56 protein-coding genes (2 of these 56 running past the window's edge) are annotated in these 55,389 nt (G+C 66.4%); 34 read left to right on the top strand and 22 right to left on the bottom strand.

The window, feature by feature from the left end:
* A protein-coding gene (map, locus tag ACFWCF_RS08490) for a type I methionyl aminopeptidase (protein WP_378559637.1) crosses the window boundary here: on the bottom strand, positions 1-491 show its 5' portion. 295 nt of this gene lie to the left of the window's left edge; only the first 491 of its 786 coding nucleotides appear in the window; it begins with the start codon at positions 489-491; its stop codon lies off the left edge, out of view.
* 73 nt (positions 492-564) lie between these two features.
* Between map and ACFWCF_RS08495 the strand changes: the two genes are divergently transcribed.
* The 11 genes from ACFWCF_RS08495 to ACFWCF_RS08545 all read left to right on the top strand — a co-directional run bounded on the left by ACFWCF_RS08495 (position 565) and on the right by ACFWCF_RS08545 (position 14,420).
* Positions 565-840, top strand: coding sequence for a helix-turn-helix domain-containing protein (locus tag ACFWCF_RS08495; RefSeq protein WP_378559640.1), 276 nt, complete (start codon positions 565-567; stop codon positions 838-840).
* A 90-nt stretch (positions 841-930) separates the two neighbouring features.
* On the top strand, positions 931-1,137 hold the full coding sequence (locus tag ACFWCF_RS08500; RefSeq protein WP_378559643.1) for a hypothetical protein: 207 nt from the start codon (positions 931-933) through the stop codon (positions 1,135-1,137).
* 97 nt (positions 1,138-1,234) lie between these two features.
* Positions 1,235-1,744: a DUF2505 domain-containing protein gene (locus tag ACFWCF_RS08505; RefSeq protein ID WP_378559645.1), complete on the top strand. Its 510-nt coding sequence runs from the start codon at positions 1,235-1,237 to the stop codon at positions 1,742-1,744.
* A gap of 50 nt (positions 1,745-1,794) precedes the next feature.
* Entirely contained in the window at positions 1,795-3,093 is a 1,299-nt protein-coding gene (locus ACFWCF_RS08510; protein WP_378559647.1) for an alpha/beta fold hydrolase, read from the top strand.
* A 73-nt stretch (positions 3,094-3,166) separates the two neighbouring features.
* Positions 3,167-3,370 carry a hypothetical protein gene (locus tag ACFWCF_RS08515; RefSeq protein ID WP_378559650.1) on the top strand — a complete coding sequence of 68 codons (204 nt, stop codon included), beginning with the start codon at positions 3,167-3,169 and terminating at the stop codon, positions 3,368-3,370.
* Positions 3,371-3,475: 105 nt separating this feature from the next.
* Complete coding sequence (locus ACFWCF_RS08520) at positions 3,476-3,985, top strand: SgcJ/EcaC family oxidoreductase (RefSeq protein ID WP_378559653.1); 510 nt, start codon at positions 3,476-3,478, stop codon at positions 3,983-3,985.
* 78 nt (positions 3,986-4,063) lie between these two features.
* The gene (locus ACFWCF_RS08525; RefSeq protein WP_378559656.1) at positions 4,064-4,279 is read left to right on the top strand and encodes an RNA-binding S4 domain-containing protein; all 216 of its coding nucleotides are present in this window, start codon (positions 4,064-4,066) and stop codon (positions 4,277-4,279) included.
* Positions 4,280-4,386: 107 nt separating this feature from the next.
* On the top strand, positions 4,387-7,704 hold the full coding sequence (gene recC, locus ACFWCF_RS08530) for an exodeoxyribonuclease V subunit gamma (protein WP_378559659.1): 3,318 nt from the start codon (positions 4,387-4,389) through the stop codon (positions 7,702-7,704).
* A 14-nt stretch (positions 7,705-7,718) separates the two neighbouring features.
* Complete coding sequence (locus ACFWCF_RS08535) at positions 7,719-11,033, top strand: UvrD-helicase domain-containing protein (protein ID WP_378559662.1); 3,315 nt, start codon at positions 7,719-7,721, stop codon at positions 11,031-11,033.
* Positions 11,030-12,910 (top strand): exodeoxyribonuclease V subunit alpha, encoded by a 1,881-nt coding sequence (gene recD / locus ACFWCF_RS08540; RefSeq protein WP_378559666.1) that lies wholly within the window; start codon positions 11,030-11,032, stop codon positions 12,908-12,910. The genes ACFWCF_RS08535 and recD overlap by 4 nt, the downstream gene beginning before the upstream one ends.
* Before the next feature lie 76 nt (positions 12,911-12,986).
* A complete protein-coding gene (locus tag ACFWCF_RS08545) occupies positions 12,987-14,420 on the top strand; it encodes a lipase maturation factor family protein (protein WP_378559669.1) in 1,434 nt (477 codons plus the stop codon).
* Between the two features lie 24 nt (positions 14,421-14,444).
* Here the strand turns inward: ACFWCF_RS08545 and ACFWCF_RS08550 are convergent, their stop codons facing one another.
* The 6 genes from ACFWCF_RS08550 to ACFWCF_RS08575 all read right to left on the bottom strand — a co-directional run bounded on the left by ACFWCF_RS08550 (position 14,445) and on the right by ACFWCF_RS08575 (position 20,711).
* Entirely contained in the window at positions 14,445-15,026 is a 582-nt protein-coding gene (locus tag ACFWCF_RS08550) for a hypothetical protein (protein ID WP_378559672.1), read from the bottom strand.
* A 236-nt stretch (positions 15,027-15,262) separates the two neighbouring features.
* Positions 15,263-16,345: an ABC transporter ATP-binding protein gene (locus tag ACFWCF_RS08555; RefSeq protein WP_378559675.1), complete on the bottom strand. Its 1,083-nt coding sequence runs from the start codon at positions 16,343-16,345 to the stop codon at positions 15,263-15,265.
* Between the two features lie 61 nt (positions 16,346-16,406).
* Positions 16,407-17,297 (bottom strand): carbohydrate ABC transporter permease, encoded by an 891-nt coding sequence (locus ACFWCF_RS08560; RefSeq protein ID WP_378559678.1) that lies wholly within the window; start codon positions 17,295-17,297, stop codon positions 16,407-16,409.
* Positions 17,294-18,223 carry a carbohydrate ABC transporter permease gene (locus ACFWCF_RS08565; RefSeq protein WP_378560215.1) on the bottom strand — a complete coding sequence of 310 codons (930 nt, stop codon included), beginning with the start codon at positions 18,221-18,223 and terminating at the stop codon, positions 17,294-17,296. Before ACFWCF_RS08565 ends, ACFWCF_RS08560 begins: the two co-directional genes overlap by 4 nt.
* 32 nt (positions 18,224-18,255) lie before the next feature.
* On the bottom strand, positions 18,256-19,635 hold the full coding sequence (locus tag ACFWCF_RS08570) for an ABC transporter substrate-binding protein (RefSeq protein WP_378559681.1): 1,380 nt from the start codon (positions 19,633-19,635) through the stop codon (positions 18,256-18,258).
* Between the two features lie 5 nt (positions 19,636-19,640).
* Complete coding sequence (locus ACFWCF_RS08575; RefSeq protein WP_378560218.1) at positions 19,641-20,711, bottom strand: sugar-binding transcriptional regulator; 1,071 nt, start codon at positions 20,709-20,711, stop codon at positions 19,641-19,643.
* 108 nt (positions 20,712-20,819) lie between these two features.
* Here ACFWCF_RS08575 and ACFWCF_RS08580 point away from each other — a divergent pair, with 108 nt between their 5' ends.
* The 6 genes from ACFWCF_RS08580 (at position 20,820) to ACFWCF_RS08605 (ending at position 27,679) form a co-directional block, all read left to right on the top strand.
* A complete protein-coding gene (locus ACFWCF_RS08580) occupies positions 20,820-21,851 on the top strand; it encodes an NAD(P)-dependent alcohol dehydrogenase (RefSeq protein WP_378560221.1) in 1,032 nt (343 codons plus the stop codon).
* Positions 21,838-23,310 (top strand): mannitol dehydrogenase family protein, encoded by a 1,473-nt coding sequence (locus tag ACFWCF_RS08585; RefSeq protein ID WP_378559684.1) that lies wholly within the window; start codon positions 21,838-21,840, stop codon positions 23,308-23,310. Before ACFWCF_RS08580 ends, ACFWCF_RS08585 begins: the two co-directional genes overlap by 14 nt.
* Positions 23,307-24,233: a carbohydrate kinase gene (locus ACFWCF_RS08590; RefSeq protein WP_378559687.1), complete on the top strand. Its 927-nt coding sequence runs from the start codon at positions 23,307-23,309 to the stop codon at positions 24,231-24,233. The genes ACFWCF_RS08585 and ACFWCF_RS08590 overlap by 4 nt, the downstream gene beginning before the upstream one ends.
* Positions 24,230-25,648, top strand: a complete 1,419-nt coding sequence (locus tag ACFWCF_RS08595) for a xylulokinase (RefSeq protein WP_378559690.1) — start codon at positions 24,230-24,232, stop codon at positions 25,646-25,648. The genes ACFWCF_RS08590 and ACFWCF_RS08595 overlap by 4 nt, the downstream gene beginning before the upstream one ends.
* A gap of 192 nt (positions 25,649-25,840) precedes the next feature.
* Entirely contained in the window at positions 25,841-26,314 is a 474-nt protein-coding gene (locus ACFWCF_RS08600; RefSeq protein ID WP_378559693.1) for a VOC family protein, read from the top strand.
* A gap of 39 nt (positions 26,315-26,353) precedes the next feature.
* Complete coding sequence (locus ACFWCF_RS08605; RefSeq protein ID WP_378492303.1) at positions 26,354-27,679, top strand: MFS transporter; 1,326 nt, start codon at positions 26,354-26,356, stop codon at positions 27,677-27,679.
* Here ACFWCF_RS08605 and ACFWCF_RS08610 read toward each other — a convergent pair.
* Both ACFWCF_RS08610 and ACFWCF_RS08615 read right to left on the bottom strand, forming a co-directional pair.
* Positions 27,676-28,398, bottom strand: a complete 723-nt coding sequence (locus ACFWCF_RS08610) for a type 1 glutamine amidotransferase domain-containing protein (protein WP_378559696.1) — start codon at positions 28,396-28,398, stop codon at positions 27,676-27,678. The genes ACFWCF_RS08605 and ACFWCF_RS08610 overlap by 4 nt on opposite strands.
* 136 nt (positions 28,399-28,534) lie before the next feature.
* Positions 28,535-29,494 (bottom strand): ferritin-like domain-containing protein, encoded by a 960-nt coding sequence (locus ACFWCF_RS08615; protein ID WP_378559699.1) that lies wholly within the window; start codon positions 29,492-29,494, stop codon positions 28,535-28,537.
* A gap of 222 nt (positions 29,495-29,716) precedes the next feature.
* Between ACFWCF_RS08615 and ACFWCF_RS08620 the strand changes: the two genes are divergently transcribed.
* Both ACFWCF_RS08620 and ACFWCF_RS08625 read left to right on the top strand, forming a co-directional pair.
* Entirely contained in the window at positions 29,717-30,322 is a 606-nt protein-coding gene (locus tag ACFWCF_RS08620) for a ClpP family protease (protein ID WP_378559702.1), read from the top strand.
* On the top strand, positions 30,319-30,915 hold the full coding sequence (locus ACFWCF_RS08625) for a ClpP family protease (RefSeq protein ID WP_378559705.1): 597 nt from the start codon (positions 30,319-30,321) through the stop codon (positions 30,913-30,915). The genes ACFWCF_RS08620 and ACFWCF_RS08625 overlap by 4 nt, the downstream gene beginning before the upstream one ends.
* Positions 30,916-30,918: 3 nt before the next feature.
* Here the strand turns inward: ACFWCF_RS08625 and ACFWCF_RS08630 are convergent, their stop codons facing one another.
* Positions 30,919-31,257, bottom strand: coding sequence for a helix-turn-helix domain-containing protein (locus tag ACFWCF_RS08630; RefSeq protein WP_378492308.1), 339 nt, complete (start codon positions 31,255-31,257; stop codon positions 30,919-30,921).
* Positions 31,258-31,535: 278 nt separating this feature from the next.
* Here ACFWCF_RS08630 and ACFWCF_RS08635 point away from each other — a divergent pair, with 278 nt between their 5' ends.
* Positions 31,536-31,928: a hypothetical protein gene (locus ACFWCF_RS08635; RefSeq protein ID WP_378559708.1), complete on the top strand. Its 393-nt coding sequence runs from the start codon at positions 31,536-31,538 to the stop codon at positions 31,926-31,928.
* A gap of 103 nt (positions 31,929-32,031) precedes the next feature.
* Here the strand turns inward: ACFWCF_RS08635 and ACFWCF_RS08640 are convergent, their stop codons facing one another.
* Entirely contained in the window at positions 32,032-32,922 is an 891-nt protein-coding gene (locus ACFWCF_RS08640) for a sigma-70 family RNA polymerase sigma factor (protein WP_378559711.1), read from the bottom strand.
* 75 nt (positions 32,923-32,997) lie between these two features.
* Here ACFWCF_RS08640 and ACFWCF_RS08645 point away from each other — a divergent pair, with 75 nt between their 5' ends.
* Entirely contained in the window at positions 32,998-33,459 is a 462-nt protein-coding gene (locus ACFWCF_RS08645; RefSeq protein WP_378559714.1) for a carboxymuconolactone decarboxylase family protein, read from the top strand.
* 67 nt (positions 33,460-33,526) lie between these two features.
* Here ACFWCF_RS08645 and ACFWCF_RS08650 read toward each other — a convergent pair whose 3' ends face one another.
* The gene (locus tag ACFWCF_RS08650) at positions 33,527-35,224 is read right to left on the bottom strand and encodes a fumarate hydratase (protein WP_378559717.1); all 1,698 of its coding nucleotides are present in this window, start codon (positions 35,222-35,224) and stop codon (positions 33,527-33,529) included.
* Positions 35,225-35,443: 219 nt separating this feature from the next.
* On the opposite strand from ACFWCF_RS08650, the gene ACFWCF_RS08655 reads away from it, so the two are divergent.
* The 4 genes from ACFWCF_RS08655 to ACFWCF_RS08670 all read left to right on the top strand — a co-directional run bounded on the left by ACFWCF_RS08655 (position 35,444) and on the right by ACFWCF_RS08670 (position 38,483).
* Positions 35,444-36,193 carry a CPBP family intramembrane glutamic endopeptidase gene (locus ACFWCF_RS08655; RefSeq protein WP_378492313.1) on the top strand — a complete coding sequence of 250 codons (750 nt, stop codon included), beginning with the start codon at positions 35,444-35,446 and terminating at the stop codon, positions 36,191-36,193.
* Between the two features lie 120 nt (positions 36,194-36,313).
* Positions 36,314-36,724: a YciI family protein gene (locus tag ACFWCF_RS08660; RefSeq protein WP_378492314.1), complete on the top strand. Its 411-nt coding sequence runs from the start codon at positions 36,314-36,316 to the stop codon at positions 36,722-36,724.
* Between the two features lie 2 nt (positions 36,725-36,726).
* A complete protein-coding gene (locus ACFWCF_RS08665; RefSeq protein ID WP_378559720.1) occupies positions 36,727-37,959 on the top strand; it encodes an RNA polymerase sigma factor in 1,233 nt (410 codons plus the stop codon).
* Positions 37,959-38,483, top strand: a complete 525-nt coding sequence (locus ACFWCF_RS08670; protein WP_378559723.1) for a 2'-5' RNA ligase family protein — start codon at positions 37,959-37,961, stop codon at positions 38,481-38,483. Before ACFWCF_RS08665 ends, ACFWCF_RS08670 begins: the two co-directional genes overlap by 1 nt.
* Before the next feature lie 5 nt (positions 38,484-38,488).
* Here ACFWCF_RS08670 and ACFWCF_RS08675 read toward each other — a convergent pair whose 3' ends face one another.
* On the bottom strand, positions 38,489-38,704 hold the full coding sequence (locus ACFWCF_RS08675) for a maltose regulon activator MalT (RefSeq protein ID WP_378559726.1): 216 nt from the start codon (positions 38,702-38,704) through the stop codon (positions 38,489-38,491).
* A 91-nt stretch (positions 38,705-38,795) separates the two neighbouring features.
* The gene (locus ACFWCF_RS08680; RefSeq protein ID WP_378559729.1) at positions 38,796-39,572 is read right to left on the bottom strand and encodes a helix-turn-helix domain-containing protein; all 777 of its coding nucleotides are present in this window, start codon (positions 39,570-39,572) and stop codon (positions 38,796-38,798) included.
* Positions 39,573-39,659: 87 nt separating this feature from the next.
* Between ACFWCF_RS08680 and ACFWCF_RS08685 the strand changes: the two genes are divergently transcribed.
* The gene (locus tag ACFWCF_RS08685; protein ID WP_378559732.1) at positions 39,660-39,995 is read left to right on the top strand and encodes a DUF1330 domain-containing protein; all 336 of its coding nucleotides are present in this window, start codon (positions 39,660-39,662) and stop codon (positions 39,993-39,995) included.
* Positions 39,996-40,006: 11 nt separating this feature from the next.
* Here ACFWCF_RS08685 and ACFWCF_RS08690 read toward each other — a convergent pair whose 3' ends face one another.
* Entirely contained in the window at positions 40,007-40,576 is a 570-nt protein-coding gene (locus ACFWCF_RS08690; RefSeq protein WP_378559735.1) for a mismatch-specific DNA-glycosylase, read from the bottom strand.
* A gap of 146 nt (positions 40,577-40,722) precedes the next feature.
* On the opposite strand from ACFWCF_RS08690, the gene ACFWCF_RS08695 reads away from it, so the two are divergent.
* Positions 40,723-41,664, top strand: coding sequence for a winged helix-turn-helix domain-containing protein (locus ACFWCF_RS08695; RefSeq protein ID WP_378559738.1), 942 nt, complete (start codon positions 40,723-40,725; stop codon positions 41,662-41,664).
* A 116-nt stretch (positions 41,665-41,780) separates the two neighbouring features.
* Positions 41,781-42,503, top strand: coding sequence for a DUF1906 domain-containing protein (locus ACFWCF_RS08700; protein ID WP_378559741.1), 723 nt, complete (start codon positions 41,781-41,783; stop codon positions 42,501-42,503).
* Here the strand turns inward: ACFWCF_RS08700 and ACFWCF_RS08705 are convergent, their stop codons facing one another.
* From ACFWCF_RS08705 to ACFWCF_RS08715, 3 genes are all read right to left on the bottom strand, one after another.
* Positions 42,504-43,931 carry an MFS transporter gene (locus tag ACFWCF_RS08705; protein ID WP_378559744.1) on the bottom strand — a complete coding sequence of 476 codons (1,428 nt, stop codon included), beginning with the start codon at positions 43,929-43,931 and terminating at the stop codon, positions 42,504-42,506.
* Positions 43,932-44,053: 122 nt separating this feature from the next.
* The gene (locus ACFWCF_RS08710; RefSeq protein WP_378559747.1) at positions 44,054-44,422 is read right to left on the bottom strand and encodes a hypothetical protein; all 369 of its coding nucleotides are present in this window, start codon (positions 44,420-44,422) and stop codon (positions 44,054-44,056) included.
* Positions 44,423-44,532: 110 nt separating this feature from the next.
* Positions 44,533-45,369, bottom strand: coding sequence for a hypothetical protein (locus tag ACFWCF_RS08715; RefSeq protein ID WP_378560224.1), 837 nt, complete (start codon positions 45,367-45,369; stop codon positions 44,533-44,535).
* A 350-nt stretch (positions 45,370-45,719) separates the two neighbouring features.
* On the opposite strand from ACFWCF_RS08715, the gene ACFWCF_RS08720 reads away from it, so the two are divergent.
* On the top strand, positions 45,720-46,964 hold the full coding sequence (locus ACFWCF_RS08720) for a mannosyltransferase (RefSeq protein ID WP_378559750.1): 1,245 nt from the start codon (positions 45,720-45,722) through the stop codon (positions 46,962-46,964).
* On the opposite strand, the gene ACFWCF_RS08725 is transcribed toward ACFWCF_RS08720, so the two are convergent.
* Complete coding sequence (locus tag ACFWCF_RS08725) at positions 46,909-47,196, bottom strand: 4a-hydroxytetrahydrobiopterin dehydratase (RefSeq protein WP_378488890.1); 288 nt, start codon at positions 47,194-47,196, stop codon at positions 46,909-46,911. The two genes, ACFWCF_RS08720 and ACFWCF_RS08725, sit on opposite strands and share 56 nt — an antisense overlap.
* Positions 47,197-47,272: 76 nt before the next feature.
* Positions 47,273-47,455 (bottom strand): hypothetical protein, encoded by a 183-nt coding sequence (locus ACFWCF_RS08730; protein WP_378488754.1) that lies wholly within the window; start codon positions 47,453-47,455, stop codon positions 47,273-47,275.
* A 354-nt stretch (positions 47,456-47,809) separates the two neighbouring features.
* On the opposite strand from ACFWCF_RS08730, the gene typA reads away from it, so the two are divergent.
* From typA to ACFWCF_RS08755, 5 genes are all read left to right on the top strand, one after another.
* Positions 47,810-49,708: a translational GTPase TypA gene (gene typA, locus ACFWCF_RS08735; protein ID WP_378559754.1), complete on the top strand. Its 1,899-nt coding sequence runs from the start codon at positions 47,810-47,812 to the stop codon at positions 49,706-49,708.
* Between the two features lie 129 nt (positions 49,709-49,837).
* Positions 49,838-51,778: an ABC transporter family substrate-binding protein gene (locus ACFWCF_RS08740; RefSeq protein WP_378559757.1), complete on the top strand. Its 1,941-nt coding sequence runs from the start codon at positions 49,838-49,840 to the stop codon at positions 51,776-51,778.
* A complete protein-coding gene (mshB, locus tag ACFWCF_RS08745) occupies positions 51,775-52,659 on the top strand; it encodes an N-acetyl-1-D-myo-inositol-2-amino-2-deoxy-alpha-D-glucopyranoside deacetylase (RefSeq protein ID WP_378559760.1) in 885 nt (294 codons plus the stop codon). The genes ACFWCF_RS08740 and mshB overlap by 4 nt, the downstream gene beginning before the upstream one ends.
* A 36-nt stretch (positions 52,660-52,695) precedes the next feature.
* Positions 52,696-52,854, top strand: a complete 159-nt coding sequence (locus tag ACFWCF_RS08750; protein ID WP_378488758.1) for a hypothetical protein — start codon at positions 52,696-52,698, stop codon at positions 52,852-52,854.
* Positions 52,855-52,955: 101 nt separating this feature from the next.
* A complete protein-coding gene (locus ACFWCF_RS08755; RefSeq protein WP_378559763.1) occupies positions 52,956-53,390 on the top strand; it encodes a hypothetical protein in 435 nt (144 codons plus the stop codon).
* Here the strand turns inward: ACFWCF_RS08755 and ACFWCF_RS08760 are convergent.
* Entirely contained in the window at positions 53,353-54,045 is a 693-nt protein-coding gene (locus ACFWCF_RS08760) for a uracil-DNA glycosylase (RefSeq protein ID WP_378560227.1), read from the bottom strand. The two genes, ACFWCF_RS08755 and ACFWCF_RS08760, sit on opposite strands and share 38 nt — an antisense overlap.
* A 41-nt stretch (positions 54,046-54,086) precedes the next feature.
* Positions 54,087-55,389, bottom strand: partial view of a PH domain-containing protein gene (locus ACFWCF_RS08765; protein ID WP_378560230.1) — the 3' portion only. It continues 185 nt past the right edge of the window; only the last 1,303 of its 1,488 coding nucleotides appear in the window; its start codon lies beyond the right edge, outside the window; it ends in the stop codon at positions 54,087-54,089.

The raw sequence follows: 55,389 nt of genomic DNA on the forward strand, positions 1-55,389 counted from the left end.
CCGTACTCGGCTGCCACCGCGCCGATGGCGGCGGAGATGTCGCCCAACCTGTTGCCCGGCCGCGCTGCCGCGATGCCGGCGTCGAGCGCCTTTTGCGTGGCGTCGATCAGCCGGAGGTCTTCGTCCCGCGGCCTTCCGACGACGATGCTGCGCGCCGAATCGGCGACCCACCCGTCGATCGACACCGCGATGTCCATGGTGAGCAGGTCGCCGTCGCGCAGTATGTAGTCGTGGGGGAGCCCGTGAAGTACGGCATCGTTGACGGACAGGCAGATGACATTCCGGAACGGGCCGCGCCCGAACGACGGGGAATAGTCCCAATAGCACGACACCGCACCGCGTTCCGCAATGAGATCGCGGGCGCGCTGTTCGAGGTCGAGGAGATTGACGCCGGGTTCGGCCCGGTGCGAGAGGTCGGCAAGGAGATCGGCGATGAATGCCCCCGTGACGCGCATGGCGGCAACTTCTCCGGGTGTTTTGAGCTCGAGCATCGGTGGTCCTTCGCGAGTGGTCGAAATCAACGGTACCGGTATTTTAATACCACAAGAGTGTAGGGTCGTGCGTATGGTTCGTCTCCCGCTCACCCCGGAACAGCTCGCGGCAGGTCGTCGCCTCGGTGGACGTCTCCGTGAGGCTCGCGGCACCCGCACGCTCGCCGAAGTCGCGAGTGAGGCGGGGATCTCACCCGAAACTCTCCGCAAGATCGAAACCGGCCGTATGGCAACACCGGCATTTGCGACAGTTGCGGCGTTGGCGCAGGTCCTTGCGGTGTCCCTGGACGAACTTGCCGAGCTTGCGCTGGTGTCTCCCGTCGGCGATCCGGTCCGGTCGGCCGGATAGCGCGGGGCAGCGTCGGTTTGGGCCGCGTTGAGACGGGGAACACGGCTTCTCGACCCCTTGGTCGAATGAGTCGAAGGTAGGGATGAAGCGATGACGACTGCAACACCCGTACGGATCGACAACCCGAGTCGGGAGCAGGCCCTGACCGAAACCAGAACGGCAGGTGTCGTACTCCTGGTGATCATGGTCGTGCTCGGGGGTCTCGCTGTAGCGTTCATCGCCGGTTCTCCGCTGCTGGGAGTCGCGGCTGCTCTCTCGATCGGTGTCGGCGCGCCGGTGCTCGCCGCGCTGCTGTGAGGCCGAACCGAGTGCTGTGAGCGAGTGTCACGAGTACAAGATCGAACCAGGTGATCCCCTGGTGGAGCTGTGATGTGGGGGAGCTATTGTTCCCGCCATGTCGAAAGCATTTTCCTTCACCACCGAATTCGAGCACAGCGTTGACGCGGTGCACGCTGCACTGACCAGCGAGGACTACTGGAAGGGCCGCAGCGGCGCCGACGCCGACGCCGACGGCAGCTCGATCACCGTGTCCGCACCCGCAGGCCCCGGGACGATTCGTGTCGAGATCACCGGCCGGATGGACCCTGCAGGTCTGCCCGCTGTAGTTCGGGGCATCCTTCGTGGCCCGCTCGAGATGAACCGGGCGGATGAGTGGAGCGCGCTCGACGGCGACCGTGCTCAGGGTGCGATGACCGGAGGCTCCTCGAGCCTGCCCGTCTCGATCGAAGGCCGATCCGAGCTGCGCCCGTCTGCATCGGGTGGTTCCGTCGTTGAGGTCACCGGTGAAGTCGCGGTGAAGATTCCGGTCGTCGGCGGGCAGGTCGAGGGTCTCGTCGTCCAGATGGTCGAGAGCATCGTCCACGGCGACCAGAAGGAACTGAACGACTGGCTCGCTGCCAAGTGACGAAAGTGGGGCCGCTCCGGCGGCCCCACTTTTCCGTAGGGTCGGGTGGCATGGGATTTCGATCACGCGCCACCGCGACGTCTTCAGGCACACACGGCGCTGGACGGGAGCGTGCCGCGCACCGTATTGCACGACGCGACGGGTGCCGCATCGACCGACTCGTCGGTGACGATACGGACACCCGTTTTCCCCTCACCTATGTCCGAACAGGCCCACGCGGGCGAGTCCCGATCCTGATCCTCCCCGGCGGACCCGGGCTGGCATCGGCCGTTCCCTACCATCGACTTCGGGTTCTCGCAGCCCGCGACGGGCTCGACGTGATCATGATGGAACATCGCGGAGTCGGCCTGTCTCGTCGAGACGAACACGGACACGACCTGCCGGGCAGCGCGGTCACGATCGAGCGCGTCATCGATGATATGGCTGCCGTCCTGGATGCGGCCGACGTGTCACGCGCTCTCGTCTACGGCTCGTCCTACGGGACCTACCTGGCACAGGGCTTCGGGGTGAGGCACCCGGAGCGAGTCGCGGGGATGATTCTCGATTCGCCGATGCTGTCCGTCGAGCAGGATCTCGACATGGTGCGTGCCCACCGGCGAGGGCTTTTCCTCCAAGGCTCCGATCCTGCCCTCGCACCGGTCGTAATCGCAGTGCGGAACGCGATCGACGCCGGCCTTCCGCAGGACGAGATCAGCGCGATAGTGCAGATCACCTACGAATTCGCCGGACCCGAGGTGCTCACGGAGATCTTGCGGGAACGCGCTTGCGGGCGGCTGCGTCGAACGTGGCAGACGGTGTCCCGACTCGGCCGGTCGGAGGTGGACGGAGCCGTGGTGCCGTACTACGCGGAAACCGATCTCGTGCGGGACATCATGTACCGCGAACTGGGATTCGGTCTCCCCACCGACGGCGAACCACTCGATCCTCAATCGATTTTCGCTGCGGCACGGCCGCATCCGCCGTTCGACGCCGAACCGTTCGATCTCCCCACTCGGATACCGGAGTTTACGTGGCCCACAGCGGTGTTGTCGGGGGAGCGCGACCTACGCACGCCCCGGCCTGTCGCCGAACGCATCGTCGAACTTGTCCCCGGGGCTGTCCTCGTACCCGTCGCAGGGATGGCGCACAGTGCACTGGACACACACCGGCTCGTCGCGGTCGGAGTGTCGGATGCCTGCTCGGACTCGTTGAGCGGAAAAGGGTTCGGACACGTGCCTGAACTGGCTCCGATGCTGTCGAGGTTGCCGAAGAAGGGGATGTCGAACGCTCTCGGCCCGGCGATCGCTACTGCAGTGGGGCTCGGGAAACGCGCGGGGTCGGTCGCGTCGCTGATCCGCCCGGGGGGCTGATGGCGGCCGTGTGATCCGCGACACGCCGCGGTCGGTCGTTGCAGGGGTAGTGCTGTCGGAGCAGTATCAGGCCATGTCGGCACCGTGGGATGACGATGGCGGCTTCGCATGGGAGCAACGCGAAGCCGGACGCACCTGGGATCAGATCGGCGACGAGCTCGGCTGCCCCCCGCACGTGGCGCGCGAACTGGGCGAGCGGTACCACGCGGAATTCACGGCGTCGGCACTGCGCGATCAACTCCCGTTGTTCGATATACCCGGCGGAGGTGGTTCCTAGACGGTCGGATATGGGGGCAGATATGGGTATTGTCCCGGATGCGCCCGAATGGTCGCAGCCCGCACACTCGACATCGAGAATCTCCCGCAGCCGAAGGAGCTCGCGATGTCGAAGAAGCGAAATGCAACGTCTGCGTGCATGATCGGAGCAGTGATGCTGCTCGGTGGTGTCGCGACTGCGGGTGCTGCGCCGCCGTCTGCAGCGCAAGAACTCGTATCCGATCTCCACGCCATCGAAGAACTGCGCGTACGTCAGCACGACGCGTGGAAGAACGGTGACGGCGAAGCGTATGCCGCGATCCATACTCACGACGCCGATGTGATGACGTTCAGCGGCGACCTGTTGCACGGCCACGACGAGATCGCGTCCGGCATGCAGTACTTCTTCGACACCTATGTCGGCGGCACCGAACTGAAGCAGATCTCCGAGAACGTGGCGTTCCCACGCCCGGACATGGCGATCATCATCCGCACGGGGTGCGTGCTCTGGAACGACGAGACGGAGTGCACCGACGAGGCATTGTCGCGTAACACGAGCGTCGCGCTGAAGACGGATGGGCAATGGCTGATCCGCTCGTTCCAGAACACCCGCCTCGATCCGCTCCTGCCGAGGTGAGCTCCGTTCGTTCCGAGTTCACCTGATCATCACCGGGCGGTGACTGCGTTGATGCATTTCCCCGCCACCATCGAATGCATGCAGGCACTCGTGCCCGACTCGCTGTTCGGTTTTCTCCAGGAAAGTGGCCTGGCCACGTCCGGGGGTGAGGCAGCGGCGCTCCTCATGGAAGGCGCTGTGTGCGTCAACCACATTCCTGTGCGGAGTCCACGCAAGCGACTGCAGGCCGGTGATGTGGTGTCGGTGTCGGATGGTCACGTCGTCGCGGTGTTCGGAACGACGTCCCTACTTTGACGAGAACGCAGCCCTGACGTTCGGAAACGCGCAGGTGGTGGGCGGTTGTCGGCTCGGTGTGATAAGCCGTAGCCGACGGATCGAACGACCACGAGGGGGACCTACGCGTGCTGAGACTGCATCGTGCCGAGCGCACCGACACACTGGCCGATGCACTTGCCGAGCTTCTGTCCACCCCGCTGGCCGACCCGTTCGCCCGCGAAGTCGTCGCGGTACCGGCTCGCGGTATCGAGCGGTGGCTCACCCAGCGGTTGTCGACGGTGCTCGGTGCTGTCGCGGGCGACGGGGTCGCAGCGAACATTGCCTTCCCCTCGCCGGGCCGCCTCGTCGACGAGGCATTGTCCGTTGCCGCAGGCACCACCGCCGACGATGATCCCTGGCATCCGTCGCGCGTGCTGTGGGCATTGCTCGACGTCATCGACGAGAGCCTCGGGCAACCGTGGTGTGCGACGCTGACGCGGCATCTCGGCCACGGCACCGACGATCACCGGGCGGGTCGGCGCTATGCCACCGCCGAACATCTCCGCGACCTGCTGCGCAGCTACGGGCAGCAACGGCCACACATGCTCACCGACTGGGCCGCCGGGCACGACACCGACGGCACCGGAGCTCCGCTCGACGAGCACCTGCAGTGGCAGGCCGAACTGTGGCGCCGCCTGCGCGACCGTATCGGGGTCGACAGCCCCGCACAGCGGCTCGACGAGATGTGCGAGCGACTGCGAGCAGAGCCCGACCTCGTCGACCTGCCCGATCGGCTGTCGCTGTTCGGCCCGACACGCCTCAATCGGGTCCAACTCGAGGTGCTGGCCGCGCTGGGCATCCGCCGAGACGTCCACCTGTGGCTGCCTCACGCGAGCCCGCAGATGTGGGCGAACCTCGCAGGCCGCGAGCCGGTACTGCGGCGAGCAGACGATCGCAGCGTCGACCTCGTCGGGCATCCCCTTCTCGCTGCGCTTGCCCGCGACGTCCGTGAACTGCAGGGCAGGCTGTCCGAGCTCGATGCAGTCGAGGAACAGCACGACGTGCCCGCTCCACCCGACACACTGCTCGGCAGACTCCAGGCCGACGTTCGTGCCGACCGCACGCCGGAGACGGCGCCCGTCGAGGGGCGAACGAAGGGGGGTTCGCAGGCCGACGGCACCGTGCAGATCCACGCGTGCCACGGCCCGACCCGTCAGGTCGAGGTGCTGCGCGAATGCCTCCTTCACCTGTTCGAGGACGACCCGACGCTCGAGCCTCGCGACGTCATCGTCATGTGCCCTGACGTCGACACCTATGCTCCGCTCGTCGCGGCGTCGTTCGGCCAGGACATCGGCGGGCACCCGGGGCACCGCCTGCGGGTCCGCCTCGCCGACCGCGGACTGCGTCGCACCAACCCGGTGCTGTCCGTGGTGGCGGCGCTGCTCGGCCTCGCCGATGCGCGTGTCACCGCGAGCGACGCACTCGACCTCGCGGCGTCGGCACCGGTCCGGCGGATGTTCTCATTCGACGACGACGATCTCGAGCGGCTGCAGGAATGGACCGCCGAATCGGGCGCCCGCTGGGGCCTGGGCAAGCGGCAACGCAGTGCGTTCGGACTCGCCGACTTCCCCCAGAACACCTTCGGTACTGCACTCGACCGGGTGCTGCTCGGAGTGACCGCAGACGGTGCCGACAGCGAATGGCTTGCCCTGGCAATGCCGCTCGACGACGTCGAGAGCAACGACATCGACCTCGCCGGGCGATTCGCCGAGTACATCGATCGGCTCGACAAAGCGCTGTGGGTTCTACGCCGGCCCCAGAATGCGGGGCAGTGGGCGGCGGCGCTCACCCATTCACTCGATCTGCTGGTGGACGTTCCCGCCGCCGACGCATGGCAACGCGCTCAAGCGCATCGAGAGATCGGTGCCGCCGTCGAACATAGCGGAGACGCCGAGCTACGACTGCCCGATGTGCGGGCTATGCTCGCCGGACAATTGGCAGGGCGCCCGACACGGGCGAACTTCCGCACCGGTGAGCTCACGGTCTGCACCATGGTGCCGATGCGCTCCGTGCCGCATCGGGTGGTGGTTCTCCTCGGCCTCGACGACGACGTCTTCCCCCGCAGCGCCCACATCGACGGCGACGACGTACTCACCCAGAACCCCCTCGTCGGCGAACGCGACCCTCGAAGCGAAGATCGGCAGTTGTTGCTCGACGCGATCATGTCGGCCGGTGAGAAGGTGCTGCTGTTCTACACCGGTGCCGATCCGGTTACCGGTGCGGCGCGGCCGCCTGCGATTCCGCTCAGTGAAGTGCGCGACGTGGTGGCCACGATGATCGGCGTCGCAGACGGCGACGTGAATCCGGTGGTCCGCCATCATCCACTGCAGCCGTTCGACGCCCGGAACTTCCTGCCCGACGCGCCGTTCAGTTTCGACGAGACGGCGCTCGCAGGTGCGTGCGCGGCGCAGAATCCTGCCACAGGGGACGCGTCCGCGGTGCTCGCGCATCTCCTCCTCACTCCACCCGAGAAGCAGGTCGATATCGACCTCACCGACCTTGTCGCGTACCTCGTGCATCCTGCCCAGGGATTCCTGCGGCAGCGGCTCGGCATCCGGATTCCCGAACTCGACGAAGGCACCACCGACGCGCTCGACATCGATCTCGACCCGCTGGCCCGATGGAATCTCGGCGACCGGATGCTCGAATACCGCCTCGCGGGTGTTTCCGCAGCCGACTTCCGGGCCGCGGAGTGGCGCCGCGGGACGCTCCCGCCGTATGCGCTCGGTGAGAGCGCGCTCGACGATGTCACCTATGCGGTGGAAAGTCTCGTTTCTGCATGCGCGCCCGTGCACAGCGGCCGGTCCACCACCATCGACACCATGGTCGATCTCGGAGACGGGCGTCGGCTCACCGGCACTGTGGGCGGAGTCCACGGCCAGGTGATCGCGCGCAGTGTCTTTTCGAAGCTGTCTGCCAAACACCGGATCACGGCATGGGTGCATCTCCTCGCCGCCGCCGCGTCCGGTCATGACGGGAGGTGGCAGGCGGTGACCACCGGTCGCGGTCGCGGCCGGATGCCGGCGTGGCGTTCGACGATGATTGCGCCGGACGACCCCCACGAACTGCTCCTGCAACTCGTCGATCTCCGCGACCGCGGCCTGGGCGCGGTCCTGCCCATGACGACGGGGGCGTCCGCGGCATATGCAGAACAGCGCGTCCGCGGCGGCTCCATCGACATGGCACTCGACTCCGCAGGAAACGAGTTCGGAGGAAAGTTCGGCGACGGGAAGGACCGGCACGTGCAGTACCTGTACGGCAGCGGCGTCGGTTTCGGCGACCTCATCGCCGGCGAACCACTCGCCGGCGAACGAGCCTGGTTCGACGACCCCACCCGGTTCGGTGTGCTGTCACGCCGGTTGTGGGAACCGTTGCTGGCAGCGGAAACGCAGGGGCGCCCGTGATGGGGAGGAGCAAAATGTCCGACGATGCCGTGCGTAAAGATGCGACCGGCTCGACCGCAACCGGTTTCGACCTGCTCGGGGCGCTCCCGAAGGGCACGACGGTGCTCGAAGCGTCGGCCGGGACCGGCAAGACCTACGCGATCGTGGGCCTCGCGACCCGCTACGTCGCCGAAGGAATCACCGACCTGTCCGAACTACTGCTCGTCACGTTCAGCCGGGCAGCCACCCAGGAACTCCGGGAACGTACCCGCGCTCGGTTCGCCGAGGCCGTCGATGCCCTCGCCGATCCGGAGGCCGCCGCGGCCTGCGGTGATGAGCTGATCCGGTACCTGGCGGCCCACGACGTCGGAAACCGGCGCACCCGCCTGCGGCAGGCCCTGTCCGACTTCGACGCCGCGACCATCGCCACGACACATGGCTTCTGCCAGCGGATGCTCGACGAACTCGGTATCGCCGGCGAGCGTGAACCGCACGTCACGGTGGTCGAGGACGTCGACGACCTCACAGTCGAGGTCATCGCAGACATCTACCTGCGTCGGTACGGGCGCAGCGAACCACCCATCACCTACGGGGAGGCCACGATCGCCGCCCGTGCGGCGATCTTCGACCAGCAGGCAGCGCTCGCTCCCGAAGGCGCCGAGGGAACACCGGCGGGGGAGCGCGTCGAGTTCGCGCAGCAGGTGCGTACCGAGGTCGAACGCCGGAAACGCGCAACGGGACTGCGCGACTTCGACGACCAGCTCGCGTTGCTGCACCGTGTGCTGAGTGATCCCGAGCACGGCGCTGCTGCATGCCGCCGGGTCCGTGCACGGTTCGGGGTCGTCCTCGTCGACGAATTCCAGGACACCGATCCGAAGCAATGGGAGATCCTCCATCGGGCGTTCCACGGCCATAGCACCCTGGTGCTGGTCGGCGATCCGAAGCAGGCGATCTACGCCTTCCGCGGCGCCGAAGTGCTGAGCTATCTCGACGCGGTGAACACCTCCGATGCGCACCGGGAGCTCACCACCAACTGGCGCAGCGATGCCGACTTGATCACCGCGCTCGACCACGTGTACGGCGGTGCAGCACTGGGTGATCCGAGGATCGCCGTGCACCGGGTCGATGCCGCCCGCGACGGGACGCGTCTTGCCGGGATGCCTCCACTGCGTCTGCGTCACCTGCCGCGCGCCGGTGCAGGACCACTCGGCAAGTCGGGTTACCCGACTGTCGGGCCACTGCGCGGCAACGTCGCCCGCGACGTCGCGGCCGAGGTGGTCGCGCTCCTCGACAGCGACGCCACCATCGAACGAGGTGGACGCCCCGAGCCGGTGGAGCCCGGCCACATCGCGATCCTCGTCCGGACGCACGCCCAGGTGTCGCTCGTGTACGAAGAGCTGCAACGGACAGGTGTGCCGTGCGTCCTCGCCGGCGGGACGAGCGTGTTCACGACACCCGCAGCACAGCAGTGGCTGTGGGCCCTCCAGGCGCTCGAGCAACCGCACCGCGCCGATCGGGTGCGTCTCGCCGCGCTGACCCCGCTACTCGGATACACCGCCGACGACCTCGTGGCGCGCGGCGACGAACTGGTCGCGCAGGTCGGCGGGCTGCTCCGCGACCTTGCGATGGTGTTTGCCCAGTCCGGATTCGCGGCCTTGTTCGAGCGTCTCGCCACCGTGAGTGAACTCGAAGCGCGCCTGTTGCGAACGTCGTCGGGGGAGCGGCAACTGACCGACCTGCGGCATATTGCGGAATTGCTCGACGACGCGGCCACCTCGGACTCGTTCGGAATGGGGGTGCTGACGCGATGGTTCGAGGATCGGATGAACGATCCGAGACGCGGCAGCTCCGACCGCAGTCGTCGCCTCGACAGTGACGCCGCTGCCGTACAGATCCTCACGGTGCACGGCAGTAAAGGACTCGAATTCCCGGTCGTCTATGTGCCGTACGCGTGGGACGCCGCGAAGAACCCGAACCCCGACACCCTGCTGCTGCACGACGGTGGCCGCCGCATCCTCGACGTCGGTGGTGAGGGCAGCCCGGGCTACGGCGAGCGGCGACGCATCCACGAGGCGGAGGAGGCCGGTGAGGAACTGCGTCTGCTGTACGTGGCGCTGACCCGCGCCTGCTGCCAGCTGACCCTGTGGTGGGCACCGTCCTACGGGACGGCCCGCTCACCGCTGCACCGGGTGTTGTTCGCGCGCAACCCCGGTAGCTCCGAGGTGGCGTCCGCAGCGGGCATTCCCGCCGACCCGGCGATGGCCGAGCAATTCGCGTCCTGGGCGAAGGCCTCCGGCGGACTGATCTCGGTGGAAGCCACGGGAGTCGTCGGGAAGGAGGAGATCGCCTGGTCGAAGCCGCAGCAGGACGAAACATCGCTGGTTGCTGCACAGTTCACCCGGGAGCTCGACAGCACGTGGCGGCGCACCTCGTATTCGGCGCTCACCGCGTCCGCGCACGACGGCGTGGGCGTCGGCAGCGAGATCGAGGAGCCGGAGAAGGACGACGAGCCGGAAGAACCCCCGTTGGCAACACCCGATCCCTCGGTGGAGGGGATCCCGTCGACCATGAACCACTTGCCCGGCGGCACGGTCTTCGGGACGCTCGTCCACGCGGTGTTCGAGATCGTCGACACCTCCGCTGCCGACCTCGACGCTGAGCTCACCGCATGCTGCCGCGACGTGGTGGCGCAGCGACTGTCCGACATCGATCCCGACGAGCTCGCGCAAGCCCTGCTCCCCGTCCTCTACACCCGGCTCGGTCCGCTCGGGCGCACGCTCGCCGATTTCACACCGAACGACAGGCTCGCCGAACTCGACTTCGAGCTGCCGCTCGCGGGTGGTGACGATCCCGCTGCCGTCACCGTCACCTTGGGCCAGGTCGCCGACCTGCTGCGCCGCCACCTCCCTCCCGACGATCCGCTGTTCGAGTACGCGGATCACGTGCGCACCCTCGAGCCCGTGCCGCTGCGCGGATATCTCACGGGCAGCATCGACGCCGTCCTGCGCATCGACGGGCCACAGTTCGTCGTCGTCGACTACAAGACCAACCGGCTCGCTCCCGGGGAGCTGACGACGGGGCACTACACCCGCGACGCGATGGCGGCGGAGATGATCCGTGCCCACTATCCGATGCAGGCACTGCTGTACTCGGTTGCGCTGCACCGATACCTGAGGTGGCGCCTGCCCGGATACGACCCGCAGAAGCATCTCGGCGGCTCGCAGTACCTGTTCGTGCGCGGCATGGCCGGACCGGAGAGCCCGCCCGGCAGCGGCGTGTTCGACTGGACGCCGCCCGCCGCACTCGTCACCGACCTGTCGGATCTGCTCGCCGGAAGGCCCCTACCGTGATCGAAGCCCGAATTGCGCAGCGAGGTAAAGGCGTACTGCGTGAGTTCAACGAGGCCGGGGTGCTCGCTGCCGCCGACGTCCATGTCGCGCTCAGGCTCGCGAACCTCGGCGGCGAACCGAACACCGACGTGCACTTGGCCACCGCCCTCGCCGTGCGTGCCGTGCGCTCCGGCTCGGTATGCCTCGACCTGACGAGACTGCGCGACGTCACCGTCGAAGAGGACGAGGACGGCAACCCCGTGGTCGACCCGGAGTTATTGCCGTGGCCACACGACGATGAGGTCCTGGGCGCCCTGCAGCGCAGTCCGCTCGTGATCGGAGGTGACCACGGGTCCTTGCGACCTCTGCGTCTCGTCGACACCGTCGAAGGGCCGCTGCTGTATCTCGACCGCTACTTCCGCCAGGAACAGACGATCCGTGCCGTCCTCGCCGCACGCGGCGACGGCTTCCCCACGGTCGACGATGCCCGGCTTTCCGTCGCACTCGACGGGTTGTTCCGTGACCAGGCCGACCGTACGAAGCCGTCGCCTGCGCCCGATCGTCAACGTGTCGCGGCTGCGCTCGCGGCCACGCACCGCACCACCGTCATCGCGGGCGGTCCGGGAACCGGAAAGACACATACCGTCGCGCGGATCCTCGCGCTGCTCGAGACGCTGGAAGGCCCCGATCTGCGCATCGGACTCGCCGCGCCCACCGGTAAGGCCGCGGCGCGGCTACAGGAATCCGTGCGCGAACAGGAGTCGGTGTTGCCGCTGCCTGCGGGGCTCACCGCCATGACACTGCACCGCATGCTGGGTTGGCAACGCGGACGCACTCGCTTCCGGTACCACGCCGACAACCACCTGCCGTACGACGTCATCGTCGTCGACGAGACCTCGATGGTGTCGCTGACGATGATGTGCCGGCTCCTCGAAGCGGTCCGTCCCGATACACGCCTCGTCCTGGTCGGCGACCCCGACCAACTCGCCTCCGTCGATGCCGGTGCTGTGCTCGCCGACCTCATCGCACGACCCGTCACCGGCGACGTGAACCCGGTGTTCACCCGCGCCGCCGCACGCGACCTCGAAGCGTCCGACGATCCTGCCGAGGCCGCCTTCAGCGCCCGCGAACACGACCGGGTGCGGGGCGGGATCGTGCGATTGAGCCGCGGCCGCCGATTCGGTGGTGAGATCGCGCGCCTGGCCGTTGCAGTGCGCGACGGCGACGGCGACAAGGTCATGGAGATCCTGCACAGCGGATCACCGGAGATCGCGTTCCACCGTCCCGACGACGTCGAGTCGCTGCGGCGCGACGTGGTGAACTCGGCCCAGGAGGTCACCGCGGCCGCGCTGACCGGCGACATCCACGAAGTCCTCGAACGGTTCGAAACCCACCGTTTGCTGTGCGCACACCGCGACGGTCCGTACGGGGTGCAGCGGTGGGCGCGGCAGGCCACGGAATGGATCGGCGCGTCGACGGGCCGCCGGCTCGACCCCGAACGTTGGTATCCCGGACAGCCGCTGCTCGTCACGGCCAACGATCACGAAGCGCGCATCTACAACGGCGACACCGGTGTCGTCGTGCGCCGCGCCGACGGCGACCTCGTCGCCGCTTTCGCGCGCGGCGAGCAGCCGTTCGTGCTCCATCCGAGCCAACTGTCGGCGGTGCAGACCGTGTACGCGATGACGATCCACCGAAGCCAGGGCAGCCAGTACGGCACTGTGTCGGTGATTCTCCCCGACGAACGATCGTCGCTGCTCACCCGCGAACTGTTGTACACCGCGATCACGCGCGCGCGGGCCAAGGTGCGGATCGTCGGGACGGAAGCGGCAGTGCGCGCGGGCGTGGAACGTCAGGTGCTGCGGGCCAGCGGGCTGCGTCGCGAGATCCGCGTCTGATTCCACGGAAGACTCACCGACGTGTCACTCTGGAGTGAGACTTCGCGCGGCGAATTGCCGGCGAGGAGTGACGACGATGAACTGGCTGGATGCGGACGGGTATGTGATCGGGCGGCTGCTGGTCACCCGGGGGATAGCCGCGCTGTACCTGGTGGCGTTCCTCGCGGCACTGCTGCAGTTCCGTGCACTGATCGGCGAACGAGGAATGCTGCCGGTGCCCGAGTTCGTGCGGGACCACCCGTTTCGTTCGTCGCCGAGCCTGTTCCACTGGCGGTTCACCGACCGCATCTTCGCGACAGTGGCAACGATCGGTGCGATCCTGGCGGCGCTCACCCTCGTCGGAGTCACCGAGCGCCTACCGTTGATCGCCTGCATGCTCGTGTGGTTCGCACTGTGGGTGCTGTACCTGTCGATCGTCAATGTGGGACAGGTCTGGTATTCGTTCGGATGGGAATCGCTGCTGCTGGAAGCCGGCGTACTCGCGATCTTCCTCGGCAACGCGGACACCGCGCCGCAGTTCCTGGTGTTGCTCATGCTGCGCTGGTTGTTGTTCCGCGTCGAATTCGGCGCGGGGTTGATCAAATGGCGCGGCGACCATTGCTGGCGCGACCTGACGTGCTTGTACTACCACCATGAGACCCAGCCGATGCCCGGGCCGCTCAGCCGATGGTTCCATCATCTGCCGCGCCCGCTGCACCGAGTGGAGGTGGCAGGCAACCACCTCACACAACTCGTGATCCCGTTCGCATTGTTCTTACCGCAGCCGGCTGCGGGAATCGCCGCCGGGATCATGATCGTGACCCAGCTGTGGCTCGTTCTCAGCGGCAACTTCGCGTGGTTGAACTGGGTCACCATCGTATTGGCACTCTCCGTGCTACCCGACGGTTTCTACGCCGCTCTCATCACCCCGAACCCCGATTTCGCTTCCACCCCCGAACCGTTCACCGCGGCGGTTCTTGCGCTGACCGCTGTGGTTGCCGTTCTCAGCTATCGGCCCGTACGGAACCTGGTGTCGAAGCGACAGGCGATGAACGCCTCGTACAACCCGTGGCATTTCGTCAACACCTACGGCGCATTCGGCAGCATCACCCGCGCCCGAAGGGAAGTGATCGTCGAGGGCACCACCGATGCCGTGGTCACCCCGGCGACAGAGTGGCTCGAGTACGAATTCAAGGGCAAGCCCGGTGACGTGTTCCGCCGGCCCCGCCAATGCGCGCCCTACCACCGCCGGCTCGATTGGCTGATGTGGTTCGCCGCGATCTCTAGGGACTACGCCGTCGGCTGGTTCCCGAGGTTCGCGGCGCGTCTTCTCGACAACGACCCCGACACCCTGCGGTTATTGCGCCACAACCCGTTTCCCGATGCACCACCTGCTCTGGTGCGCGCTCGCGTGTTCCACTACCGGTACACCTCGCCTGCCGAGCATCGCGCGACCGGAGCGTGGTGGGTACGTACCCCCGCAAGCAACTTCATGCTGCCGGTGTCGCGGGTGGACCTCGCGGGATTCTGAATCCACCCACCGCAACTCAGCGATTCACCACAATTCGTAGTCATCGGCGGACACCGTGAATCCGTGGGCGTCCGACTCGCACGTGACGCCGGCACTTTCATCGATCGTGCAGGTGAATACGCTCACCTTCAACGCTTCGCCGTACGGGAGGACCTGTGCGGTCCGGTTCGGGTCCATGAACGCAATATCGCCGATGTTGCTGAACTGACCCTCTCCGGACGATTCCACGATCACGACGTTCGCCGGCACCGTCACATCCGCCGCTCCACTGCCCGGAACGCGGGGCGCACTCGACGGCATGGTGCCCTGACATCCCGCGACCGGGTCGGTGTGAGTGAGGATCGCGCACTCGAACTTCCCGCTTTCGGAGAGGAAGTAGTACACGCCGGGCTGCGAGCCCGCGTACTCCGCGGGGTCGACCGCAGCCGGCGCTTTCGTGGTGGTGGTCGTTGTCGTGGTCGTCGGTGCGGCCGACGTGGTCTGGGCTGCGGATGTGGTCGGGTCGACGGCGGTGGCCTCCCCGGAAACCGTGTTGCCGCAGGCTGTGACGGTGACGAGCGCTGCGGCGAGTGTGATGAACGATGCGGTGGTGCCCCGACTGATCATCCCGGGAGCATAGCGACCGCCTCCGGTCGGTGTGCCACCAGATGCTCGGCGACGAACTGTGCATCTGCGCCAGCGCCCCCGACCAGCATGGACCTGAAAGACGACTGGAGCGCCAAGCAGGTCCTGACGGAACCCCGTCCACCAGAGGGTGTTTGTCGCGTCGACTACGCGACGTCACCGAGAACGGCCCGCTCTCGTGAACGCGGCGTCCGCGAGTTCGAGTGCGCCGGATACGGTCAATCGCCTACCCGCTCCCCGGTCTCGGGGTGGAACAGGTGCACGGTCCCCTCGCGTTTGCGCAGGTGGATCGTGTCGGCCAACCGCGCCGGTGTGCGGGTCAGCGATCGCGCGACGATCTGGTTTCCGCTGCCGGGCACCCGCGTGTGCACATACGATTCGCTGCCGAGCTCTTCCACGAGTTCGACGACGGCTTCCACGCCCTCACCCTCGGTGAGTTCGAATTGCTCGGGACGGATACCGGCCGTCACCGACGTGATGCCCGCCGAGTGCAGACTGCTGATGCGCTCTCGCTCCACCGGGATCACGGTGTTGCCGATGAGGACTCCGTCATCGGTGACGGTCGCGGGCAGCAGGTTCATCGCGGGGGAGCCGATGAAACCGGCCACGAACGCATTTGCGGGTCGGTCGTACAGTTCTGTCGGCGACGAGAACTGCTGCAGTTGCCCCCGCTTCAGCACGGCGACGCGGTCGCCCATCGTCATTGCCTCGACCTGGTCGTGGGTGACGTACACGGTGGTGGTGCCGAGGCGGCGCTGGAGTGCGGCGATCTGTGTGCGGGTCTGCACACGCAACTTCGCATCGAGGTTCGAGAGCGGTTCGTCCATGCAGAACACCTGCGGTTCACGGACGATCGCACGCCCCATCGCGACACGCTGGCGCTGACCGCCGGACAGCTTCGCGGGCTTACGGTCGAGGTATTCGGTGAGGTCGAGAACCTTGGCGGCCTCCTCGACCTTCCGTCGACGTTCCTCGGCGCTGACCCCGCGCATCTTGAGCGCGAAGCCCATGTTCTCGGCGACGGTCTTGTTCGGGTACAGCGCGTAATTCTGGAACACCATTGCGATGTCGCGGTCTTTCGACGGCACCCCCGTCATGTCGACCCCGCCGATGGAGATGGAGCCCTCGTCGATGTCTTCGAGCCCTGCGAGCATGCGCAGCGCCGTGCTCTTACCCGACCCGGAGGGGCCGACGAGGACGACAAATTCACCGTCCTCGATGTCGAGGCTGAGCGAGTCGACGGCAAGCGAGTCGGAGCTCTCGTAGATGCACGAGGCGTTCCGATAGGTGATCTCGGCCATGATGGAAACCCTTCGTATCAGCGATAGTTCGAGACAGTGTCGTACTACTTGATAGGTCGCATTACTTGATGGCGCCGAACGACAGGCCGCGCACCAGCTTGTTCTGTGCGACCCACCCGGCGAGGACGACGGGCAGCGCCGCCATGGTCGCAGCGGCCGACAGCTGTGCCCAGTACAGGCCCTCGCCGGTGATGAAGCCGACCATGAACACCGGAATCGTCTGCGCTTGTACAGCAGTGAGGTTGACGGCGAAGAAGAACTCGTTCCACGAGAAGATCACGCAGATGAGTGCGGTCGCGGCGATGCCGGGGGAGACGAGCGGGAGGATGACCTCGCGTACGGAGGTCCACAGACTCGCGCCGTCCATGCTGGCGGCCTCGAGGAGTTCACTCGGAACCTCGAGGAAGAACGATCGCATCATCCACACGGCGATGGGCAGGTTCATCGCGGTGTACAGGATGATCAGCGCCCAGATGTTGTCGAGCATGCCGATATTCGCCACGATCACGTACAGGGGGATGATGGCAGCGACGATCGGCAGCATCTTCGTACTGATGAAGAAGAACAGTGCGTCCTGGGTCCTGCGTACCGGTCGCAGCGACAACGCGAAAGCCGCGGGAACACCGAGCAGCAGCACGAAGACGGTCGAGACGATGGTCGCGAACGCCGAATTGAGTAGTGCCGTGCTCGCACCGGTCTCGAAGACCGACCTGAACTGGTCGAGGGTGGGTGTGAAGAAGAACTTCGGCGGGTCGGAATATGCGTCCGACTCCTGCTTGAAGGCGGTGAGCACCATCCAGAACACCGGGAAGAAGAACCCGATGCCGGCGATCCAGGCGATGACGCCCCACGGGTTCATCTTGCGGTGCTTACGTTTGCGGACCGTCCGTGTGGCCTCTCCGGTCGGCAGCGTGGTGTCCGATGTCTGCGGACCCGCAGCTGTGGTGCTCATGCCGCTTCCTCCTTACCGGTGAACGACTTGAAGATCAGGCGTAGTGCGAAGGTCGCGATGACGATCGTGGCGATCACGACGACCACGCCCATCGCCGCGGCTTGGCCGATATCGAAGCCGAGGAATGCCCGCTGGTAGATGTAGAACGGCAGGTTCGCGCTCGCTGTCCCGGGCCCGCCTTGCGTCATCATGTAGATCGCGTCGAAGGTGTTGATGAGGTAGATGGCGCCGAGCACCGTGCCGAGTTCGATGAACCTGCGCAGGTGCGGCAGTGTCAGCTCACGGAAGAGTGAGAATCCGCTCGCGCCGTCGACTCGTCCCGCCTCGAGGATGTCGCGGGGCATCGACTGCAGCCCGGCGAGGATCAGCAGCATCATGAAGGGTGTCCACTGCCAGATCAGCGCGACCATCACGGTGGGCAGCGGGTATCGGCTGATCCAGTCGACCTCACCGACGCCGAATGGCGACAGCACCCAGTTCACGATGCCGAAGATGGGGTCGAACATCGAGGTCTTCCACACCAACGCTGCGGCGACGGGTGTGACCAGGAACGGTGTGATCAACAGGGTGCGGACGATGCCGCGACCGAGGAATGCCCGGTCGAGCAACAGCGCGAGGAGCAGGCCGAGTATCACGGAGACCAGCACTGTTCCGACGATGAGGATCACCGTGTTGAGCGCGACCTGCCAGAACTGACTGTCCTGGAAGACGTCCACGTAGTTCTGGAGACCGACGAATCGGCGGGAGCCCGGGTTGACGAGGTTCCAGGACTGGGTGGAGTAGAAGAGGGTGAACAGGAACGGTATCTGCGTCACCACGATCATGAAGATCAGGGCGGGCAGTAGTGGACCGCGCAGCCGCCAGCCTTCGGCGCGGGAGACCTTCTCGTTCTTCGCTGCCTTGACGCGGCGGATGCGTTCGGTCATATCCGGTGTCTGTTGAGGCACCTCGAGGGCAGTCACTGCGATTCCTCCCGATACGTTGCGCCGACGGCTTCGGCGTACTTCTGGGCTTGATCGAGCGCTTCGGCGACCGTCTGACGGCCGGCGATGGCGGCGCTGATCTGTTGGCTCACCCGGGTGCCGAGGTCCTGGAATTCGGGTATCGCCAAGAACTGGATGCCGGTGTAGGGGACCGGATCGACCGTGGGGTTCGATTGGTCGGCTCCCTCGATGGATTCGAGGGTGATGGGTCCGTACGCCTGGGCTGCCTCCTCGTACTCGGGGATCTCGTAGGTTGAGAGCCTGCTACCGGGGGGAACTCGCTCCCACCCGAGTTCTTCACCGACGAGACGCATGTAGTTCTGGTCGGTCATCCACGAGATGAATTTCCAGGCGTCCTCGGCATTCTCGCTGCTCGCGGGGATCCCGAGCGCCCAGGTGTAGAGCCATCCGGAGGGGTCCTTCTCCATGACGGGTGCGGGTGCGTATCCGATCTTGCCGACGACGTTGCTCGATGAGGGATCTTCGAGGGTCGAAACCGCGGAGGTCGAGTCGTACCACATCGCGACGCGGCCCTGCGCGAGTTGCGTGGCGCATTCGGTGAACCCGCTGGTGGCTGCTCCGGGCTGACCGTGGGAGCGCACGAGGTCGACGTAGAACTCTACGGCGCGCTGCACCTCGGGTGAATCGAGTTGGGCGTTCCAGTCCTCGTCGAACCAGCGCCCGCCGAACGTGTTGATCACGGTGTCGAGCGGCGCCAGCAGCTCACCCCAACCCGGCTTGCCACGCAGACAGATTCCGTTGATATCGGGGCCGTCGAGTTGCGCGGCGGCGTCGGCGACCTCGGTCCACGTCGGCGGATCGGACAGGGTGATGCCTGCTTCCTCGAACAGGTCCCTGCGGTACATCAAGAACGACGATTCCCCGTAGAACGGAACCGAGTACATGTCGCCTTCGTACGAAAGGGACTCGCGCAGCGAGGGAATGAAGTCGTCCTGGTCGTATCCTTCGGTGGCCTCGATGAAGGGGCCGAGGTTGGTCAGCCACCCGTACTCCGCCCATTGCGGTGTTTCGTAGTTGCTGATCATCACCACGTCGAATTCCCCGCCGCCCATCGCTGTGGATGCGGTGATCTTCGCGCGGGCCTCGTTCTCCGACAGGGTGACGAAGCGCAGATCGATGTCGGGATTCTCGGCCTCGAATTGTGACGAGAGTGCGCGCGCATCCGTCATCTGGGAATTCGACACCATCGCGATGGTGACGGTTCGGTCGGATGCGCCGATCGAACCGGCACCGGCGCAGCCTGTGAGCGCCAGGCACAGAGCTCCGGCTCCGGCGACCAGCTTTCTGGTGAAACCAAGTGCGCGGGTATTACTTCCGGGCGGTTGCACGGCCATCTACCTCATTTCGGTGGGGTCCTGTCCGAATCGTGCGGGTGGGTGGGACGCTGATCGAGAAGCCATTCCGCGCAGTCGATGTCGCACACGAGCATGCGGGCGTACCCTCCGCGAAGAGCTCCGTGAACGGCCCTGTGTTTCGATGCGCCACCGGCGATGAGAATTGTGGCGGGGCACGCGGCGACATCGGACAGCGGCGTCGACATCGTGCGGGTTTCGAGCTCGAGGTGGGCGGGTGTTCCGTCCTCTCGGAAGAATCGGCCCCCGATCTCGCCGACCGCTCCCAGTTCGTCGAGGGTGCCGAGCATCGCGGTGTCGAGGAAGCTGCCCTCGAACAGCGTGGTGGACGAGGACACTGCGCCGACACCGAACATCATCGCGTCGGCTCCGGCGCCCAGTTCGAGCGTGCGGGAGATCACCGAGTCGGTGCGCATGGATGCGACGGTCGTGGCGTCGGCGTACAGGGGAGTGGGAAGCCGGACCGGTTGTGCCCGAAGCTGTTCGGCGCATCGTCCGAGGACGTATTCGGTGCCGGTCTGGTAGGTGCTGGTGGTGACGGAGCCGTCGAGTTGCACGATCGTCGCGCATGTGGCGATACCGGAGGGAATCGCTTGGGCGACAGCGATGGTTTCGGGGCCCCACGTGAATCCGAGGGTGTCGGAGGGCTCGAGTCGGCGAGTGAGGAGCGACGCGGCGGCTCGGCCGAGTGCAGTGAAGCTTGCCGAGTTGTCCACCGGCCCACGGTCGTCGACGCGGACTCCGACGACGACTGCTTCGGTGAGCCCGAATCGTTCCTCGAGTGCGCGTTCGATGTCGGCGTGCAGGTCGTCTCTCAGGTGCGGAGGTGGCATGACCTCGATGCGGACGAGGCCGTGGGATCGGGCGCGCGCCACGAGACGTCCCGCTGTCGCGCGGGAGACGCCGAGCCTGTCGGCGACTTGGACCTGAGTGAGTCCGTCGAGGTAGTAGAGGGTGGCCGCGCGCAGTGCCAAGCGAAGGTCCTCGGGTGTGGCGGTGGTGTCACCGTCCTGTGCCTGCGGTACCGCGCTGGGGTTCGTCACGGAGGGCTCCTCTATGCCCGGATGGACATTTGCGGTGAGCAAATGTTCCGGGGTGTGTTCATGTGCTCAGTAGGTTAGCATCGAGGTGTGATCTACACAACAGAATCGCCCCTTCCGGTGAAGATGCGTGCGGCAGTCCTCGTGGAACCGGGACGGATCGTCGTGGAGGAGCGACCTGTACCCCAGCCCGGACCGGGCGACGTGCTGGTTCGCGTCGCGTCGGTCGGGGTCTGTGGATCCGACGCGCACTACTACCGCGAAGGCCGCATCGGCGAATTCGTGGTCGAGGCACCGCTCGTCCTCGGACACGAGGCGTCCGGAACAGTCGTCGCCGTGGGCGACGGGGTGTCTGCCGAACGCCTCGGGCAGCGGGTGTCGATCGAACCGCAACGCCCCGATCCGGGCAGCATCGAGACCAGACGCGGCGACTACAACCTGTGCCCCCACATGCAGTTCTATGCCACACCCCCGGTCGACGGGGCGCTGTGCGACTACGTGACCATCGGCGCACACTTCGCTCATCCGGTCCCGGACGGAGTATCCGACGATGCCGCGGCCCTGTGCGAGCCACTCTCGGTGGGTATCGCCGCGGTCCGTAAGGCACGCGTGACGGCGGGATCCAGCGTGCTCGTCACAGGTGCAGGCCCGGTAGGCATCGTCACGATTCAGGTCGCGCGGGCGTTCGGTGCGGTCGACATCGTCGTCACCGATCTCGACGAACGCCGCCGCGAGATCGCCCGCTCGTTCGGTGCCACCGCGACCCTCGATCCACGATCGGACGACATGTCCGCCGTGCAGGTCGACAGTTACATCGATGCGTCCGGAGCATCCGCCGCGGTGGATGCGGGTATTCGTGCCGTTCGCCCCGGTGGCACCGTCGTGCTGGTGGGGTCGGGTTCCGAGTCGATGCGACTACCCGTACAGGTGATCCAGAACCGGGAGCTGTTCCTCACCGGGGTCTTTCGCTATGCGAACACGTGGCCTACCGCTCTGAGTCTTCTGACATCCGGTCGGGTCGATCTCGATACGATGATCACAGCGCGCTTCCCGCTCGAGAACGTCGTCGATGCCCTCGAATCCGACCGCGTCCCCGGATCGATGAAAGCCGTTGTGCAGGTAGCACCCACCGTGGAGGAGCATCATGGAACCCAGTGAGAAGACCCTCTCCGATCTGGTGGTACCCACACCCACCTACTCCAGGGAGGGCGTGACCGTGGGCATCGTGCATTTCGGTGTCGGCGGATTCCACCGTGCGCACCAGGCGATGTACATCGACCGACTGCTCGAGCAGGGCCTCGCGAAGGACTGGGGAATCTGTGGGGTCGGCGTGATGCCGGGTGACAAGCGCATGCAGGAGGCGCTCGCAGCGCAGGACCACCTCTACACCCTCGTTCTCACCCATCCCGACGGCACGTGGGAGCCACGCGTCATCGGGTCGATCGTCGACTATCGATACGCACCCGACGAACCCGAGTCCGTCATCGAGCTTCTTGCTGCACCCACCACGAAGATAATCTCGTTCACCGTCACCGAAGGCGGATACAACATCCGCCACGACTCCGGCGAATTCGACACGGACAACCCGGCGATCCAACATGACCTGACCTCCGGCGGCCCGCCGGCCACGGTGTTCGGACTGGTCGTCGAGGCTCTTGCTCGTCGACGCGCACGAGATATCCCGTCCCCGACGCTCATGTCCTGCGACAACATCGAGGGTAACGGTGTCGTTGCTCGCAGGGCGTTCACCTCCTACGCGCGTCTGGTGGATCCCGATCTCGCCGAGTGGATCACCGAGAACACCCGGTTCCCGAACTCGATGGTCGATCGCATCACCCCCGTGACCACGCAGGCCGTCATCGACGAGTTGTCATCGCGGTTCGACGTTCAGGATCGCTGGCCCGTGGTCGCCGAACCGTTCACCACGTGGGTCCTCGAAGACGACTTCGCCGACGGGCGGCCACCGCTTGAGGAAGCCGGTGTGCACGTCGTCGATGAGGTGGCTCCGTACGAGCTGATGAAGCTGCGCCTGCTCAACGCAAGCCACCAGGGACTCTGCTATTTCGGGTACCTGATGGGCTACCGGTACGTACACGATGCGGCGCAGGATCCGTTGATCGCGCGCTTCCTCCTGAATTACATGGATCTGGAAGCGATCCCCACCCTGAGGCCGGTACCGGGGATCGACCTGGCGGAGTACACCCGCACCCTGATCGAGCGGTTCGCCAATCCCGAGATCCGTGACACCATCGCGAGGCTGTGCGCGGAGTCGTCCGATCGCATCCCGAAGTGGCTGCTCCCGGTGGCCCGGGAGAACCTCGCGCACGGCGGCCATGTCGTCCGTTCCGCCGCGATCGTGGCCTCGTGGGCCCGTTATGCAGAGGGCGTCGACGAACACGGCGTTCCGATCGAAGTGGTGGATCGACTTGCCGAGGACCTGGTGCCGCTCGCGCGGAAGCAACTCACCCATCCGGCAGTCTTCATCGAGAACACCTCGGTGTTCGGGGATCTCGCCCGCAACACACGGTTCGTCGACGCCTACACCTGGGCGCTCAACTCCCTGCACAACGAGGGCGCGAAAGGCACTCTCGAAGCCCTGCCGGTGGAGCCCGAATGAACGGCCGGGCGCTGATCGTCGGCGAAGCTCTCGTCGACATCGTTCGACGCGGGGATGACGATCCCGTCGAACACGTCGGCGGGAGTCCCTTGAATGTCGCTGTCGGGTTGGGGCGTCTGGACCGGGAGGTCCGGCTCGCCACGAGTCTGGGCGATGACGAGCGTGGTGGACGCATCGTGCGGCATCTCGATGCGTCCGGTGTCGCGCTCACGCCCGGCAGCGTGTCGGCGACGAGAACCGCGACGGCATCGGCCACGATCGGCGACGACAACGCGGCCACCTACGAATTCGACATCGTCTGGCAGCCCGAACTTCCGGAGCCGTCCGCTGACACCGTGCTCGTCCACACAGGGTCGATCGCGACCGTACTCGAACCGGGATGCGACGCGGTCGCCGATCTCGTCGAGAAGCAGGCCGAGACCTCGACGGTGAGTTTCGATCCCAACATCCGGCCCGCTCTGATCGACGACGAAGTGCGGGGCCGCGAACGAATCGCGCGTCTGGTGGCACTCTCGGATGTCGTCAAGGTCAGCGACGAGGACCTCGCCTGGGTCGAACCGGGACGCGACCCGCTCGACGTCGCACGCGACTGGTTGTCGCGGGGGCCGGCGATCGTCGCTGTCACCCGCGGCGCGGCCGGTGCTGTCGCGGTGTGTCGCGCGGGGGTCGTCGACGTGCCCGCAAGAAAGGTCGAGGTGGTCGATACCGTCGGTGCCGGTGATGCTTTCACCGTCGGACTCCTCGACGCACTGTGGACGCTCGGCTTGCTCGGAGCGGATCGTCGCGATGCGCTGCGCGAGATGGGTGTCGACGACCTCGAATCCGTATTGCGCACAGCTGCCGTGACGTCGGCACTCACCGTTGCTCGCGCCGGAGCCGACCTGCCGACTCGTGCGCAGCGCGACGAGGCGGTGAGCTCATGACGCTTGTCGCCGGTGTGGATTCGTCCACGCAGTCCTGCAAGGTGATGGTGTGTGACGCCGATACCGGTGCTGTGGTCAGGGAAGGCCGGGCGTCGCATCCCGGCGGAACCGAGGTCGATCCCCGTGCCTGGTCGACTGCGCTCGACGAGGCGATCGTCGCGGCAGGGGGTCTCGACGACGTGGCCGCAGTGTCGGTCGGCGCGCAGCAGCACGGGATGGTGTGCCTCGACGACACTGGGGCTCCCGTTCGGGATGCCTTGCTGTGGAACGACACCCGCTCGGCGTCGACGGCGGCCGATCTGGTCCGCGAACTCGGCGGACCGGACGCCTGGGCCGACGCCGTTGGCGTGGTGCCGCTCGCAGCGATCACCGTATCGAAAACCCGCTGGCTCGCCGACAACGAACCAGACAACGCCGCGCGCACCGCTGCGATATGTCTGCCGCACGACTGGTTGACCTGGCGCCTATCGGGAAGCTCTGATCTCGGGATGTTGGCCACAGACCGCAGTGATGCGAGCGGCACCGGCTACTTCGACGCCACCGCCGGTGAGTATCGCCGCGACCTGCTCGAACTCGCACTTCGACGTCCGAGTCCTTTGCTGCCCACGGTCGTGGGGCCCACCGAACCCGTCGGAGAGGCACCGTGGGGCGCACTGCTCGGTCCCGGCGCCGGCGACAACGCCTCTGCCGCATTGGCATTGGATGCGCGAGAGGGCGACGTCATCGTGTCTGTCGGAACGTCCGGTGTCGTGTGCGCAGTGTCGACGACAGCGCCGCGCGACCCCGACGGATACGTCGCCGGGTTTGCTGACGCGACCGGGCGGCACCTGCCGCTGGTGTGCACGCTCAATGGTGCGCGGGTGCTCGACGCAGCTGCCGCCATGCTCGAGGTCGACCACGCAGGGTTGGGCGGCCTGGCACTGTCTGCTCCCGCAGGCAGCGACGGCCTCGTGCTCGTGCCGTATCTGGAAGGTGAGCGCACCCCGAACCGACCTGATGCAACCGGCGCGATTCACGGTCTGCGACTGTCGAATTCGACGCCGGCGCATCTGGCCCGCGCTGCCGTCGAAGGGTTGCTGTGTTCGCTGGCCGACGGCATCGACCACATCATCGGTCAGGGCACCCCTGTGCGGCGAGTGCTGATGGTCGGGGGCGGGGCGCGGTCGCAAGCAGTGTGCGAGCTTGCGCCGGCGATCTTCGGTGTACCTGTCGACGTCCCCGAACCGGGCGAATACGTTGCCCGCGGCGCGGCGCGGCAGGCCGCGTGGGTGCTCCGCGGTGGCGGCGAACCGCCGAAATGGGGAGAAGGCGAGATCCGACGCTACGAGGCCGATCCGACCCCGCATGTCCGGCAGCGGTACGCCGAAGTGCGGGACCTGACCGACGGTGCTCCACCCCGGAATGGCCGCCGGTGAGGAAGTAAGCAGGGCAAATGTAAACCTGGCAGGGCTGTTTGCTGACCACTGGGGCTGCGAGGTTTACATTTCCCCTGCTAGCTTCTGAATCAGTGGACTTGCGCGATTTCGCCTCGAGTGAGCGATGAGATTTCGCGTCGGCGGTGGTCTGTTCTTGTGTCCGCCGATGCGATCCGACGAAGGAGCCTCACGATGCCCGCTCTCACCCCGTGCCTGTGGTTCGACATGAACGCCCAGGAAGCAGCCGAGTTCTACACCACTGTGTTTCCCAACTCGAAAGTGTTGAGTACCTCCTACTATCCGGAGGGCACACCCCTTCCCGCCGGCACCGTCCTGACCGTCGAATTCGAACTCGGCGGCTCCCGCTTCACCGGGTTGAACGGCGGGCCGCAGTTCCAGTTCACCGAGGCGGTGTCGTTCCAGATCGATTGCGGCGGCCAGGACGAGGTCGATCACTACTGGAATTCACTCATCGCCGATGGCGGAGAGGAATCGCAGTGTGGTTGGTGCAAGGATCGGTTCGGTGTGTCGTGGCAGGTGGTGCCGCGACGGCTCTTCGAACTGCTTGCGGACCCTGACCGGAATGTGGCGCAGCGGGTCAGCGATGTGCTGATGAAGATGCAGAAGATCGAGATCGCCCTGCTCGAGGAGGCCGCGCGAGACTGACCGCGCAGCTCCGGAGGAGGCGGGTGTAACTTCCGATCTATGCCCACTCGCACCCAGCGGCTCGACGAACTGCCGTTCACCGCCAAGCACCGACGCCTGCTGGGCGGCTCGGGCGTCGGCTGGGCGCTCGACGCGATGGACGTGGGTCTCATCTCGTTCGTGATGGCAGCACTGGCGGTGCAGTGGGATCTGTCGTCCACTCAGCTGTCGTGGATCGCCTCCATCGGGTTCCTCGGTATGGCGATCGGGGCCTCGGTCGGTGGTCTGCTCGCCGACCGCATCGGCCGTCGGCAGGTGTTCGCCGCGACCCTTCTCGTCTACGGATTGGCGACGGGTGCGGCAGCATTGTCGACGTCGGTCGCGATGCTCATCGCGTTGCGTTTCGTCGTGGGCCTCGGGCTCGGTGCAGAACTCCCCGTCGCGTCGACGCTGGTCAGCGAGTTCGCTCCCCGCAAGATCCGTGGCCGCGTGGTGGTGGCGCTCGAAGCGTTCTGGGCTGTCGGATGGTTACTCGCAGCCTTGATCGGCTACTTCGTCGTGCCACTGAACGACGACGGGTGGCGGTGGGCGCTCGCCGTCGGCCTGGTTCCGGCCGCCTATGCACTGGTCGTTCGTCTCGGGCTCCCGGAATCAGTTCGGTTTCTCGAAAGCAAGGGTCGCTATGCGGAAGCCGAGTCGATCGTCCGTGACTACGAACGCTCCGCGGGGGTCGCGGCCCCGGTAGAGGAGGTTCGCGACGAACCGGCCGAGGCGACGCCGGCAACGCCCACCCACGTCCCGCGACGATCGATCTGGGACGAGGGACTGCGTGCTCGCACCGCCGCGCTGTGGATCGTCTGGTTCGGTATCAACTTCTCGTACTACGGCGCGTTCATCTGGCTGCCCAGCCTGCTGGTTGCGCAGGGCTTCGACCTGGTGACGTCGTTCGGCTACACGCTGATCATCACCGTCGCGCAGCTCCCGGGCTACGCCGTCGCCGCATGGCTGATCGAGGTGTGGGGCAGACGCATCACCCTGGCGGTGTTCCTCGCGGGATCGGCCGTGTCGGCAGCTCTGTTCGGTCTCGCCGACACCCCCACAACGATCATTGCGGCAGGGATGGCGTTGTCGTTCTTCAACCTCGGCGCGTGGGGTGCGTTGTACGCGATCGGACCGGAGCTGTACCCGACGTCGGTGCGCGGATCCGGAACCGGCTCCGCCGCCGCGTTCGGTCGGCTCGCGTCGATCATCGCGCCGCTGCTCGTGCCCCTGCTGATCGACGGCGGCAACGCTCTGGTCTTCGGCACCTTCGCGGCGGCATTCGTCGTTGCCGCTGTCGCAGCATTCACGCTGCCGGAACGTGCCCGCGTAGCGCTCGAGGACTAGGGGGAGCGGTTGCCGTCTCGGGAGGCGATATCGGCGACGACGCGATCGGCCAGCAGACGCGAGGACGCCGGGTTCTGGCCCGTGTACAGGCATCGGTCGACCACCACATGCGGTTCCCACACGTCACCGGACGAGAAGAGCGCCCCCGCTTCCTGAAGACGGTCCTGCAATAACCAGGGGGCCTTGTCGGCCAGTCCCGCCTGCACCTCCTCGAGGTTCGTGAAGGCCGTCAGCTTGTATCCCTCGAACAGCCAGCGCCCTCCGGACTCGAACGAGGAGAGAAGCGCGGCAGGTGCGTGGCAGACCATCGCGACTATCTTGTCGAACTCCACGAACTGCCGCACGAGTTCACCGAAACGTTCGTCGACGGCAAGATCCTCCATCGGTGCGTGACCGCCGGGCACGAAAAGCAGGTCGAAGTCTCCGGCTCGCAGGTCTTCCAGTGTCGCAGCGTCCGCGAGTACGGGGCGGAGTTCGTCGAGGGAGGCATTGAGGGCAGTGGCGCGGTCGTCGCCTCCGGCGGCCTCGGGCTCGAGGCTGGCCTTGTCCACGACCGGGGTACGCCCGCCCGGAGTCGCGACGGTGATGGTGTAGCCGGCCTCGACGAAGGCGGTGTACGGCTCCACGAGTTCTTCCGCCCAGAAACCGGTGGGGTGACGGGTGCCGTCTTGGAGAGTCCAGTGATCGGCTGCACTGACGGCGAACAGGACATCGGTCATGGGATGTTCCCTTCTGCGGGTCGTACGGATGAGGTACCCGCTGCAGGCCTCGGGGACACGGAGAATCCGACGACGATCGCCGGGCTTGCGCAACCCGGCGATCGTGACGGAACTACCGCTATGGAGAGCCGGTGGGTCAGACGCCGACCACATCCTGCGCAACAGCGGCGAGACGGGCCTGAGCAGCCGAAATCACGCCGTGTCGCGCCTTGTGGGCTTCCTCGTAGGCCACGACGGCGCGGATGGCTGCGGGCTCGGTCAGTTCCTTGACCGCCTCCACGGCCTTCGGGACGGTGAGGTCGTCGTAGTCGGGGATCGGCAGCTCCTCCGGGGAGAGAGTTCCCGTTGCGCTGCGTGCGTTGTGCAGAGCGTCTGCGGCGCCATCCGCGCCTTCGCGGCGGCTCACCCGCTCGGCGGCTTCGAGAGCGGCGTCGCGCGACGCACCGACGGTCTTGGCGGCGACGTCACCGGCGTGAGCGCCGCGGGAGAGCAGCGACTCGATGCGGGGCCGCGTCGAACGCGCGACATCGATCGCACGGTCGAGTCCGCGGGCCGACCAGGTGACCGGCGTATTGACGATTCGCACTGCGGTCCCGGCTGCGGCCTGCAGCGGAGTGCGGCGCAGAGCGGCAGGACCTCCGAGCGCCTCCTCCGCGAGGACCGTGGTCAGCCATTCCACAGTGGCCGTGTGCGCCGTGATCAGGCGGTCGGCCAGGGACACGATCGACGCGTGGCCATCCGCGGTGCCGAGTGCCTTCACATAACGGGCGCGGTCGAGAAGTTGATGCTCGAGTGAGAGGTCCGACAACAGTGCTTCGTCGAAGGGTTGCGCCTGTTCGGCGACGGTTTTCACCATGGTGGCGGCTCGGCCGAGGAACGGCCCCACCACGTCGGGGAGTCCGCCGAGGTCGCGGATGGCTTCCTCGATGGCGACTGCCCGGATCCTGCAGTTCTCGGCGTTCTCGGTCAGCTCCTTGCGTACCGCTTCGGTACGGGCCTGAGCGATGCGGGTCTCGGCGACCTGAGTTTCGGCATGGGTGAGATCGTGGAGTGTGCGCAACTGGGTGAGTAGCGCGGCGGTGCGGTTCTCGGTCATCGTGCGTTCGCCTCCTTCGCACTGGAAGAGCCGGTGATCTACCGACGAAGTCACATCGATCGGAAACACGACGTGACAACTCTCGACTACCCGGATCCGCGCCTGCCAACGCGTGTGTGACGGATGGCACACGCTCGGGCGGCCTCGCTCGCGCATCCGGCCTCGTCTGCCCTGGGCGGACAAACAGGTCGATCCGCGTCGACGGCGGCGAGTGTGGTGCTCATGGCAACGAACGGAACACCCAGCTATCGCGACACCCTCGTCGACAGACTCTTCCGGCACCGCACTCTTCTTCTCACCGGCGAGGTGGACGACGAGATGGCCGAACGTGTCTGCTCGGAACTGGTGCTGCTCGCCTCCATAGACGACCGGCGTGACATCGTCCTCTACATCAACTCACCTGGCGGTTCGGTGCTGGCGGGCCTGGCCGTCTACGACACGATGCAACTCGTTCCCAACGACGTGGTCACCGTGGCCATGGGATTCGCCGCCAGTATGGGGCAGGTGCTTCTCGCCTCGGGCACCAAGGGAAAGCGAGTGAGTCTCGCGCACAGCCGCATCATGATGCACCAGCCGTCGGCCGGCTTCGCGGGCACCGCCGTCGACATCGCAATCCAAGCGGAGCACCTCGAGTACATGAAGAGGCAATCACAGCAGATTCTTGCCGACGCGACCGGTCATTCCATGGAGGAGATCGAACGCGACAGCGACCGCGACCGCTGGTTCACCGCCGACGAGGCCCGCGACTACGGCATCGTCGACCGGGTAGTGGGTTCGTTCGCCGAACTCGCCCCATTCGCTTCGGGCCGGGAGATCGGACTCAAATGAGCACCTACACCATCCCCAACGTCATCGAACGCACACCGACGGGAGAGAGGTCGTTCGACGTCTTCAGTCGTCTTCTCAACGAACGGATCATCTTCCTCGGCACCGAGATCGACGACGGCGTCGCCAATGTGGTCATGGCCCAGATGTTGCACCTCGAAGCGGAATCACCCGATCGTGAGATCGGTCTGTACATCAATTCTCCGGGCGGGTCGACCACCGCGATGCTCGCGATCTACGACACCATGCAGTTCCTACGTCCGGGCGTGGCCACCTACTGCATGGGCCAGGCCGCGTCGGCTGCCGCGGTCCTGCTGACGGCAGGCGTACCCGGCCGGCGACATGTGCTCGCGCATTCGAAGGTGTTGCTGCACCAGCCGTCTGCGCAGGGCCAGGGCACCATCTCCGATCTCGCGTTGCAGGCCGCGGAGGTGATGCGGGTGCGGGCGCAGACCGAGGAGATCCTCGCCGCGCACACCGGCCGCGACGTCGAGCAACTTCGCCGCGACACCGACCGGGACCGCATCTTCACGCCCGAAGAGGCGGTCGGCTACGGGCTCGCCGACCACATAATCGTGAGCCGCGACGACATCTGACCGTCACGCCGCACGCAGCTCCACTGTGGTCTGCTGCGTGGTCCCGATCGCGCGGTGCGCTGACATCCGGCGGATCCCGCGCTCGAGGAGTTGTTCCATCGGCATGCCCAGCGCAGCGCAGACGGAACCGAGAATCTCCGACGACGGGTCCTTGCGTCCGCGTTCGACCTCGGACAGATACTGCTTCGACATGCCGACGGTGCGGGCGACGTCGTCGAGACTGCGGTCCTGGTCGCGCCGCTCGTCGCGGAGTACCTCGCCGTAGACCTGGCGGAGCAGCCGGGGCTCGCGTGCGGCGCGCACGGCTCCGAGATCGACGACGTTCCGCGGGTCCGGATCCATGCGGTCCATTGTTACGCCGCGGACGGCGAAGGGGGAGCGATTCCGCTGTCGACGAACGCCGAGCTCCCGTTGCACCTTGTGAGCGAAAGGGCCGTTCGTCTCCTTGGATCGAGCGGAGGAGCCGTTCGCTCGGATCGAGGTGTCCGGACAACGCGACGTGACGCATGACTCGGGCCTGGTGATTGCGGAAAAGGCCTTTTTCTGGAATAGTTCCAGTTATTGGACTTTTCCAGAAATGCCCGGCCGCAATATGGCCGGATATGCCCGAGGAGATTCGCATGTTCACCGCCGACCGTTCCCGCACCGTGACGCTTCCGCCGCTGGTGCTCGGCGGACTGCGACCGCTCCATCGTCAGATGCTCCGCAGCAACGTCTCGTCCGCATCGTTCGAACACGACTCAGGCGGGGCCGTCTTCGAAATCTGTTTGACCGAGGGCGAACACGGCCCCGAGTTGCTGGTGCGCTCCCGCAGGCACGGAATCGGGTTCACACTGTCGATGACGACGCACTTCCGTGTCGCGCCTGTGCTGAGCGACGACACATACCGCAAGCTCTGCGAAATCCTTTCGCCGGGTGAAGAGCCCGCGCCCGGCGTCGTTGTCGAGTTTCTCCAGGATGTCGTCGCGCAGTCGCCCGCTGTTCTGTCGCGCACGCACTCCTGCGCTGCCTGACGGACACTCGTTCCCGCGATCTCCTCAGCTTCCCACACGGGTAATTGCTGTAGCGGGAAGCGAATTCACTCGCGGGAACGGATAGTCCGGTGATCCGGGGTGATCAGGGCAGCACGACGTCGAGTGTTGCGATGGCCTCGGGGTCGCCCACGACCTCGAGCGCGACGATCCGCCCGTCGACCACGGTGAACCGGAAGACGGTGCGCGGTATCCCGCCCGGCGCCCACGCCGCACCCGGAACCCCGTCGACCGTGACGGGTACAGCGCCGCGTGCGCGACCGTGAAACGCATCCGCCACGGCAACCGCTCCAGCCAGTTCCGCCACGATCTTCGGACCCCCGTGCACCGCGCCGGCCTTTGCCCCTTCCACAGCAAGGGTGTCGGCGCGGAGCACCACATCCGGATCCAGCACTTCGAGCAGGTCCTCGAACCGCCCCTCGCGGGCGGCCACGAGGAACGCGTCGACCACTCGGCGCGGGTGTCGAGCGTCCGGCCGGTGGGTGGATGCGCCACGCACCCGTCGACGGGCGCGACTCGCGAGTTGCCGTGCCGCGGCAGGGGAGCGGCCCACGATCGGGGCGATCTCGTCGAACGGCATTCCGAACATGTCGTGCAGCACAAAAGTAAGGCGTTCGGCCGGCCCCAAGGCCTCGAGGACGACCATCATGGCGATGCCGATCGAATCGGCAAGAACCACCTCGTCTTCCGGTGCAGTCGATCCGTTTTCCCGTGAAGCCGGTTCTGCGGGCTCGTCGAGAAAGACCTCGTGGCGCGCTTTGCGCGATCGCAGCATGTCGAGGCACACCCGGCTCATGACGGTGGTGAGCCACCCTCCGAGGTTCTCGACCGCGTCGGTATCGGAGCGACTCAACTTCAGCCACGTCTCTTGCACCGCGTCGTCGGCTTCCGAGGTGGACCCGAGCATGCGGAAGCCCACCGCACGCAGATGCTCGCGGTAGGTCTCGAACTGCCCCGCCAGAACTTCGTCGCTCATCGTTGTCACATTCTCTCGTCCGGCTCCGTCATAGGAGTGACGAACACACCGAACCCGATGTGACAGGAGAGAGACATGAAGGCACGAATGAACCACCCCGCGTTCGTACTCCCCGGGACGCTCGACGCATTGCAAGCGCTGTCGAAGACGCTGGAGAACACTGGGCTCCCGACCGGCACGGTCCATCTTGTGCATCTGCGGGCGAGTCAGGTCAACGGCTGTAGCTTCTGTGTGGAGATGCACACGAAAGAGGCGGTGGAGGCCGGAGAATCCGTGGAGCGGCTGTTCGCGGTGTCAGCATGGCGCGAGTCGCAGCGCTTCACCGATGCGGAGCGGGCCGCGCTCGCGCTCACCGAAGCAATGACCCGGCTCGCAGATCGACCGGACGCCGTGTCCGACGAGGTGTGGGACGACGTCGCCGACCTCTACGACGAGAAGCAACTCTCCGCGCTGATCATGCAGATCGCAACGATCAATGTGTGGAATCGGATCAACGCGACGATCCGGCAGCCGGCGGGTGTGGCGCCCGCGGTATGACAGACCGGACGACGCGGTTCGGCAATGACTCTGCCGGACCGCGTCGCGGTGTCGAGTGCGCCTGACGTCAAAGACCGGGACGCTTACCGACCGTGAGCGTGACTTCGCCGGTGTGGGCGAAGAAGTCGTTGCCCTTGTCGTCGACGACGATGAACGCCGGGAAGTCCTCGACGTCGATCTTCCACACGGCTTCCATGCCGAGCTCTTCGTACTCGACGACCTCGACGTTCTTGATGCAGTCGAGCGCCAGGCGCGCCGCGGGGCCGCCGATCGAGCCGAGGTAGAAGCCGCCGTGCGTGTTGCACGCGTCGGTGACCTGCTTGGATCGGTTGCCCTTCGCGAGCATCACCATCGAACCGCCCGCCGCCTGGAACTGCTCGACGTACGAGTCCATGCGGCCGGCCGTGGTCGGGCCGAACGACCCGGATGCCAGACCCTCGGGGGTCTTGGCCGGACCGGCGTAGTACACAGGGTGATCCTTGAGGTACTGCGGCATCTCCTCGCCGGCGTCGAGTCGCTCCTTGATCTTGGCGTGCGCGATGTCGCGCGCCACGACCAGTGGGCCGGTCAGCGACAGACGCGTCTTGACCGGGTGCTTCGACAACTCCGCCAGGATCTCCGGCATCGGCCTGGTCAGATCGATCTTGACCGCCGCGCCCTTACCGGTGCCCGAGACACCGGAGGTCTCGGGGTCGAGCTGAGTGTCGGTGACCTCGGGCAGGAACTGCCCGGGGTTGAACTCGAGCTGTTCGAGGAACACGCCCTCGGGGGTGATCTTCGCCTTGGCCTGACGGTCTGCGGAGCAGGACACCGCGATCGCGACGGGCAGCGAAGCGCCGTGGCGGGGGAGTCGGACGACGCGTACGTCGTGGCAGAAGTACTTGCCGCCGAACTGCGCGCCGATACCGATCTTCTGGGTGAGCTCGAAGACCTTCTTCTCGAGCTCGTGGTCGCGGAAGCCGCGGCCGGTGATCGCGCCCTCGGTGGGAAGCTCGTCGAGGTAGTGCGCGGACGCGTACTTGGCCGTCTTCATCGCGAACTCGGCGGACGTGCCGCCCACGACGATCGCCAGGTGGTACGGCGGGCAGGCCGCGGTGCCGAGCGAGCGGATCTTGGCCTCGAGGAACTGCATCATCGAGTCCGGGTTCAGGATCGCCTTGGTCTCCTGGTACAGGTACGACTTGTTGGCCGACCCGCCGCCCTTGGCCATGAACAGGAACTTGTAGGAGTTCTCGTGGCCTTTCGCGGTGTCGGCGTACAGCTCGATCTGCGCGGGGAGGTTGTTGCCCGTGTTCTTCTCGTCCCACATGGTGATCGGAGCGTTCTGCGAGTAGCGCAGGTTCAGTCGCGTGTACGCGTCGTACACGCCGCGCGCGATCGATTCCTCGTCGTCACCGGGCGTCAGGACGTGCTGTCCGCGCTTGCCCATGACGATGGCGGTGCCGGTGTCCTGGCACATCGGCAGCACACCGGCCGCCGCGATGTTCGCGTTCTTCAGGAGATCGAGGGCAACGAACTTGTCGTTGTTCGACGCCTCGGGATCGTCGAGGATGCTCGCGAGCTGCTTCAGGTGATCCGTGCGCAGGTAATGCGAGATGTCGTGAAGTGCGGTCTCGGTGAGCAGCCGCATCGCCTCGGGTTCGACCTTCAGGAAGGTGCGTCCGTCGGGTCCTTCGACGGTGGACACCCCCTCGCTGGTCAGCAGCCGATATTCGGTGGGGTCTTCCCCGATCGGCAGGAGGTCCTCGTAGAGGAAGTCGGCCATTGTTTCTCCTGAAAAGAGGCTGAGGTTCGCTGAACAGATTAGTCGCGTCGAAGCAAGGCCTTGACAACGGGGCGTGTGACGCACCCCTCGAACGCGCTGATCGTGATGTGTGTCACCGGAGTTGGGTGGGCTCGCCCGTACACTGGAGAAGATGCTTCACAGTCACCTGTACGACACCGCCCGTTCCGCTGGATCGCACCAGATCGAGGGGGCCCTCGCGTGACAGTCGAAGTCGAACGGATCGCCCCGCTCGTCCGGCGGATTCCCCAATTCCACGCGTGGGTCGACGTCTCCGTCGTCGTCGCAGTACTCGTCGCGACAAACCTCATCGCGCACTTCACCACGGTGTGGGCGTCGATCGCCACGGTACCCGTCGCCGCGGGCGTGCTCGTCGCCATCATGCGGCAACGGGGTATGCACTGGAACGAACTGGGACTGTCGCCTCGGCACTGGAAACGCGGCACCCTCTACTCGGTGGGCGCGGTCGGGTTGGTTCTCGCGGTGGTCGCGATCGGCATCGCACTGCCGTTCACCAGGCAATTCTTTCTGTCCGAGCGCTACGCCACGATGTCCGGCGCGCTGGTGGCGTCGATGATCATCATCCCGTTGCAGACAGTCATCCCCGAGGAACTCGCGTTCCGCGGTGTCCTGCACGGCACCCTCGAACGTGTGTGGGGGGCCCGCGGTGTCTTCGCGGCCGGGTCGCTGTTGTTCGGCCTGTGGCACATCGCGTCGTCGTTCGGGTTGACCGCGGGCAACGCGGGCCTGAGCGCCTTCCTCGGTGCCGGGATCTGGGCACAGGTCGTGGGCATTGCCGGGGCCGTGGTCGCGACCGCGGCGGCAGGGTTCGTGTTCACCTGGCTTCGCCGGCGCAGTGGAAGCATCCTCGCCCCGATCGCGCTGCACTGGTCGATCAACGGCGCAGGTGCGCTCGCCGCCGCGCTCGTGTGGCACGTCACCGTCGCCTGATCGGCCACGAAGTTCTCCCCATGCGCCGATAATTTTCTCCGAGGGATGTCCGGACCTGCTCACCGGCTCCGACGTATCCGATGAAGCACCCATTCGGGGTGCCACGGAGGAGGAACGGCCATGAAATTCATGATCGAGAGCTACGCCACCCAGCACGACTACGACGGCATGGCAGGTCAGAACACCGACACCCCCGCGTGGTCGCAGGACGATTTCGCGGCGATGGTCGAGTTCATGACGAAACTCAACGCGGAACTCGAAGAAACCGGTGAACTCGTCGAGACACGGGGTCTGGCAGCACCCGTCCACACCCGACGCGTCGGACCAGGCACACTCGTGACCGACGGCCCCTACGCCGAGACCGAGGAAGTGCTCGCCGGTTACTGGATCGTCGAGTGCGACAGCTTCGACCGCGCCACCGAGATCGCGATCCGGCTCGGCGAATGCCCGGCCCCGGCGCACGTCCTGGAAACCGCGTATGCCGACGTCCGTCCGATCGACGAAGGCCCGCCCCCGGGGCCCGAACTGTAGAGATGCGCGACACTGCGCTCGAGGACCTGCTGCGCTCGTCGGCGCCGCAGGTTCTCGGTGCAGTCGTGCGGCGGTACGGACACTTCGATCTCGCCGAGGATGCGGTGCAGGAAGCGTTGCTGGCCGCCGCAACCCAATGGCCGGATTCCGGAACCCCCGACGACCCACGGGCCTGGCTCGTCACCGTCGCGTCGCGACGGCTGACCGATCTGTTGCGTAGTGAACAAGCGCGGCGACGTCGTGAGGACGCTGTCGCCCAGTGGGCGTCGCTCGAAGACCGGCACGCACCTGGAGTCGACGTACACCCGCAGGTAGACGACACGTTGGTCCTGCTTTTTCTGTGCTGCCATCCGTCGCTCACCCCGGCGTCCCAGGTCGCGCTTGCGCTGCGTGCCGTCGGAGGCCTGACCACCGGTGAGATCGCACGGGCGTTCCTGGTCTCCGAAGACACCATGACCAGACGGATCACCCGAGCCAAGAAGCGCATCGAGAGCGGCGGCGAGCCATTCCGTATGCCCGCGCCCGAAGAGTGGGCCGACCGTTCGGCCGCCGTTCTCCACGTGCTGTATCTGATCTTCACCGAGGGATACGCTGCGACCGCCGGTCCGCACCTCGTCCGTCTCGACCTGTCGTCGGAAGCGATCCGGCTCACTCGCATCGTGCATCGCTCGCTGCCCTCCGTCGCGGAAACCGCGGGTCTACTCGCATTGATGCTCCTGACCGACGCGAGGCGTGCTGCCCGGGTCGGTGCGGGCGGGACGCTGATCCCCATGTCCGAACAGGACCGTTCCCTGTGGAGACGCGACGCGATCGCTGAGGGAACTGCACTGGTGACGGACGCGCTCCGACGTGGAGACGCGGGACCGTATCAAGTGCAGGCGGCGATCGCGGCGGTGCACGCTCGCGCTACGTGTGCAGAAGAAACCGAGTGGTCGCAGATCGTCCGGCTCTACGAGATCCTGTTGCGCATGTCCGAGAACCCGATCGTCGCGCTCAATCACGCCGTCGCGGTTGCTATGGCTCGCGGCCCCGCGGTGGGCCTGGATCTCCTCGCGACGCTCGCTGCCGATGACCGTGTGTCGGATGATCGGCGATTCCACGCGGTGCGGGCGCATCTGCTCGAGATGACCGGTGACGATGCGGGAGCCCGGAAGGAGTACGACGAGGCGGCCCGGCGTGCCACGAGCCTTCCCCAGCAGCGATACCTGCGCGCGCGAGCCGAACGTCTCGGCTGATGGCGCTCGCCGTCTGCCTGCTCTTCGACACCCGCACCGACCGCGCGGTGCGGAAATTGTGGAGCAGGCTCGAAGATGACGGCATCCCGACATTGCTCACGCACACTCACCGCAGGCACGTGCCGCACCTGTCGTATGCGGTGCTGCGGACCTACGACACGGATCGCGTCCTCACCGCGCTCGATGCCCTGCCCGACGCCGGTCCGATCTCACTGCGCCTCGACGCCGTGGGCCTGTTCCGCAGGGGTCGCGCATGCCTCATTCCCGCGCCCACCGCGGATCTGCTCGCCCGCCAGGAGCGTGTGGTGCATGCGGCGGAAAGCACCGGAGCCGATCTGCACCAGCACTATCGACCACAGTCGTGGACGCCGCATTGCTCGCTGAGCCCGAGGACGCGGCGCGACGAACTCCCGCGGCTCACCGCCGTCGTCTACGACGTACTGCCACTCGACGCCACCGTGGTCCGGGCAGCGCTCATCGACACCGTGACCGGCGAACACCGGCGGCTGCGCACCCTGCCCTGACGAGGTCAGTCGTCGGGGTTCTCGATCCAGTGCCCGTACGGCGGGGGGCCCTCGCTCTGGATCTGGATGCCGAACACCGGCGAGTGCTTCCACACGTACCCGTGGAGTACGTGCTCTTCGGACGAGGACTTGTTCGTGACCACGATGTCCCCGGTAGGACGTTCTTCGACGGCGTATCCGTCTTCCCGCCCGTCGATCACCCACCACTTCGCAGTGCTCATGATCGGTCGCCTCCGAATCAGTTCGAACAGCTTCCTCTCGAACCGTACGCCCTGTGACGTCGTGTGAGGGCAGAGTTTGCGCGACGTGAACTCAGCTGTGCAGCGCAGCGGCGGTCGCGGCGTCGGCCGGATAGAACGCCTCGATCGCGAGTTCCGACACCGTGACGTCGAGCGGTGTCCCGAACAATGTGGTGGTGCTCAAGAACGACAGCTCGCCGTCGTCGGTACGTATCCGCAGCGGAACCACAAGTGAATGCGACTCTGGCTGCTCGTCGGGGTCGTCGCACGGATAGCCGGACAGCTCGTCGTACAGGCGAAGGAGAACAGGATCGGCGGTCGCGCCTATCTGGTGACGGAGCCGGACGAGCAGGTGGGCGCGCCACTGTCCCAGATTCGCGATCCGCGGGGCCAGGCCGTTCGGATGCAGCGACAGCCTCAGCACATTGACAGGTGGTTCGAGCAATTCCGGTGAGCACCCGGCGATAAGCGTTGCGACCGCGTCGTTGCCGTCGATCATCGTCCAGTGCCGATCGACGACCAGTGCGGGAAACGGCTGGTGCGACCGCAGGATTCGCGTGATGGCGTCGGACACCGCGGACATGGGTACCTCGCCCAGGTGATGCTCGGGATAGGCGGGTGCCAGGCCTGCGGCCATCAGTATGGAGTTCTGCTCGCGCAGAGGGATTTCCAGCTCTTCGCTGATCTTCAACAGCATGTCGCGCGAGGGACGCGACCGGCCGGTCTCGACGAAACTCACGTGTCGCGCAGAGACGCCCGCTCGGTTCGCGAGTGTGAGCTGGCTGAGGCCTCGACGTTCCCTCCAGTGTCGGAGCATTGCGCCTGCCGGTTCTGACTGCAGCGTCGTCATGCGTACGACCCTAGGGGCGCGAGGGAAGCGTCGCCATTACCTCGCAGGTAATCGATCTGTCGCGCTGGACGTTGCAGAGTCGACGGCATGAACGCATACGCAATCGCACACCTTCGTTCCGTCGACTTCGGAGCGGAGATCATCCGATACCTCGAGAAGGTCGACGAGACCCTCGTACCCTACGACGGCCGATTCCTCGTCCACGGCGTCGACCCCGAAGTGATGGAAGGACCGTTCCCCGGGAACGTGATAGTCGTCGAGTTCCCCGACATCGAGCGTGCCCGCGGGTGGTACCACTCGCCCGGATACCAGATCCTTCCGCTCCGCACGGACAACTCCGACGGCGTGGCCGTACTGGTCGGTGGGACGCCGGACGGCTACCGCGCGACCGACTATCTCGCGAAGGTGATGGGTCGCGGGTGAACCAGGGCAGGTCACTCGGTGAGGATGCCGACAGCTCGGGCGGGCGCAGCGTAGGCCTCGGCGAGCGAGTCGACTGTGTCGTGGGCGTTGAGGCCGCTCGGGTTGGGGACCACCCACACGGGAACGCCGCCGATCGTCTCCTCCTGTAGCCCGGTGACCGCCTTGCGTCGACCGAATGCGGTGCGGTACGCGGTGATTCCCGCAACTGCGATCACACGCGGCCGCCACCGTGCGACCACCTGGATCAATCGCTCAGGGCCCGCACGCAATTCGCCGGAGGTCAGCTCGTCCGCGCGTGCGGTCGCGCGGGGTGCCAGGTTGGTGATGCCGACGCCGCGCTCGAGCAGATGCGCGGTGTCGGTCTCGCTCAGACCGGACGTGGGATCGACGGGACGGGTGATGATTCCGGCCCGCAGCAGCGCGGGATAGAAGCGGTTGCCCGGACGCGCGAAGTGTGCCCCCGTCGCGGCCGTCCACAATCCCGGATTGATGCCGACGAAGAGTAGGCGGCAGTCGTCCCCGATCAGGTCGGGAACGACGGCATCGCGGAAGGACTCGAGTTCGGCGCGTGTGAAACCCACACGCTCACGTTAGGAGATGGCGGGGAGCCACGCCCCATGATGGCGGGTGCCCGTGCCGAAACGGACACCGTCGATCCGATAGGGTGTTTTTCGACCTGTAGGAGCGACCGGCGGTACTGAGCAGGGCCGCAACGATTGGGGAAGGTGTGCAGCGCCGAAACGTTGTCGGAAACCCCCTCGGCACAGCGAGCACGGCAAGTGCAGCCGGCGCCGAGAGCGAGCTCCCGCCCTACACGGATCTGTTGTGGCCGACCCTGCAGGCGGTGATCGGGCTCGGTGGTTCCGGAGCGATCGACGAGATCGACGCAGCGGTCGCGGAGCGAGTAGGGCTGTCGGCGGTGGCGCGGGCCGTTCTGCACGGCGAGGGCCCGGGGACCGAGATCGAATACCGGGTGGCGTGGGCACGCACCTACCTCAAGGGCATGGGGTTGCTGTCCAACGCCCGTCGAGGCGTGTGGAGCGCCACCGACCGGGGGCGTGCGGTGCGGGAATCCGAGATCAGGCCCATGCAGATCGCCTACACCGCAGAGAAGCGGCGCAAGCGGATGGTGCGTGCGTCGTCGGGCGCGCAGGTCGTGCCGCTCGTTGCGGCCCCCGAGGATCCGGAATTGTGGCGCGAACCGGTGCTGGGCGCCGTCACCGACCTGCCCGACGACGGCTTCGAGCGGTTGGTCACGGCAATGCTTCGCGCGGCCGGATTCAAGACGCTGACGACGCTCGACCCGGATCAGAGCACCGACGCCGACGTCGTCGAGGGCACCGGGGTGTTGCGGGTATCGCTGATCAGTTTCTCAGTGTTCTTCCGCTTCGTCCGCGGTCGTGAGCGGGTGGGCGCCGACGTCGTCCGAGAGTTCCGTGCGGCGATGGTCGGCAGGGGCGAGAAGGGTCTGCTCGTGTCCACCGGCGAATTCACCGAGGATGCCCGGGCGGAGGCGCACCGGCACGGAGCGCCGCCGATCGATCTGGTCGACGGCGAAGGCCTGTGTGATCTGCTCAAGGAACACGGATTGGGTGTGCGCACCACGAGGCGGACCGTCGAGGACGTCGCCCTGGTGCCTGCGTTCTTCGCGGAGCTCGCCGGACGCTGATACCGAACCCTCCAATCCGGGCGAATCGGGCGTCTTCGTCTATGTAACAGGCGTTACCGGTGGTGCTGTGGTGCAATATGGGCTGGCATCTGCCCCACCTGCGAAGCGAGGCGCGCATGACACTCACCCGTCGGGAATTGTTGCGGTATACGGCGATCGGGTCGGGTGCGGTGATCGCCTCCGCGCTCGCCGCGCCGGGGATCGCCCAGGGACGTGAGGTGCTCGGCACCATCGTCGACTACTCCGCCGGTGTACCGTCCCCGTCGTCTATCCGTTCCGCTGGGCACATCGGTGCGATCCGCTACGTCTCCGACCGCAGGCCGGGTGCCGAATGGATGTTGGGCAAGCCGCTCACCGAAAGCGAGGCCGATGCGCTCACCGGCAGCGGCCTGGAAGTGGTGTCGAACTACCAGTTCGGCAAGGGCGAGACCTCCGACTGGCTCGGTGGTTACCAGGCCGGGTTGAAACACGCGCGACGCGGACTCGAACTGCACCGGGCGGCGGGCGGCCCCGACGATCGGCCGATCTACGTATCGATCGACGACAATCCGACCTTCGTGCAGTTCACTACCCAGATCGTCCCGTACCTGCTCGCATGGCAGGAAGTGGTCGGGCCGGCGAACACCGGTGTGTATGCGAATTCGCCGACCATCGACTGGGCCTCTGCCGTCGGGCTCGGAGCCTTCTACTGGCAGCACAACTGGGGAACACCCAAGGGGTTGGTCCACGGATCCGCCCATCTACACCAGGTGTCCGGGGGCGAGATCGACGGCATCGGGATCGACGTCAACAACGTGCTGGCTGCCGACTACGGGCAGTGGTCGCTGTCGAAGCTTTGATCACTTCCTGACGCGACGTGGAGTCGGCTGCGCCCGGGGGATCAATGCGGTGAACATCAATGAAATGAGCGCCGCGACGATCGCGACCAGGAAGGTGACCCGGAAGGCGTCGAGTGACGGGACCACGGCATCGCCGATACGAGTGGTCATTGCGGCAAGCACGACACCGATGACGGCCGCCGACGTAGACGTGCCGATCGACCGCATCAATGTGTTGAGGCTGTTCGCTGCTGCCGATTCGCTCAGCGGTACCGCTGCCATGATCAGGGCCGGCATAGCTGCGAATGCCAGGCCGATCCCGGCGCCGATGACCATCGCTGCCACGACGATGTGCCAAACCTCGGTGTACAGCACGTATGCCACCAGATACCCGATCCCGACGATCGCTGCGCCACACGCCAGGGTGACGCGCGGACCGAACCCCTGGGTAATCCGGGCCGACACCGGTGACAGAGCCATCATCACGATCCCGCTCGGGGCGAGCGCAAGGCCCGCGGCCACCATCGAGAGCCCGAATCCGTACCCGGTCTCTGTGGGGGCCATGAGCAGCTGCGGAAATGCGAGGGCATTGGAGTACATTGCGAAACCCAGCGCGATCGACGCCATGTTCGTCATGAGTATCGGGCGTCGCTTGGACAACCGGAGGTCGACGAGCGGCCTGGGACGACGCAGCTCGTAGGCGCCCCACCCGAGGAACACGACGGCAGCAGCGGCGAACATCCCGAGTGTCGTCGGGCTCGTCCAGCCCCACGCGTTGCCCTTGCTGACCGGGAGAAGGAGCAGCACCAGCGCGATGGACAACAGAATCGCGCCGACGAAATCGAAACGTCCGGGGTTGCGTTGCGACGACTCGGGGACGAAATACAGCACCGCGGCGATGCCGAGAACTCCGATGATCCCGGAAACCACGAACAGCATGTGCCAGTTGGTCAGCTGCGCGACGAACGCCGCGAACGGCAGGCCGATCGCACCGCCGACGCCGAGCGTGGCGCTCAGTGTTGCCATTGCGCCCGGGATCTTCTTGGGCGGTAGTTCGTCGCGCAGAATCGCGATGCCCAGGGGAATCGCGCCGACAGCGGCGCCCTGGAGGGTGCGGCCCACCACGAGGGGAACCAGCGTGGTCGACAGCGCGCACACGGCCGAGCCGATCACCATCATGCCGAGGCTGGCGATCAGCATCCGGCGTTTGCCGAACATGTCGCCGAGGCGTCCGGAAATGGGGGTGATGACAGCCCCGGCGAGCAGTGTCGCGGTGACGGCCCAGGAGGTGTTCTCAGGGGTGGCGCCGACGAGCACCGGCAACTGCGGCAGGAGCGGAACGATGAGTGTCTGCATGAGCGCAACGCCGATGCCGCACACCGCGAGAACCGGAACGATTGCGCGCGGTACGGGCCGCTCCCGGGTAGAAGTCGGGCTGTCGACGGCCATAGGGTCCTCGTCCGAGCCACGTTCGAGCGCGGTCTCAATTGTGATGTGTGCGAAAACAACGATGTCGCAACTTGTCTAACATGCCGACAGTCGGGAAGCCCAGTGGACCCACCGCGCGTGGGTCAGGACTGACAGTGACCGGCAGGATCCGCTTCGTCGGCGGTAACCACGAAGCGTGGATGCTCCTCCGGCACCGAATGCATACCGTGCCTGGACATCAGCGACCAGCGCGACAGCGCCGACATGCACGAGCCCAGGCTGCCGAACGACAACGACGACAACGCCGAGAGTGCAGATCCGGCGGACCCGACCGACAGGATCGATCCGACGCTGCCGATCGACAGGATCGAGTAGGCGGATCCGATCGAGAGTATGGACCGTTCGGAGGCGATCGACAGGATCGAGCGGTGTGAGCGCAACGACCGGATCGACCGGTGCGACGAGTGCGAGCCGATCGCCTGCTGCGGGCGTGAGTGCGGCGTGCGGGCCATACCTCGGTCTATCACGTGTGGCAGCTCGTGAGAAGGGAACCGGAAATTCGGCCGCATGTGCAACGAGGCCGCCGGAAAGAATTCCGGCGGCCTCGTGCTGAATGCATCGATCAGGGAACTGCGACGAGTCCCAAGGTCGGCAGGAAGGTGCACGAGCGCGGAGCCTCGCCTGCCTCCTGCGTGGTGACGCCACCCGAGATCAGTGCGACGATCTGACCGGGGCCGGTGTCGGCGATCGCGGTCAGGGTGGTCGGGCCGTCCGGGTTGACATTGGCCGCGTTGGTCAACGGCTGCGTGCCGGTGCGACCGTTCGAGACGTTGATCCAGGTCAGGGTGAGCGGCTCGGTCTGCTCAGCGGCGGCCGGTGCGGTACCGAGTGCGGTGAACACGAACCCGGCCTGGCCGGCGGCCGGTCCGGGAGGCGGCAGCAGTGCCGGACCCGCGACCGCGAGTGCGGTGCCCACGGAATCAGCGCCGTCGCCGATGCAGTCCTGGCCCAGCGTCGGGTACAGGAACTGGGAGATCACGACTTCACCTGGAGCCGGGAGGTCGGGGCCGCCGCCCCCGCTGCCGTCGAGGAAGGTGATGACGCGTTCGAGTGTGGCCTTCACCGAATCCGGCAGCTCGGAGTTCGCGAGCAGCTCCTTGGCCTGAGCGAGGATGTCGTTCTTGCCGTCGTCCGCGATGTCGGAGGGGCCGGCAGCGGCACCCACGATCGCGGGGGCAAGCGAAGCGAGGGCCTCGGTCTGTTCGAGGTCGACCTCGGACCTAGGGAGGAACTGGGTCAGCGACTCGATGGACAGATCGGCCGGCACTGCGAACTCGGGGAGCGTGAGGAGCTCGGCCAAATCCGGTAGTGCGGGCGGTGCAGGTTGCGCGACTGCGTGCATCGGCACGGTAAGTCCCGCGGTGGCGGCGAGTGCGCACACGGTGAGCGCCCTCCGCATTCCTCGAGTACGAAGCACTGTTCCCCATCCTTGTCGTTGAAGCTCCCGGTTTTCCTGGACGGACAACCAGACGCTGACGGCTCGAAGAGACACTCTATGTAGCCCCCCCGTCCGGTACAAGCCACAGCGCCCGTTTTCAAGGCCATGGCCCACACCTGCGGGGAGTGTAGTCATAAGGTGCTCCGAATGGCGGTTCCCGGTCGACCGTAACGCGACACGCGTGTGAAAGGTGTGACCGGAGATGAAATTGTTACTCGAGGGGCTGTCGCTTTTCGATCTGAGTCGTCACACCGGTAACCTCTGACGCCGGGTCGGAGCACCCGGACGAAGACGACGGGAGGCGCACCGCAGTGCCAGAACGTGCTCGGTCGTACCGTCGGTGGTGCGTTTCGCTTCTGCTCGTGTCAGTGGTGGTCAGGCTCGCCTGGGGTCTGCTGACTCCCAACGGCATGAACCTCGTCGACCTGCACGTGTACGTCGACGGTTCCGCCGCACTCCTCAGTGGTGAGCTCTACGATTTCACCTACTCGCGGGACACTCCCGACTTCCCGCTCCCGTTCACCTACCCGCCGTTCGCCGCCCTCGTGTTCCTGCCGCTGCACTATCTGCCGTTCGGGCTGCTCGGCATCCTGTGGCTACTGCTGACGATTGCGGCGCTGTTCTGGGTCATCCGGATCGCACTCGAACTGCTCGTCGGCCCCGCAGCGCGCGGAGCACACTGGACATCGGTGGCGCTCGTCTGGACGGCGATCGGCGTCTGGGTAGAACCGATCCGCACCACCCTCGACTACGGGCAGATCAACGTCTTCCTCGTCCTCGCCGTGATGGTGGCGGTCCGCAGCAGCCGGTGGTGGCTGTCCGGGGGACTGGTCGGAATCGTCGCAGGTATCAAACTCACCCCGGCGATCACGGGCGTGTACTTCCTGGCCAGGCGACGCTGGCGCGAAGCGTTCTTCTCGGCTGTCGCGTTCTGCGCCACCGTCGTGGTCAGCAGCGTGCTGCTCGGGGAACAGGCGCGCACGTACTTCACCTCGATGTTCGGTGACGCCGATCGGATCGGCCCGGTGGGGTCGGTCTGGAACCAGTCCCTGCGGGGCGCGCTCAGCCGGCTTGTCGGGCGGGACGTGGAGACCGGTCCGCTGTGGATCGCCGCGGTCGGTGTGTGTGCGCTCCTCGCGTTCGCGGCCTGGCGCTCGCTCGGCCCGGACGACCGTCTCGGCACGCTCGTCATCGTGCAGCTGTTCGGGCTGCTGGTGTCGCCGATCTCGTGGGTGCACCACTGGGTATGGGTCGTGCCGATGTTGCTGTGGCTCGTCTACGGGCCGCTCGCCGGTCGTCTCGGCACCCGGATCGTGACGGCCTGCTGGGCAGTGGTGACGTTGGTGGGCGTGCCGTGGGTGCTGAGCACCTTCCAGAATTCGATATGGGACATCGACCGGCCCACACCGCTCGCCTGGCTCGGGGCGGTGAACGTCGTCGGTGTTCTCGCTGTCTACCTATGGATGATCATTGCGCCGCGGTGGGGCAGCCGCGATCTCACTACGGCCCTGCCAGCGCATCGATCCTGCGAGCCAGATCCGGATCTGCCGCGGTGATTCCACCTGCGGAGTGGGTGCTGAGCGAGTAGGTCACCTTGCGCCATCGGATGTCGATGTCGGGATGATGGTTCGCTTCCTCGGCGACGTCGGCCACCCTGCCGACCAGGGTGATCGCGTCGGGGAATGTCGGTGATTCGATGGTGCGCACCAGGGCGTCGCCGGCCCGGTGCCAATGCGGAAGGTCGGACAGTGCGGCGTCGATCTCGCCGTCCGTGAGCAACTGGGCCATGACCCATTGTGTCGCGTGACTGTAGGTACTCGCAATCACACGGGCGAAAGCACTCGCGGTGACCGTAGGTACCGACTCAGGCGGCGCGCACCTTCTCCAGATGCTTGCGCAGCTGCTTCTCGCTCATCCCGTCGTCCTGGACCTTCTTCATGCGCATGATCACGACAGGACACTTCACGCAGCGCGTCTTCTTACGACAGCATTTCTTCTTCGGCTTCAGTCCTGCGACAGTGCTCGCCTTGAACTTCTTCTTGCCCATCGTCGTCCTGCTTCCTGTCCACGCGTAGAAGTCAGGTTAGCGTGCCCTCACTTGAACACCAAGGGGCGCTCAGTGGGTGCTTGTGGTGCCCGAGTTGCGCTCCCGTGCGTGGCGAACGTCACTTCGGGGTAGGGTGAGCTGGGCCGATAGGTTCGCGATGCCGCGTGCATACCGGTGCGGCCTGTAGGGTGTTCGTGGCCGCAGTGCCTGCGTGGAACTTCGAAATATCGACTCCGGAGACCATGTCGGGTGTCTCGCATTCGCGTCGCGGCCCAGAACGAAATTGCGCCGTACGGGCGAGGTGCCAACCGGGTCCAGTGCCGTGTGGCCGGACTACAGCAGGAGAGCCATCGCGTGAGCACCGCCGATTTTCGAAACGTCGCCATCGTGGCGCACGTCGACCATGGAAAGACCACCCTCGTCGACGCCATGCTGCGCCAGTCGGGCGCGTTCGCCGAACGCGCTGAACTCGTTGATCGAGTCATGGACTCTGGCGACCTCGAACGCGAGAAGGGCATCACCATTCTCGCCAAGAACACCGCGGTGCACCGCCACCACCCAGACGGCAACGTGACGGTCATCAACGTCATCGACACCCCCGGCCACGCCGATTTCGGCGGCGAGGTCGAGCGCGGTCTGTCGATGGTCGACGGTGTCGTGCTCCTCGTCGACTCGTCGGAGGGTCCGCTGCCGCAGACCCGCTTCGTCCTGCGCAAGGCGCTCGCCGCATCGCTTCCGGTGATCCTCGTCGTGAACAAGACCGACCGCCCCGACGCACGCATCGCCGAGGTCGTCGAGGAGAGCCAGACGCTGCTGCTCGACCTCGCGTCCGATCTCGACGACGAAGCCGCCGAAGCCGCCGAGCTCGCTCTCGGACTTCCGGTCCTCTATGCGTCCGGCCGTGAGGGCAAGGCCAGTCGAAAGCAGCCCGAGAACGGGCAGGTTCCCGACGCGGAGAACCTCGACGACCTGTTCGACGTGCTGATGGAGTACGTCCCCGCTCCCAAGGGCGAGGTTGCGGCACCGCTGCAGGCGCATGTCACCAACCTCGACGCCTCCGCGTTCCTGGGACGCCTCGCGCTGGTTCGTATCCACAACGGTGAGCTCCGCAAGGGTCAGACCGTGAGCTGGATGCGCGTCGTCGATGGCGAGCCGGTCGTCACCAAGGCGAAGATCACCGAACTGCTCGCGACCGTCGGTGTGGAGCGGCATCCCGCCGAAACCGCTGTCGCCGGCGACATCGTGGCTGTCGCCGGGTTCCCCGACATCATGATCGGCGACACCCTCGCAGATCTCGAGAATCCGGTGGCGCTGCCCCAGATCACCGTCGATCAGCCTGCCATCTCGGTCACCATCGGCACGAACACGTCGCCGCTGGTCGGCCGCGTCAAGGGCCACAAGCTGACCGCACGCATGGTCAAGTCCCGCCTCGACGCGGAACTGGTCGGCAACGTCTCGCTCAAGGTGCTCGATATCGGACGCCCCGACGCCTGGGAGGTCCAGGGTCGAGGTGAGCTGGCATTGGCGATCCTGGTGGAGCAGATGCGCCGCGAGGGCTTCGAGCTGACTGTCGGCAAGCCGCAGGTGGTGACCAGGCAGGTCGACGGCAAGCTCCACGAGCCGTACGAGGAGCTGACGGTCGACACCCCCGAGGAGTACCTCGGTTCCATCACGCAGTTGCTTGCCAATCGCAAGGGCAAGATGGTGCAGATGACCAATCACGGTACGGGGTGGGTGCGCATGGAATTCCTCGTCCCGTCCCGCGGCCTGATCGGTTTCCGCACCGACTTCCTCACTGAAACGCGTGGCACCGGCATCGCAAACGCCGTCTTCCACGGCTACGCGCCGTGGGCAGGCGAGATCCGGGCACGCCACACCGGGTCGCTGGTGTCCGACCGCGCGGGATCCGTGACACCGTTCGCCATGATCCAGTTGGCCGACCGCGGCACGTTCTTCGTCGAGCCCGGAGCGGACACCTACGAGGGCATGGTCGTGGGCATCAACCCGCGTCAGGAAGACCTCGACATCAACGTCACCCGCGAGAAGAAGCTGACCAACATGCGTCAGTCTTCCGCCGACGTGATGGAGACCCTCGCCAAGCCGATCGAACTCACCCTCGAAGCGGCCATGGAGTTCTGTGCAGGCGACGAGTGCGTGGAGGTCACCCCGGAGATCGTGCGGGTGCGCAAGCTGCACCTGTCGGCTACCGACCGTGCCCGTGCGCGTTCGCGCGAGAAGGCCCGCAACCAGTAAGAACCAGTGTGCAAGCGGCCCCGGTAGCCTAGGCTCCCGGGGCCGCGACATACCCGATGGACATAGGTCGACGAGAGGAAGCCCCGAGTGTTGCGTTCGCGCATCCGGCATCGGCGGTGGATCGGTCCGGTGGCCGTCGCGACAGTCGTACTGGCGTCGACGGCATGTACCGCAGATCCACCTCCGCCGATCGAACAGACCGAGCCGACGGCAGCGCCCGCGCCCGCCCCCCAGCGCAACACCGTGGTCGTGGCGATCGACGGTGTGGACACCGGTTTCAACCCGCATCTGCTGGCTGATCAGTCACCGGTCGGCAATGCGGTTGCACAACTCGTCCTGCCCAGCGCATTCCGCCCCGTAGCGGGTGCGCAGGACCCCGCTGTCACCGAATGGGCACTGGACGACTCGGTGCTGGCGTCCGCCGAGATCACCTCGGAGGCGCCGTTCACCATCGAATACAAGGTGCGCACCGACGCCCAGTGGTCCGACAGCGCGCCGGTTGCGGCGGAGGACTTCCATTACCTCTGGCAGCAGATGATCTCGCAGCCCGGAGTCGTCGACGCCGCAGGCTATCGGTTGATCGAGGATGTCCGATCCTCGGGCGGCGGCAAGACGGTCACCGTGACTCTGCGTGAGGCCTATCCCGCATGGCGGGAGTTGTTCGCCGACATGCTTCCGGCACACCTCGTCAAGGACACTCCGGGTGGTTTCGCCACCGGCCTGTCGGAAACGATCCCCGTCTCGGGTGGTCCGTTCAAGGTGGAGTCCGTCGACCGAGGTCGCGGGGAGGTGCTGCTCGAGCGCAACGACCGGTTCTGGGGCGAACCTGCCCTTCCGGACGAGATTCTGATGAGGCGCGGTGGCACCGACGCCCAGCTCACCGAATCCATGCGTAGCGGCGACACCCAGCTCGCACAGGTCGCAGGAGGATCCGCTCTACTCGCCCAGCTCGGTGCGGTGCCGGGCCTGCGCACCCATGTGCAGCTCGAGCCCAGAACGCTCGAATTGACGCTCAACACACGTACTCTCGCGCTCGCCGACCCGCGTGTGCGCCGCGGTGTGCTCGGTCTACTCGACCCCGAGATGCTCGCACTGGTCGCGGCGGGGTCCGAGTCCGAGGTCGTCCCCGACAGAGCCCAGATTCTCGCCCCGTCCGACCCCGGGTACGCGCCGACGATGCCGCCTCGCCCGAGCCGGGAGGAAGCGCTCGCGTTGCTTGTGGAAGCCGGGTACGTACCCAACGCGGCGGTAGCGGTGAACGAGCCGCCCCCGGATCCGTCGACTCCGACCGCAACGACCACACCGGAGACGACCACACCGGACACGACCACATCGCAAGCGTCGTCCTCGGATGAGGATTCGTCGGAACAGACGGCAACGGGACGCGCAGAGCCGATCGAGGACGGCGCGCTCGTCCGCGACGACGCCCCGCTCGTCCTCACGCTCGGAGTTGCCGAAGGATCCGAGACCGCGCGCACCGTGGCACGGACCGTGGCCGATGTCCTGACCGGTGCGGGAATCGCCGCCACGGTGAGCGAGTTGCCGCCGGACGAGCTCTACGGAGAAGCTCTCGTCGACGGAGACGTACATGCGATCGTCGGCTGGATGCGGGCAGGTTCCGACCCTGCGACCGCGGCGATGTCCCGATTCGGCTGTCCGCCTGCTCTTCCCGACCCCGTCGCGTCGGAGACACCGGACGGGCCGGTCACCTCGCCCGACTCCGAAGCTCCCGGCTCGGAAACCACGGGCCTGGAAACCGGCGACGAGGATGCTGCGGACGAGGCCGAAGAAGCCGCCGTCGCGCAACTCGAAGCGCCGAGCAACCTCTCCGGCGTCTGTGATCCCGGGGTACAGGCCGAGCTCACAGAGGCACTGCACGGCAATGGGGACGTCCCGGCGATCCTCGCCTCCGCGGAGCCGCGATTGTGGGAGCTCGCCGTGAACCTGCCGATCATCCAGGGTCGGTACGTTGCCGCTGCCGTCCCGGGGATCGACGGCGCCTCCCTGACCGGTCCGGTGCCGGCGGGTATCGTCGGTGACGCTCGATTCTGGTGGAGGGACACACCGTGACCGATCACGAACCGCACAGACTGCTGCTCGTCCATGCCCATCCCGACGACGAGGCTCTCACCACCGGCGGCACGATCGCCCGATACGTGGCCGACGGAGCCGAGGTCACCGTAGTGACCTGCACCCTCGGTGAGGAAGGCGAAGTCATCGGCGACGAGTGGGCACAGCTCACCGCCGATCGGGCAGACCAACTCGGCGGCTACCGCGTGCTCGAACTGACCCGGGCGCTGAACGCACTCGGGGTCGCCGCGCCCTGCTTCCTGGGTGGGGCAGGCCGTTGGCGGGACTCCGGGATGGCAGGCATGCCGTCGGCCGCGAATCCTCGCGCGTGGGTCAACGCCGATTCCGATGAAGCCGTTGCGGAGCTTGTCGCCGTCATCCGGCGTACCCGACCCCACGTGGTGATCACCTACGATCCGGTCGGCGGATACGGGCACCCGGACCACATCGCGGTGCACGAACGCGTGACCGCCGCGGTCGAGCTCTCCGGAACCGATTCCCATCCCGGTGCAGGCGCGCCGTGGACACCCGCGAAGGTGTATTGGACGGTCACCGAGAGATCGGCCCTCGAAGCGGGTGTCGCAGCGATCGGCGACCTCCCCGACGGATGGCGCCTACCCGAACCGGGGGATCTTCCCGCCGTGGCCGACGATCAGGTGACGGCTGTCGTCGATGTCCGCTGGGTACTCGATGCGAAACGTGCCGCGATGGCTGCCCACGCGACCCAGGTGACCGTCGCGCCGGGCGGTGAACAGTTCACGTTGTCGAGCTTCGTCGCTCAACCGATCTTCGGCGAAGAGCACTTCCGCCTGGTGCGTGGTGAACCGGGCGAAGTGGACAGTTCCGGACGGGAGCGTGATCTCTTCTCCGGCATCGGCTAGTGTGGCCGCCGTCACCAACCGAGGGGAGGGGCGGCGATGTACAACTGGTCCGTCCAGAATCAGATCATCGCATTCGTCGATTCCTTGCGGCCGCATGCCGACGAGATCCGCGCCGACTACTTCCATGCGCTCTACGGATTCGTCGACATGCAATCGCATCTTCTGACCATGCTCGGCTATCCACCGGTGCCGTAACTCGTCGCGACCCGGCCGGCGCGGTCGGGTCGACCCCAACCGGCGCGGGTCGGGTCGACCCCGGCTGGCTCTGCGGAGGCGTCGTCCCGCACTATGGAACGATGACCGTCGACCCTGCAACAGCACTGCCGGACGTACCCGCGCTGCCACCGGAGCCCCGTAAGGGACTGGTCGCGCTGCTCGTCTTCGACGGATTGTTGTGCGCAATCCTGTCGGTGATGTTCCTCGGTCTCTACATCGGTTCGATCCCGTTTCCGATCACGATCCTGCTCGCCGCGGTGATCAATCTGCTGCTGGTGATGGCCGTGAACAGCGAGACCGGATCTCTTCGTGCCGCGATGTTGCCACTCGGGGCGTGGTTGCTCGGATTCCTCGTGTGCCTGGCCGTCGGGCCGGGTGGAGATCAGCTCGTCATGGCCGACTGGCGAATCCTGATGCTGCCCGTTGCGGCGCTCGCGCCTGCAGGCGGCTACCTCTTCTCGGCGCGGATCAAAGCGATCATGCAGACAACCCGGCCGCCTGCGCCGCAGCTGTGAGCACCGCCGCGGTCATCGCCGGGGTGAGACGGCCGGTGAAGGTGTTCTGCTGACTCACGTGGTAGCACCCGAACAGATGCAACGGGTTCTTCTCTCCGATCGCCGGGGCCAAAGTGACACTCGCGCCGTGCCCGAACTTCGGGCGCGGTGACGGCACGACCCAGCCCGCGGCCGCCAGCACCGGTAACAGCGCCTGCCACCCGAATCCGCCCAGCACCACCACAGCTCTCAGCGTCGGCGAGAGCAATGCGAGTTCTTGCTCGAGCCAGCCCCGGCACGTGTCCCGTTCGGTCACTGTCGGCTTGTTGGCAGGCGGTGCGCAGTGCACCGGTGAGGTGATCCGCGTACCGAACAGTTCGAGTCCGTCGCCGGGATGTGTCGCCGTGGGCTGTGACGCGAGACCGGCCTCGTACATTGCGGCATACAGGAAATCGCCGGAACGATCGCCGGTGAACATCCGCCCCGTCCGGTTGGCGCCGTGCGCTGCCGGTGCCAATCCCACGATCAGCAGCGCCGCATCGGCGGGACCGAAACCGGGTACGGGTCTGCCCCAGTACTCTTCGCCCCGGAATGCGGCCCGCTTCTCCCGTGCGACCAGTTCGCGCCACTCCACCAATCTCGGACACGCGCGGCAGTGCACGAGTTCGGTGTCCATGGCGGCGAGGGTGTCGGCGCCGGGCCTGTGCCAGGGATCGGTCACGTTGTCCGCCCTGCGCGTGCCCAGATGTCGCCCGCACCTGGAGTCACCGATTCGATCAATGACCACGCGTAGCGTTCGGGTACGTCCACGATCTCGTAGTGCCCCGCGCCTGCGGGAGTCGCCGCAATCACCGTCGCAACTCCCGCGCGACGCTGGAAGAACGACTGGCGCACCGTCCACCCGATGATGCCGTCCGCTTCGAGGCAGATCCGGTGGCGGTCGAGTGAACCCGCCCGTGTGACGAGATACCCGGCCGGTGAGGCATGCCCGAGACCGCGATAGCGATCCCACCCGAGTGCTGCTGCCGCCACCACGAGCACCGCTGTGCCTGCCGCGATCACGGGTATCGGTAGCGATCGGTCGAGGAACGCGGCAACCACGATACCCGCCGCGATCAGGCACACGACCGGAACGAGTGCCCGAGTGAACCGGCGACGTCGGGCGGCCGGGCCGTGGGGGACCAGGGGCACGGTCAAGGGGGAACCGGTGGTGAGTACCTCGCCCGCGACCCGGCGTACCTCACCGTCGGGTGCCGACGGCAACACGAGCGACGACTCGCCCTGTTCGGCCGACACACCCGTCATGATCGCATCGAGGCGCGCCGCCCCCGCGAGTCGCAACGCGAGGGGTTCGTGGACGTCGACGCCGCGAAGCCGCGCGCGGTCGAGTGTCGTGTGCCGCACCCGCAGCAGGCCTCGACCGACACGCAGCATCCGTCCGTCGTCGGTGACCAGCAGGTTCCCGTACAGCAGCAGGTACCGGATACACGCGGCGATGCTCGCCACGATGAGGATCGCGAGGACTGCGACACCGACGGCGACTGCGATACCCGCTGCCGCGAGCGCATCGACCCCACGGGCGACCGTGTCCGATGCGGTGAGTCGTTCGCCGATCCCGTATTGGAACGCCAGCCCGACCACGGCGGCGACGGCGACCAGACCGGTGGCCGAGAACGGCGCGTACCGGACCCATCCGGGCCGGAACCGGGCCAGCTCTCGTTCTCGCGGCGTATCCGCCCCGGGACCGGATTCGGTGGATGCGCTCGGACCGGGACCGTCCGGACCGGCAGTGGTGCGCGCGCCCTCGAGCAGTCCTGCGCGCAGGGCAGGAACGTCGTCGATCGCGATGCCGTTGAGCTCGAATTTGTTGTGGTCGGTGCTACCTCCACCGGATTGGCCGGTACCGATCTTCACGACCGCGAGACCGAGCAGCCGGTGCAGCACCCGCCGGTCGACGTCGACCGACCGGATACGGCTGCGCGGAACCGACAGCTCGCGGCGCTGCAGCAGGCCGCTGCGC

The sequence above is a fragment of the Rhodococcus sp. NPDC060090 genome, from assembly GCF_042729855.1.
GTDB lineage: Bacteria > Actinomycetota > Actinomycetes > Mycobacteriales > Mycobacteriaceae > Rhodococcus.

What these genes read in the sequence shown, in the direction of transcription:
- ACFWCF_RS08750 (WP_378488758.1), top strand. Translation starts at nt 52,696, where the DNA reads ATGTACAACTGGTCCGTCCAGAATCAGATCATCGCATTCGTCGATTCC.
- ACFWCF_RS08505 (WP_378559645.1), top strand. Translation starts at nt 1,235, where the DNA reads ATGTCGAAAGCATTTTCCTTCACCACCGAATTCGAGCACAGCGTTGAC.
- ACFWCF_RS08645 (WP_378559714.1), top strand. Translation starts at nt 32,998, where the DNA reads ATGAAGGCACGAATGAACCACCCCGCGTTCGTACTCCCCGGGACGCTC.
- ACFWCF_RS08635 (WP_378559708.1), top strand. Translation starts at nt 31,536, where the DNA reads ATGTTCACCGCCGACCGTTCCCGCACCGTGACGCTTCCGCCGCTGGTG.
- ACFWCF_RS08515 (WP_378559650.1), top strand. Translation starts at nt 3,167, where the DNA reads ATGTCGGCACCGTGGGATGACGATGGCGGCTTCGCATGGGAGCAACGC.
- ACFWCF_RS08510 (WP_378559647.1), top strand. Translation starts at nt 1,795, where the DNA reads ATGGGATTTCGATCACGCGCCACCGCGACGTCTTCAGGCACACACGGC.
- ACFWCF_RS08535 (WP_378559662.1), top strand. Translation starts at nt 7,719, where the DNA reads ATGTCCGACGATGCCGTGCGTAAAGATGCGACCGGCTCGACCGCAACC.
- ACFWCF_RS08605 (WP_378492303.1), top strand. Translation starts at nt 26,354, where the DNA reads ATGCCCACTCGCACCCAGCGGCTCGACGAACTGCCGTTCACCGCCAAG.
- ACFWCF_RS08620 (WP_378559702.1), top strand. Translation starts at nt 29,717, where the DNA reads ATGGCAACGAACGGAACACCCAGCTATCGCGACACCCTCGTCGACAGA.
- ACFWCF_RS08545 (WP_378559669.1), top strand. Translation starts at nt 12,987, where the DNA reads ATGAACTGGCTGGATGCGGACGGGTATGTGATCGGGCGGCTGCTGGTC.
- ACFWCF_RS08565 (WP_378560215.1), bottom strand. Translation starts at nt 18,223, where the DNA reads ATGACCGAACGCATCCGCCGCGTCAAGGCAGCGAAGAACGAGAAGGTC.
- ACFWCF_RS08715 (WP_378560224.1), bottom strand. Translation starts at nt 45,369, where the DNA reads ATGCGGAGGGCGCTCACCGTGTGCGCACTCGCCGCCACCGCGGGACTT.
- ACFWCF_RS08500 (WP_378559643.1), top strand. Translation starts at nt 931, where the DNA reads ATGACGACTGCAACACCCGTACGGATCGACAACCCGAGTCGGGAGCAG.
- ACFWCF_RS08660 (WP_378492314.1), top strand. Translation starts at nt 36,314, where the DNA reads ATGAAATTCATGATCGAGAGCTACGCCACCCAGCACGACTACGACGGC.
- ACFWCF_RS08610 (WP_378559696.1), bottom strand. Translation starts at nt 28,398, where the DNA reads ATGACCGATGTCCTGTTCGCCGTCAGTGCAGCCGATCACTGGACTCTC.
- ACFWCF_RS08630 (WP_378492308.1), bottom strand. Translation starts at nt 31,257, where the DNA reads ATGGATCCGGACCCGCGGAACGTCGTCGATCTCGGAGCCGTGCGCGCC.
- ACFWCF_RS08685 (WP_378559732.1), top strand. Translation starts at nt 39,660, where the DNA reads ATGAACGCATACGCAATCGCACACCTTCGTTCCGTCGACTTCGGAGCG.
- ACFWCF_RS08650 (WP_378559717.1), bottom strand. Translation starts at nt 35,224, where the DNA reads ATGGCCGACTTCCTCTACGAGGACCTCCTGCCGATCGGGGAAGACCCC.
- ACFWCF_RS08615 (WP_378559699.1), bottom strand. Translation starts at nt 29,494, where the DNA reads ATGACCGAGAACCGCACCGCCGCGCTACTCACCCAGTTGCGCACACTC.
- ACFWCF_RS08585 (WP_378559684.1), top strand. Translation starts at nt 21,838, where the DNA reads ATGGAACCCAGTGAGAAGACCCTCTCCGATCTGGTGGTACCCACACCC.
- ACFWCF_RS08580 (WP_378560221.1), top strand. Translation starts at nt 20,820, where the DNA reads ATGCGTGCGGCAGTCCTCGTGGAACCGGGACGGATCGTCGTGGAGGAG.
- ACFWCF_RS08525 (WP_378559656.1), top strand. Translation starts at nt 4,064, where the DNA reads ATGCAGGCACTCGTGCCCGACTCGCTGTTCGGTTTTCTCCAGGAAAGT.
- ACFWCF_RS08730 (WP_378488754.1), bottom strand. Translation starts at nt 47,455, where the DNA reads ATGGGCAAGAAGAAGTTCAAGGCGAGCACTGTCGCAGGACTGAAGCCG.
- ACFWCF_RS08755 (WP_378559763.1), top strand. Translation starts at nt 52,956, where the DNA reads ATGACCGTCGACCCTGCAACAGCACTGCCGGACGTACCCGCGCTGCCA.
- ACFWCF_RS08600 (WP_378559693.1), top strand. Translation starts at nt 25,841, where the DNA reads ATGCCCGCTCTCACCCCGTGCCTGTGGTTCGACATGAACGCCCAGGAA.
- ACFWCF_RS08520 (WP_378559653.1), top strand. Translation starts at nt 3,476, where the DNA reads ATGTCGAAGAAGCGAAATGCAACGTCTGCGTGCATGATCGGAGCAGTG.
- ACFWCF_RS08625 (WP_378559705.1), top strand. Translation starts at nt 30,319, where the DNA reads ATGAGCACCTACACCATCCCCAACGTCATCGAACGCACACCGACGGGA.
- ACFWCF_RS08725 (WP_378488890.1), bottom strand. Translation starts at nt 47,196, where the DNA reads ATGGCCCAGTTGCTCACGGACGGCGAGATCGACGCCGCACTGTCCGAC.
- ACFWCF_RS08710 (WP_378559747.1), bottom strand. Translation starts at nt 44,422, where the DNA reads ATGGCCCGCACGCCGCACTCACGCCCGCAGCAGGCGATCGGCTCGCAC.
- ACFWCF_RS08590 (WP_378559687.1), top strand. Translation starts at nt 23,307, where the DNA reads ATGAACGGCCGGGCGCTGATCGTCGGCGAAGCTCTCGTCGACATCGTT.
- ACFWCF_RS08560 (WP_378559678.1), bottom strand. Translation starts at nt 17,297, where the DNA reads ATGAGCACCACAGCTGCGGGTCCGCAGACATCGGACACCACGCTGCCG.
- ACFWCF_RS08550 (WP_378559672.1), bottom strand. Translation starts at nt 15,026, where the DNA reads ATGATCAGTCGGGGCACCACCGCATCGTTCATCACACTCGCCGCAGCG.
- ACFWCF_RS08670 (WP_378559723.1), top strand. Translation starts at nt 37,959, where the DNA reads ATGGCGCTCGCCGTCTGCCTGCTCTTCGACACCCGCACCGACCGCGCG.
- ACFWCF_RS08705 (WP_378559744.1), bottom strand. Translation starts at nt 43,931, where the DNA reads ATGGCCGTCGACAGCCCGACTTCTACCCGGGAGCGGCCCGTACCGCGC.
- ACFWCF_RS08495 (WP_378559640.1), top strand. Translation starts at nt 565, where the DNA reads ATGGTTCGTCTCCCGCTCACCCCGGAACAGCTCGCGGCAGGTCGTCGC.
- ACFWCF_RS08640 (WP_378559711.1), bottom strand. Translation starts at nt 32,922, where the DNA reads ATGAGCGACGAAGTTCTGGCGGGGCAGTTCGAGACCTACCGCGAGCAT.
- ACFWCF_RS08665 (WP_378559720.1), top strand. Translation starts at nt 36,727, where the DNA reads ATGCGCGACACTGCGCTCGAGGACCTGCTGCGCTCGTCGGCGCCGCAG.
- ACFWCF_RS08570 (WP_378559681.1), bottom strand. Translation starts at nt 19,635, where the DNA reads ATGGCCGTGCAACCGCCCGGAAGTAATACCCGCGCACTTGGTTTCACC.
- ACFWCF_RS08555 (WP_378559675.1), bottom strand. Translation starts at nt 16,345, where the DNA reads ATGGCCGAGATCACCTATCGGAACGCCTCGTGCATCTACGAGAGCTCC.
- ACFWCF_RS08680 (WP_378559729.1), bottom strand. Translation starts at nt 39,572, where the DNA reads ATGACGACGCTGCAGTCAGAACCGGCAGGCGCAATGCTCCGACACTGG.
- ACFWCF_RS08760 (WP_378560227.1), bottom strand. Translation starts at nt 54,045, where the DNA reads ATGGACACCGAACTCGTGCACTGCCGCGCGTGTCCGAGATTGGTGGAG.
- ACFWCF_RS08700 (WP_378559741.1), top strand. Translation starts at nt 41,781, where the DNA reads ATGACACTCACCCGTCGGGAATTGTTGCGGTATACGGCGATCGGGTCG.
- ACFWCF_RS08595 (WP_378559690.1), top strand. Translation starts at nt 24,230, where the DNA reads ATGACGCTTGTCGCCGGTGTGGATTCGTCCACGCAGTCCTGCAAGGTG.
- ACFWCF_RS08675 (WP_378559726.1), bottom strand. Translation starts at nt 38,704, where the DNA reads ATGAGCACTGCGAAGTGGTGGGTGATCGACGGGCGGGAAGACGGATAC.